The 57,035-nt window shown below is 66.3% G+C and carries 57 protein-coding genes (1 of these 57 running past the window's edge); 28 read left to right on the top strand and 29 right to left on the bottom strand.

Features of this window, described 5'->3' with window-relative positions; all coding sequences use genetic code 11:
- Positions 1-1,538 carry the start of a type VII secretion protein EccCa gene (gene eccCa / locus CQY20_RS18560; protein ID WP_097941553.1) on the bottom strand. 2,197 nt of this gene lie to the left of the window's left edge, so 1,538 of the gene's 3,735 nt are visible here — the first part of the coding sequence; the start codon lies at positions 1,536-1,538; its stop codon lies beyond the left edge, outside the window.
- Positions 1,539-1,648: 110 nt separating this feature from the next.
- On the opposite strand from eccCa, the gene eccD reads away from it, so the two are divergent.
- Complete coding sequence (gene eccD / locus CQY20_RS18555) at positions 1,649-3,007, top strand: type VII secretion integral membrane protein EccD (RefSeq protein WP_163700819.1); 1,359 nt, start codon at positions 1,649-1,651, stop codon at positions 3,005-3,007.
- Entirely contained in the window at positions 3,004-4,374 is a 1,371-nt protein-coding gene (gene mycP / locus CQY20_RS18550) for a type VII secretion-associated serine protease mycosin (protein WP_097941551.1), read from the top strand. Before eccD ends, mycP begins: the two co-directional genes overlap by 4 nt.
- On the opposite strand, the gene eccB is transcribed toward mycP, so the two are convergent.
- The 5 genes from eccB to CQY20_RS18525 all read right to left on the bottom strand — a co-directional run bounded on the left by eccB (position 4,339) and on the right by CQY20_RS18525 (position 9,863).
- Positions 4,339-5,697, bottom strand: coding sequence for a type VII secretion protein EccB (eccB, locus tag CQY20_RS18545; RefSeq protein WP_097941550.1), 1,359 nt, complete (start codon positions 5,695-5,697; stop codon positions 4,339-4,341). The two genes, mycP and eccB, sit on opposite strands and share 36 nt — an antisense overlap.
- Positions 5,698-5,821: 124 nt before the next feature.
- Positions 5,822-7,390, bottom strand: a complete 1,569-nt coding sequence (locus tag CQY20_RS18540; protein WP_097941549.1) for a PE-PPE domain-containing protein — start codon at positions 7,388-7,390, stop codon at positions 5,822-5,824.
- A 141-nt stretch (positions 7,391-7,531) separates the two neighbouring features.
- Positions 7,532-8,128: a hypothetical protein gene (locus tag CQY20_RS18535; RefSeq protein WP_097941548.1), complete on the bottom strand. Its 597-nt coding sequence runs from the start codon at positions 8,126-8,128 to the stop codon at positions 7,532-7,534.
- A gap of 20 nt (positions 8,129-8,148) precedes the next feature.
- Positions 8,149-9,201, bottom strand: a complete 1,053-nt coding sequence (locus CQY20_RS18530) for a polyprenyl synthetase family protein (RefSeq protein WP_097941547.1) — start codon at positions 9,199-9,201, stop codon at positions 8,149-8,151.
- Positions 9,198-9,863, bottom strand: a complete 666-nt coding sequence (locus CQY20_RS18525) for a hypothetical protein (RefSeq protein ID WP_234816304.1) — start codon at positions 9,861-9,863, stop codon at positions 9,198-9,200. Before CQY20_RS18525 ends, CQY20_RS18530 begins: the two co-directional genes overlap by 4 nt.
- Positions 9,864-9,961: 98 nt before the next feature.
- On the opposite strand from CQY20_RS18525, the gene CQY20_RS18520 reads away from it, so the two are divergent.
- The 4 genes from CQY20_RS18520 (at position 9,962) to CQY20_RS18505 (ending at position 17,603) form a co-directional block, all read left to right on the top strand.
- The gene (locus tag CQY20_RS18520; RefSeq protein ID WP_163700825.1) at positions 9,962-11,491 is read left to right on the top strand and encodes a hypothetical protein; all 1,530 of its coding nucleotides are present in this window, start codon (positions 9,962-9,964) and stop codon (positions 11,489-11,491) included.
- Entirely contained in the window at positions 11,491-12,225 is a 735-nt protein-coding gene (locus tag CQY20_RS18515) for a hypothetical protein (protein WP_097941545.1), read from the top strand. The genes CQY20_RS18520 and CQY20_RS18515 overlap by 1 nt, the downstream gene beginning before the upstream one ends.
- Before the next feature lie 24 nt (positions 12,226-12,249).
- The gene (locus CQY20_RS18510; RefSeq protein WP_109789736.1) at positions 12,250-14,310 is read left to right on the top strand and encodes an FAD-dependent oxidoreductase; all 2,061 of its coding nucleotides are present in this window, start codon (positions 12,250-12,252) and stop codon (positions 14,308-14,310) included.
- Positions 14,311-14,378: 68 nt separating this feature from the next.
- Positions 14,379-17,603: an ATP-binding protein gene (locus CQY20_RS18505; RefSeq protein WP_097941544.1), complete on the top strand. Its 3,225-nt coding sequence runs from the start codon at positions 14,379-14,381 to the stop codon at positions 17,601-17,603.
- Here the strand turns inward: CQY20_RS18505 and CQY20_RS18500 are convergent.
- Together CQY20_RS18500 and CQY20_RS18495 are read right to left on the bottom strand one after the other, a co-directional pair.
- Positions 17,588-18,046, bottom strand: coding sequence for a DUF3237 domain-containing protein (locus CQY20_RS18500; RefSeq protein WP_097941543.1), 459 nt, complete (start codon positions 18,044-18,046; stop codon positions 17,588-17,590). The two genes, CQY20_RS18505 and CQY20_RS18500, sit on opposite strands and share 16 nt — an antisense overlap.
- A gap of 42 nt (positions 18,047-18,088) precedes the next feature.
- On the bottom strand, positions 18,089-18,655 hold the full coding sequence (locus tag CQY20_RS18495; RefSeq protein ID WP_097941566.1) for a CGNR zinc finger domain-containing protein: 567 nt from the start codon (positions 18,653-18,655) through the stop codon (positions 18,089-18,091).
- 119 nt (positions 18,656-18,774) lie between these two features.
- Between CQY20_RS18495 and CQY20_RS18490 the strand changes: the two genes are divergently transcribed.
- The 4 genes from CQY20_RS18490 to CQY20_RS18475 all read left to right on the top strand — a co-directional run bounded on the left by CQY20_RS18490 (position 18,775) and on the right by CQY20_RS18475 (position 21,846).
- Complete coding sequence (locus CQY20_RS18490; protein WP_234816305.1) at positions 18,775-19,740, top strand: EamA family transporter; 966 nt, start codon at positions 18,775-18,777, stop codon at positions 19,738-19,740.
- Between the two features lie 32 nt (positions 19,741-19,772).
- Positions 19,773-20,435 (top strand): cutinase family protein, encoded by a 663-nt coding sequence (locus CQY20_RS18485; RefSeq protein ID WP_097941565.1) that lies wholly within the window; start codon positions 19,773-19,775, stop codon positions 20,433-20,435.
- Positions 20,436-20,437: 2 nt separating this feature from the next.
- The gene (locus CQY20_RS18480; protein WP_097941541.1) at positions 20,438-21,082 is read left to right on the top strand and encodes a cutinase family protein; all 645 of its coding nucleotides are present in this window, start codon (positions 20,438-20,440) and stop codon (positions 21,080-21,082) included.
- 86 nt (positions 21,083-21,168) lie between these two features.
- The gene (locus CQY20_RS18475) at positions 21,169-21,846 is read left to right on the top strand and encodes a cutinase family protein (protein ID WP_097941540.1); all 678 of its coding nucleotides are present in this window, start codon (positions 21,169-21,171) and stop codon (positions 21,844-21,846) included.
- Here the strand turns inward: CQY20_RS18475 and truA are convergent.
- The 8 genes from truA to infA form a co-directional block, all read right to left on the bottom strand.
- A complete protein-coding gene (gene truA, locus CQY20_RS18470; protein ID WP_371871019.1) occupies positions 21,843-22,766 on the bottom strand; it encodes a tRNA pseudouridine(38-40) synthase TruA in 924 nt (307 codons plus the stop codon). The genes CQY20_RS18475 and truA overlap by 4 nt on opposite strands.
- Positions 22,750-23,427: a 50S ribosomal protein L17 gene (rplQ, locus tag CQY20_RS18465; protein WP_097941538.1), complete on the bottom strand. Its 678-nt coding sequence runs from the start codon at positions 23,425-23,427 to the stop codon at positions 22,750-22,752. Before rplQ ends, truA begins: the two co-directional genes overlap by 17 nt.
- Positions 23,428-23,486: 59 nt before the next feature.
- Entirely contained in the window at positions 23,487-24,539 is a 1,053-nt protein-coding gene (locus CQY20_RS18460) for a DNA-directed RNA polymerase subunit alpha (protein ID WP_097941537.1), read from the bottom strand.
- Positions 24,540-24,613: 74 nt separating this feature from the next.
- A complete protein-coding gene (gene rpsD, locus CQY20_RS18455; RefSeq protein ID WP_097941536.1) occupies positions 24,614-25,219 on the bottom strand; it encodes a 30S ribosomal protein S4 in 606 nt (201 codons plus the stop codon).
- A gap of 17 nt (positions 25,220-25,236) precedes the next feature.
- Positions 25,237-25,653, bottom strand: a complete 417-nt coding sequence (rpsK, locus tag CQY20_RS18450) for a 30S ribosomal protein S11 (protein ID WP_097941535.1) — start codon at positions 25,651-25,653, stop codon at positions 25,237-25,239.
- Complete coding sequence (gene rpsM, locus CQY20_RS18445; RefSeq protein ID WP_097941534.1) at positions 25,653-26,027, bottom strand: 30S ribosomal protein S13; 375 nt, start codon at positions 26,025-26,027, stop codon at positions 25,653-25,655. Before rpsM ends, rpsK begins: the two co-directional genes overlap by 1 nt.
- Before the next feature lie 163 nt (positions 26,028-26,190).
- On the bottom strand, positions 26,191-26,304 hold the full coding sequence (gene rpmJ, locus CQY20_RS18440) for a 50S ribosomal protein L36 (RefSeq protein ID WP_003879483.1): 114 nt from the start codon (positions 26,302-26,304) through the stop codon (positions 26,191-26,193).
- A 36-nt stretch (positions 26,305-26,340) separates the two neighbouring features.
- Positions 26,341-26,562, bottom strand: coding sequence for a translation initiation factor IF-1 (gene infA, locus CQY20_RS18435; RefSeq protein ID WP_003418601.1), 222 nt, complete (start codon positions 26,560-26,562; stop codon positions 26,341-26,343).
- A gap of 456 nt (positions 26,563-27,018) precedes the next feature.
- Between infA and CQY20_RS18430 the strand changes: the two genes are divergently transcribed.
- From CQY20_RS18430 to mmsB, 11 genes are all read left to right on the top strand, one after another.
- Positions 27,019-28,710 carry an NAD(P)/FAD-dependent oxidoreductase gene (locus CQY20_RS18430; protein ID WP_097941564.1) on the top strand — a complete coding sequence of 564 codons (1,692 nt, stop codon included), beginning with the start codon at positions 27,019-27,021 and terminating at the stop codon, positions 28,708-28,710.
- A gap of 24 nt (positions 28,711-28,734) precedes the next feature.
- A complete protein-coding gene (locus tag CQY20_RS18425) occupies positions 28,735-30,219 on the top strand; it encodes an ATP-binding protein (RefSeq protein WP_097941533.1) in 1,485 nt (494 codons plus the stop codon).
- 40 nt (positions 30,220-30,259) lie between these two features.
- Positions 30,260-31,105 (top strand): LLM class F420-dependent oxidoreductase, encoded by an 846-nt coding sequence (locus CQY20_RS18420; RefSeq protein WP_097941532.1) that lies wholly within the window; start codon positions 30,260-30,262, stop codon positions 31,103-31,105.
- 31 nt (positions 31,106-31,136) lie between these two features.
- Positions 31,137-31,979: an LLM class F420-dependent oxidoreductase gene (locus CQY20_RS18415; RefSeq protein WP_097941531.1), complete on the top strand. Its 843-nt coding sequence runs from the start codon at positions 31,137-31,139 to the stop codon at positions 31,977-31,979.
- 27 nt (positions 31,980-32,006) lie between these two features.
- Positions 32,007-32,993: a dTDP-glucose 4,6-dehydratase gene (gene rfbB, locus CQY20_RS18410; protein WP_097941530.1), complete on the top strand. Its 987-nt coding sequence runs from the start codon at positions 32,007-32,009 to the stop codon at positions 32,991-32,993.
- Position 32,994: 1 nt separating this feature from the next.
- Positions 32,995-33,597, top strand: a complete 603-nt coding sequence (rfbC, locus tag CQY20_RS18405; protein WP_097941529.1) for a dTDP-4-dehydrorhamnose 3,5-epimerase — start codon at positions 32,995-32,997, stop codon at positions 33,595-33,597.
- Between the two features lie 18 nt (positions 33,598-33,615).
- Positions 33,616-34,053, top strand: a complete 438-nt coding sequence (locus CQY20_RS18400) for an enoyl-CoA hydratase/isomerase family protein (protein ID WP_097941528.1) — start codon at positions 33,616-33,618, stop codon at positions 34,051-34,053.
- Positions 34,054-34,096: 43 nt separating this feature from the next.
- A complete protein-coding gene (locus tag CQY20_RS18395; protein ID WP_097941527.1) occupies positions 34,097-34,972 on the top strand; it encodes an LLM class F420-dependent oxidoreductase in 876 nt (291 codons plus the stop codon).
- 200 nt (positions 34,973-35,172) lie between these two features.
- Positions 35,173-36,693 carry a CoA-acylating methylmalonate-semialdehyde dehydrogenase gene (locus CQY20_RS18390; RefSeq protein WP_097941526.1) on the top strand — a complete coding sequence of 507 codons (1,521 nt, stop codon included), beginning with the start codon at positions 35,173-35,175 and terminating at the stop codon, positions 36,691-36,693.
- Between the two features lie 18 nt (positions 36,694-36,711).
- Entirely contained in the window at positions 36,712-37,902 is a 1,191-nt protein-coding gene (locus tag CQY20_RS18385) for an acyl-CoA dehydrogenase family protein (protein ID WP_097941525.1), read from the top strand.
- Between the two features lie 12 nt (positions 37,903-37,914).
- Positions 37,915-38,790 carry a 3-hydroxyisobutyrate dehydrogenase gene (gene mmsB, locus CQY20_RS18380; RefSeq protein WP_097941524.1) on the top strand — a complete coding sequence of 292 codons (876 nt, stop codon included), beginning with the start codon at positions 37,915-37,917 and terminating at the stop codon, positions 38,788-38,790.
- A gap of 15 nt (positions 38,791-38,805) precedes the next feature.
- Here the strand turns inward: mmsB and CQY20_RS34885 are convergent, their stop codons facing one another.
- Together CQY20_RS34885 and CQY20_RS18370 are read right to left on the bottom strand one after the other, a co-directional pair.
- On the bottom strand, positions 38,806-39,594 hold the full coding sequence (locus CQY20_RS34885; protein ID WP_163700831.1) for a hypothetical protein: 789 nt from the start codon (positions 39,592-39,594) through the stop codon (positions 38,806-38,808).
- 295 nt (positions 39,595-39,889) lie between these two features.
- A complete protein-coding gene (locus CQY20_RS18370; protein ID WP_097941522.1) occupies positions 39,890-40,699 on the bottom strand; it encodes an HAD-IA family hydrolase in 810 nt (269 codons plus the stop codon).
- A 105-nt stretch (positions 40,700-40,804) separates the two neighbouring features.
- Here CQY20_RS18370 and CQY20_RS18365 point away from each other — a divergent pair, with 105 nt between their 5' ends.
- Genes CQY20_RS18365 through CQY20_RS18355 form a run of 3 tightly spaced genes read left to right on the top strand, consistent with a single transcriptional unit; the run spans position 40,805 to position 43,395 of the window.
- Complete coding sequence (locus CQY20_RS18365) at positions 40,805-41,479, top strand: response regulator (protein WP_097941521.1); 675 nt, start codon at positions 40,805-40,807, stop codon at positions 41,477-41,479.
- Positions 41,476-42,723 carry a GAF domain-containing sensor histidine kinase gene (locus tag CQY20_RS18360; RefSeq protein WP_097941520.1) on the top strand — a complete coding sequence of 416 codons (1,248 nt, stop codon included), beginning with the start codon at positions 41,476-41,478 and terminating at the stop codon, positions 42,721-42,723. Before CQY20_RS18365 ends, CQY20_RS18360 begins: the two co-directional genes overlap by 4 nt.
- Before the next feature lie 51 nt (positions 42,724-42,774).
- Complete coding sequence (locus CQY20_RS18355; RefSeq protein ID WP_234816303.1) at positions 42,775-43,395, top strand: hemerythrin domain-containing protein; 621 nt, start codon at positions 42,775-42,777, stop codon at positions 43,393-43,395.
- Positions 43,396-43,501: 106 nt separating this feature from the next.
- On the opposite strand, the gene CQY20_RS18350 is transcribed toward CQY20_RS18355, so the two are convergent.
- From CQY20_RS18350 to secY, 10 genes are all read right to left on the bottom strand, one after another.
- The gene (locus CQY20_RS18350) at positions 43,502-44,017 is read right to left on the bottom strand and encodes a MarR family transcriptional regulator (protein ID WP_097941519.1); all 516 of its coding nucleotides are present in this window, start codon (positions 44,015-44,017) and stop codon (positions 43,502-43,504) included.
- A gap of 39 nt (positions 44,018-44,056) precedes the next feature.
- Positions 44,057-45,118 (bottom strand): pyridoxal phosphate-dependent aminotransferase, encoded by a 1,062-nt coding sequence (locus CQY20_RS18345; protein WP_097941563.1) that lies wholly within the window; start codon positions 45,116-45,118, stop codon positions 44,057-44,059.
- The gene (locus CQY20_RS18340) at positions 45,118-46,128 is read right to left on the bottom strand and encodes a 3-oxoacyl-ACP synthase III family protein (protein ID WP_097941518.1); all 1,011 of its coding nucleotides are present in this window, start codon (positions 46,126-46,128) and stop codon (positions 45,118-45,120) included. The genes CQY20_RS18345 and CQY20_RS18340 overlap by 1 nt, the downstream gene beginning before the upstream one ends.
- 111 nt (positions 46,129-46,239) lie before the next feature.
- Positions 46,240-46,911: an SRPBCC family protein gene (locus CQY20_RS18335; RefSeq protein WP_097941517.1), complete on the bottom strand. Its 672-nt coding sequence runs from the start codon at positions 46,909-46,911 to the stop codon at positions 46,240-46,242.
- Positions 46,892-48,631 (bottom strand): thiamine pyrophosphate-binding protein, encoded by a 1,740-nt coding sequence (locus CQY20_RS18330; RefSeq protein WP_097941516.1) that lies wholly within the window; start codon positions 48,629-48,631, stop codon positions 46,892-46,894. The genes CQY20_RS18335 and CQY20_RS18330 overlap by 20 nt, the downstream gene beginning before the upstream one ends.
- 69 nt (positions 48,632-48,700) lie before the next feature.
- Positions 48,701-49,444: a zf-HC2 domain-containing protein gene (locus CQY20_RS18325; RefSeq protein ID WP_097941515.1), complete on the bottom strand. Its 744-nt coding sequence runs from the start codon at positions 49,442-49,444 to the stop codon at positions 48,701-48,703.
- On the bottom strand, positions 49,441-49,953 hold the full coding sequence (locus CQY20_RS18320) for a sigma-70 family RNA polymerase sigma factor (RefSeq protein ID WP_097941514.1): 513 nt from the start codon (positions 49,951-49,953) through the stop codon (positions 49,441-49,443). Before CQY20_RS18320 ends, CQY20_RS18325 begins: the two co-directional genes overlap by 4 nt.
- Positions 49,954-50,033: 80 nt before the next feature.
- Positions 50,034-50,831 (bottom strand): type I methionyl aminopeptidase, encoded by a 798-nt coding sequence (gene map, locus CQY20_RS18315; protein WP_097941513.1) that lies wholly within the window; start codon positions 50,829-50,831, stop codon positions 50,034-50,036.
- A gap of 3 nt (positions 50,832-50,834) precedes the next feature.
- A complete protein-coding gene (locus CQY20_RS18310) occupies positions 50,835-51,383 on the bottom strand; it encodes an adenylate kinase (protein WP_097941512.1) in 549 nt (182 codons plus the stop codon).
- Complete coding sequence (secY, locus tag CQY20_RS18305; RefSeq protein ID WP_097941511.1) at positions 51,380-52,705, bottom strand: preprotein translocase subunit SecY; 1,326 nt, start codon at positions 52,703-52,705, stop codon at positions 51,380-51,382. The genes CQY20_RS18310 and secY overlap by 4 nt, the downstream gene beginning before the upstream one ends.
- A gap of 296 nt (positions 52,706-53,001) precedes the next feature.
- On the opposite strand from secY, the gene CQY20_RS18300 reads away from it, so the two are divergent.
- From CQY20_RS18300 to CQY20_RS18285, 4 genes are read left to right on the top strand one after another with little or no spacing between them, the layout of a single operon-like run.
- Complete coding sequence (locus tag CQY20_RS18300) at positions 53,002-53,946, top strand: class I SAM-dependent methyltransferase (protein ID WP_097941510.1); 945 nt, start codon at positions 53,002-53,004, stop codon at positions 53,944-53,946.
- Positions 53,943-54,848, top strand: coding sequence for a class I SAM-dependent methyltransferase (locus CQY20_RS18295; RefSeq protein ID WP_097941509.1), 906 nt, complete (start codon positions 53,943-53,945; stop codon positions 54,846-54,848). The genes CQY20_RS18300 and CQY20_RS18295 overlap by 4 nt, the downstream gene beginning before the upstream one ends.
- An 8-nt stretch (positions 54,849-54,856) precedes the next feature.
- Positions 54,857-55,759 (top strand): SAM-dependent methyltransferase, encoded by a 903-nt coding sequence (locus CQY20_RS18290; RefSeq protein ID WP_097941508.1) that lies wholly within the window; start codon positions 54,857-54,859, stop codon positions 55,757-55,759.
- The gene (locus tag CQY20_RS18285) at positions 55,759-56,658 is read left to right on the top strand and encodes a class I SAM-dependent methyltransferase (protein WP_097941507.1); all 900 of its coding nucleotides are present in this window, start codon (positions 55,759-55,761) and stop codon (positions 56,656-56,658) included. The genes CQY20_RS18290 and CQY20_RS18285 overlap by 1 nt, the downstream gene beginning before the upstream one ends.
- 122 nt (positions 56,659-56,780) lie before the next feature.
- Here the strand turns inward: CQY20_RS18285 and CQY20_RS18280 are convergent.
- A partial coding sequence (locus tag CQY20_RS18280; RefSeq protein WP_109789712.1) for an IS30 family transposase occupies positions 56,781-57,035 on the bottom strand: 255 nt, incomplete at its 5' end.

Here is a 57,035-nt window from a genome sequence, read left to right as displayed (position 1 = left end):
TCGTCGGCGAGGTTGGTGATGACGGCGGCGACGTGCGGTGCGCGTTCGAACCCGAGGAATGTTGCTCCTCCCTTGAAGTCGACGAGCACCAGGTTCAGCGTCTCGGGCGGGTGGGCGGTGATCATCCCCAGCGTGAGCGTGCGAAGGAACTCCGACTTGCCTGAGCCCGTGGCACCGATGCACAAGCCATGCGGCCCCATTCCGTTGGCGGCGGCCTCCTTGATATCGAGCTCCACCGGCAAGCCCTGCTCGCACACCCCGATGGGCACCCGCAGGCGCCGACCGGCGCTGCGGCGGCGCCACACCGTCACCGGGTCGAGGCGACCGATGTCGCCGATACCCATCAGGTCGGGCCATGCTGCCGACGTGACAGCGGCCGCTTCGCCGACGGCGGCGGGCCGGAACGCGGATATGCGGCGGGCGCAGGCGAGCGCCTGTCCTGTCGTCATGCCGTCGGGCCGCGCGGCTGTCTGGTCGCCGGCAGAAGATTGCCCGATCAAGGCATCACGAGTCACGGTCAACCGCATGCCGTTTCGGTCCGCGATGTCGTGACAGGACGTTCCCAGCTCCAGGAGCGTCGCAGCCGCCGACGCGCTCGAAGCCGCGTGCTCCCGGGTTGCCAGCCCGCCGTCGATGACCACGACCACCCGACATTCACTGTTCAGCGCGGCCTCGGCGGACGTCAGGCTGGTGTAGGTCATCCTGGCGGCACCGGCGTCGTCCGTCGCGTGCGGGTGCTGGTGATGTGGAAGCCATTTGAGCCATTCCCACTCCGCGCCGGTGAGGGCGTCGACGACGGCGACGATGCGCAGGTGTGCCGGGCTGTGCAGCACCGCCAGCTGACAAACCATGGCCCGAGCCAGCGCACGTCCCGCCGAGGTTTCCCCGTCGATGCAGTAGGCCGCCGCGGCGTTCAACTCGAGCGCAACCGGCAGGTCGGCCACCGTCGAGCGTCGCCGAATGAGCCGGCGCAACTCGCTCGTCGTCACCGGGTCGAGGTCCTCGACCGGCCCGAGCTCGGGCGATACGAGCGGCGTGGACAGATCCTGGCTGGCCGTTCCGACGCGGACCTGGCCGAAGTCGACGTCGTCGGGGGTTCTCTCCCACATCCGCCTGGTGCCGACCAACGTCCACAGCGCGGTGGGATCCGGATGGCGCCACCACAATGAACGGTGTTGATTCTCAGCGGTCTTCGTGATCGTCACGTCCAACGACGCCAGGTAACGCAGGTAGTCGCGGCGATCCATGTTGATCTCTGCCGTACGGTTGCCGCCGCGCGCACCGAATACCACGGTCCCCAGCAATGATCCCAACATCATCACCGGAAAGAACATGAACATGGGGTTGCGCGTCACGGTCGCACCCGAGGTGAAGTAGAAGACCATCATCCCGACGGTCGCGACCATAAGCGCGAGAGGCAATAACCGGGCGAGCGGATTCGCCGGCGCATCGCGACGCACTTCCGGCGGCGGTCGCACGACCACCTCGCCGAGGTCGGTCGGCGGCGCATCCAAACGCGGCTCGGTCACGAACTCCATCGACGGTTAGACGGTGTTGCGGCCCGTCTGGTTCCTCTTCCACAGCAGGGGATTTTCGGAAAGTCCGAGGCGCTGGGCGCGGCTACGGTGAATCGCGGGGGGGAGGAATGATGGCGTCAGGACTGTGTCGGGTAACGGTGCACACCGACCACGGAGAAGGGGCGGAGGCGGTCGATCTCGCCTTGCCCACGCGACGCGAACTCGGCGAACTCCTGCCGAGCATCGTCGACTTGACGGGCTGCCGGGAAGCGCGTTTCGACGATCGGTGGGTACTGTCGCGGCCCGATGGCACCGTGCTTGACGAGTCGATCACGCTGCAGGAGAACGGAGTCCGCGATGGCGATGTCCTGTTGCTGACGGCCGAGGCGGTCGCGATGACGGTCCAACAGCACGATTCGTGGCACAGCGTTGCCGACGCAATTCCCGTAACCGATCGCGGCTGGCTGCGCCGCGCCGGTGCCGGTGCATGTCTGTGGTCGGCCGGCGTCGGCGCGGTGGCCCTCGGTTGGCCCGCCGGCGCGCCGCCGGGCAGTCGAGCTGTCGTTGCGTCAGCGGTGACGCTGTTGGCGACGGTCGCATCTGTCGTCGCAAGCCGCGTCGACCCTGACCCGCTGCCGACCGTCACGCTCGGGCTGACGGCCACCGTCTTCGCTGCCGTCGCCGGCTTCCTGATGGTGCCGAACGGTCCAGCGCCGCCGAATTTCGTTCTTGCAGCGGCGGTTTGCGCAGCAACAGCGACAGTCGTGCTTCATGTGACAGGTCAGGGAACGACGGAGTTCATCGCCGTCATCGCGTTCATGGGGACGATGGCGGTGGTCGCGGTGGCGGCCGTCTTCTGGCCCGCATCCCTGGCCGCCGCGGGCGCCGCCCTGACGGCGGTATCACTGGCCTTGTCAGGCGTGGCGGCCAGACTGTCGATCGCTCTGGCGGGGCTGGCGCCTCGGATGCCGACACCACAGATGCTGACCGATGACGGGTCCCTCGACGACGATGCGGTCGACGACGTGCGAGCCGGACGTGCTCACTGCACGTTGACGGGGCTGTTGGTGGGCTTTTCTGCGGCAACTGCGGCCGGCGTGGTAGCTGTCGCCGCAGACCGACATGAACCCGCAATCAGCGCCATCCTGTTCGCTGTCGCGATGTCGGCCGTGCTGCTGCTTCGGGCACGGCAGCAACTCGGTGCCGTTCGACCGACTGCGCTGGTTGCGAGTGGATTGGTCTGCGCCACTGCCGTTTTAGCGCAAGCGGTGCTCTCGGCGCCACGACACGCCGGATCGCTGAGCCTAGCCGCTGTCGTCCTCGGCGGTGGTGCGCTGTATCTCGCCCGCGCTGATCTTGACAGTCGGTTGAGTCCCGTCGCGCGCCGGGCGGTCGACGTGGTCGAGTACGTCGCGTTGGCGGCCGTCGTACCGCTCGCCTGTTGGGTCGCAGGCGTATTCGGCCTCGTTCGCGGCCTGAGCCTGCCATGACGTGTCGAGCCTTCAGGCTGCTCGCGGCCGTCGCGCTGGCGTCGCTCCCAGTCTGGTCGGCGCCCGCAGCGGATGCGGTCACCCCGCCGGTGGTCGACGACGCGCGGCTACCTGCCCCGCGCCCGCCGTCTCCGCCGGAGCCGACGGAGCAGAGGCAACAGTGCGTGAGTTCCACCGAGACAACACGACCGGAGAGTCCGACGCAATTGCAGGGTTTTGACCTCGAGGCCGTGTGGCGGCTCAGCCGCGGCGCCAGCCAGACGGTCGCCGTCATCGACACCGGTGTCGCACGGCACCGGCTGCTGCCCCGCCTCGTCCCCGGCGGGGATTACGTGTCCACCGGTGACGGCACCGACGACTGCGACGGGCACGGCACGGTGGTGGCCGGCATCATCGCGGCGACCAACGACCGCGGCGGATTCAGCGGCGTCGCACCGGACGCGACGATCATCGGCATCCGGCAGTCGAGCGTCAAATTCGCGCCGGCCGGACGATCGGCGCCCGGCGTCGGCGATGTCAACACGTTGGCGATGGCTGTCCGCACGGCGGCGGACCTGGGTGCCACCGTCATCAACATTTCCTCCATCGCCTGTGTCGACGCCGCGGACCCGCTCGACGATCGAGCGCTCGGCGCCGCTTTGGAGTACGCGGTCGAGGTGAAGAACGCCGTCGTCGTCGCGGCGGCAGGCAACGTCGGCGGGCTCGGGCACTGCCCGGACCAGAACCCGGTGGACCCTGCCGGTGCCGGCGAGCCCGACTGGGAATCGGTAAAAGTCGTTGTCAGCCCGGCCTGGTACGACGACTACGTCCTCACGGTCGGCTCGATCGATCCGCAGGGCGCACCGTCCGAGTTCACGCTCGCGGGGCCGTGGGTCGACGTCGCCGCGCCCGGCGAAGCGGTGATATCGCTGGACGCCGACGGCGAAGGCCTCGTCGACACCCTGCCCGTGCTCGGTGATCCGATGCCCATCGTGGGCACCAGTTATGCGGCGCCGGTGGTCAGCGGGATCGCTGCGCTGGTGCGGGCGAGGTCGCCGCATCTCACCGCGCGGCAGGTGATGCGGCGGATCGAGGACACTGCGCACCGGCCGCCATCGGGATGGGATCCGTTCGTCGGCCACGGGGTTGTGGACGCGCTCGCCGCCGTCACCGGCGAACCCTCCGGCGCACGCATGAGCGTCGTCACCCCGCCGCGCAATGACCACACCACTGTCGCACCGCCGCTCTCAGATCCGCCTGACAGCGGTGCACGCCGTGTCGCGTTCAGCGGCGCGGGCGTATGCGTGGCGATCGCCGCGGCCGTGATCACGATGACCGCGACCGTCGGGTGGTCACGGCGGCGCACCGATGCCGTCATGCGCGATTAACGCGGCCTCCCTGCTCAATTCCGGACCGCGCGGCAGTCGTGACAGCACGGGCCAGGGAGCCGTCGCCGGGCTGCCGCCTAAGCCGAGGTGCGCCGCGGCGTCCTCGTCGCGGATGCCGAAGAGCACGCCGCTGTCGGTCACCAGGTACAGCGGTCCCTTTCCGCGCCCTTTCCCGGTCAGCGACGTCGCACGCACATATGCGCTTCGGCCCGCCGGTATGACAACCGTGTCGAGGTTGGGCCCGTCGCCGTCCGCTTGTGCGAGGTCGACAACGTCAGATGCTGGTGACGAATCATCCAGCCACAGAGAGGTATTCGCGGTGTTCAGCCATTGCGCGCACAGCACGCCGTCACCCTTGCCGCGGGGGGTTCCTGCGCGGCGCGGTAGTGCCGATACGGGCAGGGTGTCGACGACCGGCACGCCTGCGAGGCCGCCGGGCGACAGCGAAACGACGTCACGGCCGCTTTGCGAACCGGCGATGCGGATGAGGTCGGCTGCGACCTCGCCGACACGTTGAACGCCGTCAGCCAGCACCACGAAGTAGTCGTTGGCGTCGACGCGGGGCACGCGGATCACGGTGCCCACCGGTTGGCCCGCAACGGCTCCCGGTGAACCCAGCCCGGGGACATGCGGCGGTGCGATCGGCGGCGCCTCCGGAATCGCGTCGAGCAGGATCCGCGACACCGGCCGCGGCTCAACGCTATCCAGCCGCAGGGCCCACACCACCGCGGGATTGCGGAGGTCGACTTCGGCGCGCCAGCCGTCATACAGCAGGTAGGTCGTCGCCGCGCTTTCTGACCGCGGAGTGACCAGGACTGCGGGCTGCGCCTGCTCGACGACCTTCGGCGGACCGGCGATCATTGTCGTCGTTGCACCGTCGCAGACGGTCCACGCGATGTCGTCGCCCAGCGGCTTGCCGATCGCAGCGGGTGCGCCGGGAATGCCCAGCAGCGGACCGCGTTTGGCTTGGCCGATGGCGCCTGCGTCGACGAGCTTCGGCTTAGCGTCGCTGCCGGCGATGAGTCGGGCTGATGCCAGATTCAGGACGGGATGCAGCGCATCGCCGCTGCGGGCATAGAGCGCCCCGTCGCGCGACATGACGATCGGGGCGTCGCCCAATGCCGCATCCGGTCGCAAATACGCCAGAATCGCGCAACCTGCGGCAACGATGACCGCGAGAACGCATCCGCCGATGAACGAAAGCGATTGTGTGCGTACCGGATGCAGCATCTCGATATCGCCGCGCAGCAGCGCGTGTTCCATCCGGCGCACCAGAAAGCGGTAGCCGCTGACCTGCAGCCGAGTCGTCGGTTGACGAGCCATACTCCCCCGGGAGCCAGCCTAACGGCGCCCGGAGTTACAACCCTTCACCAATTTTCCGCCCCGCGAGATTGCATCCCCGCAGCGAAAGTGCGAGAAGGCACCTGCGGGAATACAGTTTCGCGGGTCAGTCCCCCGACGAGTCGTCCTGCTTGTCCTTGGTGGTCTTGCTGCCGTTCCCGAGCGCGTCCTTCGCCGCGTTCTTCACCGCCTTCACGACATCGCGCACCGGATGGAAGTTCTTCAGCGCGTCACGAATCGGGCGGCTGGACTTTCCCTGCCCGTCGTTCGACGCACCACCACCGGGCGTTGCGATGAGGCTCAGCCGGGTCAGCGGCTTGCCGTCCCACGCCTTGGTCTTCTTGGTTGCGTCGTTGGCAGCGTCATCGTTTGTGACAGCGGTCGTCGCCGCGACGGCCGTCGTATCAGGCGTCGTCACGGGTGGAGTGCTATCCACGAGCGGCGCGGGAGATGTCTCCTCAGATGTCATGTCACTGGTCGTCACGGGCCCCGGTGATCCGGGCAGCTGTGTGCGGCCTGGCTCGAGCGCCATCTGGATGCCTTCGGGGATGTCGCGCACCAGATCGCCCGCGACCGCGATCGGGTTGAAGCGCGGCAGCAGGGTCACCGGTGAAGGCTTGCCGTAGTCGTCGCGAGTGTAGGCGGTTTCGATCAGGGTCTGCGTGAGCGGCGACACCAGGTCGACCAACGGGACCACCAGCGCCGACGTACCTGTCGCTTCCGCGAGATCGATGAACGGCTGATACAGCGGCAAGAACCGCGCAGGCAACGTGATGTAGATGGTGTCGCCGTGGCGCTGGCAGAAGTTCTGTTCGCTGCACTCCGCCTCGGCGTTCCTTATGAGTTGTTCTACCTCGTCTGGCTGGTAGCCGTACGGCGTCTCGTCGAGCGGATCGTCACCGTCGGGCGCCAGGTAAGTGCCGTGGACGTACTCGAAGCCGGCGGCCGCGTTGGCGATGGCGAGCGGGTTGAGAATCCACTCCGGGAAGTCGACGACGCCGTCGTACATCAACGCGAAGTCGCTGGCGCAGTGCGTTTCGTCGGCTCGCTCGCACGTGTCCGTCGGAGTCGGGTTGCCGAATGTCGCGTCAAGAATCGGCACCGTGCCGAGGATCGCTAACCGCTCGAAGACGCCGCCGTCAGGGCGCTGCGGATTGCCGATGAAGAAGTAGGTCGTTCTTGCCTTCAACTCCTCCGGGTCGTCGCGGTGCAGGTCTTTGAACATGCTCGCCACAGTGGCGCCCTGCGAGTAACCGAATATCGCGATGTTGTCGTCAGTGAGTATTGCCTTGTCGTAGGCGCCGGTCAGTCCTTGCACGCCGCTTTTCACCGAGACGTTCCACTTGGCACCTTTCAGGCCACCCCATCCCGGCAGCGGTATCGGCCAGAACTGGGCGAGATATTCCACACCGGTGACGGGTGCGCACGACTCACTCGGACCACAGTCTCCGGCGGGTATCAGGTAGTAGCCGACGGCGTGATCCAGATAGTTGGGCACTTGCGCGGGATGCTGTGTGCCGGTGCCAGGGACGATGATGGCCTGGTATGCCGTCAGACCGATGGCGGCGGTGACGGCCGTCGTCATCGCCTGTGTCACGCCGAGGATCAACGCGGCCAGGACCGTGAAGATAGCGACAGTAATTGATTTTGCTAACGACCCGGCCGTTGCCCGCATAGCGCTCCTCGCCTCGATTCCCGGAGCGATCTTCCCATCAAGCAGTGGTGCCCACCCGCAAAACCGAGCAAACTCATATAAGGAGACTCATGTACGGCTCGGCGGCGGCAGTGCTAACCCGGAAGCTCAAAGCGACCTGGATCAGTCGGAGTGTATCCGGATGAAATCGCCGCGGGCAGACATGCGTTCCGCGATGTCGGCGGACTCCCGCCGCGCCGCCCGAACGTCGTCGTCAGTGTCAGCCAGCACCTGCCTGCAGAAGGCCGCACACAACTGCATCGCTGGCAACTGCAGATTCTCGGCCTGCACTTCGAGTCCCTGCACCATCGCGGCCGCCTCCGCGAGGTCCTCGGGTCGGCCCCGTTCCACCAGGAGTTGGATCAGCGCAGGGATCGTCACGCCCATGAACGTGACGTCGAAGTTCTCCAACTGGCGTGCGATCACCGCGCGCAGGGTTTCGATCCCGCTGTCCACCTCACCCGCACGCGCGGCCACCAGCGCCAGGTCCGCTTCGATCGGGGCAAGTGCCACCACCACCGTGCGGTGTTTGGTGATGATGTCGCGCGCCGACTTCAGGTACTCGACCGCGGCATCCGAAGATCCATCGGATAGGCGCAACAGCACTGTGCCGCATGCCCATAGCGCGCACGCCATTGCAAAGTTGTCGCCGTAGGCCTCCGCCCGTCGCAGCGAGACGATGATTATGCGGCGGGCTGCGGGCATTGTGTTCGGATCCACCGCACCCCAGCCCGGCTATGTCAGCGCCACCGCGCCCACACGTAAGGCACCAACGAGCGCAGAAAATCGAGATCGTGGCCCGGTTGGGCGCTGGCGAAGGCCTCCTGGAAGTAATCCTCGGCGACCGACAGGATGCCCTCGGCGAACTTTGTCGTGAACTCGATGCTTCCGTAGTCATCCATCAGGTCGCGGATGGTGCGAACCAGTTCGGGCGTGCGTTCGTCGCGGCGCATGTTCAAGTACTCGAGCACCAAATCACGGTCGGCGCCACGGGCATTGGCGGTCAAGTGGACCAGGGGCAAGGTGCGCTTGCCCTCGTACAGGTCACCGAGAATCTCCTTGCCATACATCTTCTCGTCGCCGACGAGGTTCAACATGTCGTCACGGATCTGGAATGCGGCGCCGAAGTGAAATCCGAACCGCACCAACGGCGCCAGTTCGGCGGTGCCGCGGGAACCCACCATGGCACCGACGCGCAACGGATGAATCGTGGTGTACCAACACGTCTTGTGCATGATCAGCTCGAGGTAGTCCTCGGGGCGCAACTGCTCGACGTTGTCGAGCAGCCACCCCGCTTCGGTGGCCTGGCCCTCGAGGGTGCGCATCGCCATGGTGTCGAACTCGGCCCACACCAAGTCCGCGAGGTCGCGGTCGAACCGGCGTGTGGCGCGTCGCAACACCTGGCCGGCGACAACGGCCAGTGCGTCACCGGCGTTGAGTGCGGCCGCCAAACCATACTTCGATGCGAGTGTCGGTCGGCCGCGCCGCATCTCGCTGCCGTCGACGATGTCGTCGTGCACCAGAAACGCGTTGTGCAGCAATTCGATTGCGACCGCGACACCCAGTAGGTCGTCGGCCGCGCCGCCGAACGCCCGCCCGGCCGACATGCACAAGGCCGGCCGCAACGCCTTGCCTGGCCGCGACGGGTACTCCCGCATCGGTCCGTACAACCACCGCACGGGCTCGCCGTCCGGCATGGCATCGAGCATCGAAGACCGGATCTTCCGACCGACCCGACGCAGCCGATCCTCGACGGCCGCCGTCACGTCGGCGCGGTCGGCGGTGTCCGTCATGACCCGGATGTCTTCACGTTCAGCACCACGGGTAACCAGACGTCGGCGTGTCCGTCGGCAAGCAGGGTGCCCCGATAGCAACCTGGCAGTTGGTCGGGCACCAGGTCGATTTCGATGGTGACGCCGCGGCTGCAGCGCGCGGGCATAGGTACCACGTCCGGCTCGAATCGGACGCACGAAGAACTGATCACCGCACCGTCGTGGGAAAGCAGGTCGCTGCAACGCAATCGCACCTTGCCCATATCGACCGGTCCGCGATTGTGCAGCCACACCTCGGTCGCCGTCGAACCCGATTCGACGGCGTCGAGGCGAACCTCGCCTGTCGTCGCGGAGTTCACCAAATCCAGACCGGCCTCGGCCGATGTCGATCCGGAAAGTGCCGACTCGCCGAGTTGACTGATTACCTTCTGCAAGGACTTGACGATCCGGCCGATCTCGGGAACCCGCGGCATCTCGAACGCGGCGTCCTCGTCGTCCGGACCGGTGGGCGCAGCAAATCCCATCTCTGTGATACGGACGAAGCGGTCGACGACTTCGGTGGCGGCGCGAAACCCGCGCGCCTGAATTGCACTGAGCGCCCGCACATTGGCGGCCGGATCGAATACCGACGCCCATGGCAAATCGGCGATGCCGGCATCGTCATCCATCGGTCTGTCTGCCATCAGCACCTCTTCCGCATTCGCCCTGCGCAATGGGCGTGTGTCGATATGCTAGATCCGCGACCAGCGGGAGGCGCGATATGTCGAAACTTCATGCGCAAATGGCTCTGCTCGGCACCATCGATGAAGTTGTATGTAGCGGCGACCTGCACAACGAGACTGTGAAAATGGTCGAGAGCTTCCTGCCCGGCACAACCGGCGTGGGACAGCGGGGCTGGTACCGCGAACTGAAGCACTTCCTCAAACGGGACGAATTGACTCCGGTCGACTCGGTGAGCGGCACCCCGATCACGCGCGAAGGGCCCGTGACGTTCCCCAGCTATCCCGAAGCGCTCGAGGAACTCGCGATCGGACCAGCCGAAGAGAGGACAGTGGACCCGGGCACTCAGTCGCGGGCGATATATGCGGCCTCGGTCCTGAGCAACGTGGCCAGGATGGAAGAAGTATTACAGGGTCAGCCGCCGGCTGAGCTGCTGCCTGAATCACGTTTGTCGTCAGCACAGATGCCTGACCCGCTTGATGTCCTGCTGCCGGTGATCGGCCGCAACAACGACGAACCACTCCCTGAGATACCGGGCAATCAGATACCTCCCACCGGGAACGCGGTGACGGATCTGAAAAACGCCCTGAGCTTCGCCACGACCCGAGCCCAATACGCCGCTGTCACAGACTTTGTCGCCAAGAACGCCGTCGATCCCGACCTTCAAGACGTCATGCGCCGGCCGCTGTGCTCGGGAGCGCTGCGCAAGATCGACGGGAAGTTCTGCACCGTGCTCACCACCTCGTGGGAGTCGCCTTTCACACTCAAACAGATGAAGGAGATCATCGATCCGCTCAACTGGCCCGATCTGTGCGAGTTCTTCGTATCGATGGAACTGCAGCCGCCGCTGAACCCGGATCCGTCAGGCGGTTGGTCGCGCGTGTTGGAGAGCGTCAGCGGTGACGAAACGCAGTGGCAGATGCGGACGGCGTTGCGGTACTGGAAGGGCGTCAGCACCGACGGTGAAGGGATCTACATCAACTACGACCTCGACAATCCCCGGATCGGGGACTGCAAGCTGGTCGAGGTGGACGCAGGCTATATCTGGGCAACTCCGACGACTCCCGGTGACGAGGACTCCCTGGTGAAGATCCGCACATGCAAGCAGGTGCGGATTCGCGGTGTGAGCGCCACCGCGACCGCCGCGATGGGGTGTGGCTTCGGCTGGGGAGACGCGATGAGCCGGATGTTTAGCGCGACGCCGACGTCTGGCACCACCAACTTCACGCCCTCTGTGCCGAAGCCGGCCGGGCAGTACAAAGATCCGACCGGTGGGACGGACCCGGGAGACCAGCCCTCCGATGACGCCGTCAGCGAGGCCGCCGAGGAAGTCGAACTGATCGACGGCTGGCGCGGAGCCATCATCGAAGCCATGCGCGTCCAACTGACCGACGGCATCGAGCGGGGCAAGAGGCTGGGCACGAAGTTCGCCGTCCAGTGGAGTGACGGGGAAGGGATCTCACGCGATGAAGTCGCCGAACTCGGCGCCGAACTCGGCCGCGAGATGACCCAATACGCGACGAACGTATTCGACGCTGCGGCCACGGCTCTGCAGCCGCCGCCCGAGGACGCGACCAAAGGAAACAACTGATGACAGAACCCGAACCGCCCCTGGTCCGCGTCACACAGCGCGTCGCTGACACCGCCAAGAAAATGGTCGACGAGTCGGCCGCAGTTGTGTCCGCGGAGTCGAAGATAATCGACGCCGATGCCTATGAGCTGAAGGACGTGATCGACACAGTCACGAAACTGGCCGGCATCGGCATCACCGGCGCGGCACACATCGGCCGCATCGCCTTCGAAGAGAAGCCGCCGGACACCGTGCTCGCGATGGGTGAATACATCGCCTCGGTCGTGCGCCGCATGGTCACTCAGACAGGCACTGTCATGCAGGACGCGGCCATCCACATGGAGAAGGGGAAGAACAAGTACAGCTCCAAGAAGTGGCTGGAGTCGATGACGCGGCTGATCGATATCGGAATCGCAGGCGGCATGGAGATTGTCGAAACGGTGGCCGCCGGACCTGCGCGCTTCGAGGTGCACCCAGTGCGGTCGGATGAGTTCGCGGCACCGCCGTCGCGAACCGGTGAACCGCGAACTTTAAAGGTGGACAACATAAAACGGGAAGGGACCGAGGCGGCAATCGCCGAGCACAAGATCAGCTTCGATCCGCCGGTCCTGGAACCAGGGGTCACCAAATTCGTCGTTCTCGTCGACGCGAGCGATCTGGTCAGCGGTGTCTACAAGGGCACGGTGAAGGCCGAATACCCCAAGAAGGAACCTCCAGAGCCTCCTGATGTCGTGGATGTCTCCATCTCTCTTTGATCCCGTTGCCGATCAACGCATTACGTGACACGTAAAGAACGCATCGCCATCCTCGGCGGCGGCATGGCGGGCTTGGCCGCTGCCTGGCGACTCAGCGAGCCGGGCTGGCAGAACCGCTTCGAGTCGATCACCGTCTACCAGCGGGGCTGGCGGCTGGGCGGTAAGGGCGCGTCCAGCAGAGGCGAGAACGGCCGCATCGAGGAGCACGGCCTGCACGTGTGGATCGGCTCTTACGAGAACGCCTTCACGCTGATCCGTGAGTGCTACGCCGAATTGGACCGGCCGACAACCGATCCCACGGCACCCGTCCAGCGGTGGGACCAGGCGTTCATTCCCGCCAACGACGTCGGCGCGACGGACCGCTGGAACGACGAATGGCAGTTGTGGCTCGGCCGTTTCACCGGTAACGACGAGTTGCCCGGTGAGCCCGACGGTCCGTCGGGCCAGCTGGATGTCATTCATTTCCTGCAACGCGCCCTGCAGTTGATCCTCGACTTCTCCGATTCACTGCAGGCGATGGGCGATACCGGGCTCACTCTGTCGACGTCACCCGAAATACCGTCTAAGGCACGCACTCTCGATATCGTGCGTCGCGCAGTGCTGGCTGCAACCGCAGTGCTCGCCGATCCCCTACCGACTCCCGATGCCCAAGTCGAGGCCCTGACCCATGCGCTGGAAGTCGTCAGGGGCACTCTCGACTACGAGCGGCGCACCGATCACCGGTTGACGTGGATCCTGCTGTGCCTGGTGCTCACGATCACCCGCGGGGTGATGGCCGACGGCCTGATCACCGATCCGCGCGGTTTCCGCGCGATCAACGACGAGGACTACGGCGCATGGGTGCTGCGGCACGGCGCGCACCCGGACGTCCTCGAGTTTCCCGTCCTGCGGGCCATGTACAACATGGTGTTCGGGTACGAGAACGGTCAGCTGGAACGCCCCACCTTCGCCGCGGGTGTCGGGATGCTGCTCGTCGGCCTGATGTTCTTCACCTACAAGGGCGCCATCTTCTGGAAGATGACCGCCGGCATGGGCGACATCGTCATGGCGCCGATGTATCAAGCGCTCAAGCGGCGCGGTGTCAGATTCGAGTTCTTCCATCGGCTCGACGCGCTGCAACTCGACGGCAACCGGCACAACGTCGACGCCATCACCATGGGCCGCCAGGTTTGGCTGGCCGACGGGGTCGACGAATACGACCCGTTGACGAGGATCCATCGGCTCCCCGTCTTCCCCAACCGGCCGCGCGTCGAACAGATCAAGCCACGCGAGGGCATCGACGACCTCGAGTCCTACTTCGGGCCACGCGACGACGCCGAGGTTCGGGTGCTTCGCCGCGGCGTGGACTTCGACAAAGTCATCCTGGCCGTGTCCCTCGGCATGGTGGAGATCGTCGCCCAGGAACTCATTGCAGACCGGCCCGAATGGCGCGAGATGGTGACCAACGTCCGCACGATCGCCACCCAGGGATTGCAGATCTGGCTGCGACCCGACCACAAGGAGCTCGGCCTGGCCGCACCCGCCATCACCACCAGTGGCTACATCCCGCCGATCGACACCTTCTCCTCGATGCCGCAGACGCTGTGGGCGGAGAACTGGCCGGCCGATGACCGCCCGAAGACCGTCGGCTACTTCTGCGGCGCCCTGGACGCCGAGTGGCCGACGACGATGTCGCACGACGAGTACGTCGCGCATTGCCGCCGACGCGCCGAGGCCGAGGCCCTGCATTTCCTCGACCACCGGGTCGGCGTGCACATGCCCGGCGCGGTCACCGAAGAAGGCTTCGCCTGGAATCTCCTCGCCGGCGCAGGCGGTCGACGCGGCGGTGCGGCCCTGGCAACGCAGCACCTCAGCGTCAACATCGATCCGTCCGATCGGTACGTGTTGTCGGTGCCCGGCAGTGACAAGTACCGCCTTCGCCCCGATGAAAGCGGCTATGACAACCTGGTGCTCGCCGGTGATTGGACCGATTCAGGATTGAACTCAGGCTGCATCGAGTCGGCGGTCCTGTCCGGTCTGCAGGCGGCCAACATCGTGCTCGGACACGGTCGCTACCACCGCGTCCGAGGCTTCTATCTGCCGTAGCGCAGATCACACGATCGGACTCACGGGCAAACGCCGCGATATCGAGGCGTCGCGGCGACAATTGGAGGGTGACCGACCTCGAACCCGACCGGTCGGCGATTGATGAATTGCTCGACCGTGCCGTCAGCGCCCTCAACCAGGGAGACCGAGCGACCGCTGACGAACTCGCCGGTCGAGTCCTTGCCGTCGACGAGACCAACGCCGATGCGGAGGAGGTCCTGGCCGCACCGGCGGGAAACGGTGAAATTCGGCGGATCACGATCCTGTTTGCCGACCTCGTCGACTCGACTGAGCTGTCCACCAGGATCGAACCGGAGACCTACCGCACGGTCGTCGGCCGATACCGCGACGAAGTACTCCGGATCGTCAACTCTTACGGCGGCCACATCGGGAACACGAAGGGCGACGGCCTGCTGGCTGTCTTCGGCCACCCACACCCACACGAGAACGACGTCGTGCGCGCGGTGCAGGCCGGACTCGACATCACCCGCGACGTCAAGCGGCTCAGCGCGCGCGTGCGTCAACGTTTCGGGTTCGACATCAGCGTGCGGGTCGGCGTGCACCGAGGCCTGGTCTACCTCGACACGGCCCAGGATGACGTCTACGGCTTCGCAGCCAACCTCGCCGCCCGGATGTGCAGCATCGCCGACCCCGGCACCGTCGCCGTGTCGGAAGCCGTCGAACGTCTCGTCCGCGACAACTTCACCCTCGAAGCGCGCCCGGCCGTCCGCGTCAAAGGCGTCGACGATCCGGTCGTGTCGTTCCGCCCGACAGCGGAGCGGGAGGCGACGCCTGCATCCACCGGTCCCCTGATCGGACGCGAACCCGAACTCGCGGCCATCACAGCAGAGTGGAACGACGTCGTCTCGGGCGCTAAAAGCCTTGCCGCCGTGGCATTCCGCGGCGAGCCGGGCATCGGCAAGAGCCGCCTGGCGCGCGCGGCAGTGGCGCTGGCGAAGCGGTCGAATAGCGTTGTCCTCGAGTTGCTCGGCTCGCCGCTGCACACCGAGGTCGGTCTGTATCCGATCCGCAAACTGCTCGAACGCCGCTGTCAGATCGCGCACGCGGCATCCCCGCAAGAGCGGCTGGACCGGTTGACCGCCGAACTCGAGGCGCGTTCGATGGATCCACACGCCTTGGTTCCGCTGCTGGCCCCGGTGCTCGGTGTCACGCCCGGCGAAGGGTACGAGCCTGCGGCCGCCGAAGGGAATCGCCTCAACGCGCAGATTCAAGGCGCCATTCGCGAATACGTGATCGGTTGTCTGGCAGATAGACCCGGTTTGCTGCTCGCTGAGGACACCCACTGGTTCGATCCGTCGACGCTCGAGGTGCTGCACTCGCTACTGCAACCAGACGTCGGCCGGGGGCTCATCGTGATGACATCGCGCGAGCTCACATCGCTGCGGACCAGCACCGCAGTGCAGGTTTTCGAACTGGGTCCGCTAAGCCACGATGAGACCGATCAGCTGATCACCTCTTTACACCCCAGGATGACGGCTCGCGAACGCAATGAGGTCGTCCGCCGCTGCGACGGTGTGCCGCTCTATATCGAAGAAGTCGTCGCCAAGATCATGGAACAGCCTGCCAACGCAGGTGATTCGGTACCGGTGCCCGACTCCCTCTACGAGGCGCTGTTCGCGCGGCTGCGCTCGAGCGAGAACGCGATGTCGGTGATACAGGCCGCGGCCATCATCGGAAGCCGATTCGACGTCGGCTTGCTGCGGTCCGTCGTGGCGATGCCCGACAACCAGTTTGACGTCGTGCTCACCGAGTTGCGCAGTTCCCGGGTGCTCGAACCAACCGAGGATCAGTCCTGGCGCTTCCGGCACGAACTCCTGCGGGAAGTGGCCGTCGAGCTGATTCCGCCGTCCGTCCGCCGCACATTGCACAGCCAGATCGCCGACGTCCTGAAATCCGTTTCCTCGCAAGGTGATCGGAACTGGCCGATCATCGCGCGCCATTACGAGCGCGCCAACCGGATCGGCGAGGCGGTATCTGCTTATCAACGGGCGTCGCGCGCCGCACGCCACGTCGGTGCGCTCAGCGATGCGATGACGTTCCTGTCCAGGGCGCTGAATCTGCTCGACCGGTTGCCCGAAGGGCGCGAGCGCCACCGACGGGAAATCAGCTTGCGGTTGCGTCACGGGTTTCTGGTCGCGGCGGCGGAGGGCCCCGGAAGCCCCGTCGCTGCCGCGGATTTCGAGCGCTGCCTGGAGCTCGGCGGAACCGATCCACTCGCCGACGAGCTGTTCGCCACCTTGATGGCCTTGTTCACATATTACGTGGGCCGCGGTGACCTGCGTCGGTCACAGAAGATCGTCGAATCACTGCGGGTCGGCGTCGAAAACGGCCGCGAGTGGTGGCTCACCGAAAACATCGGCGGTTCAGGGACATTGGCGTGGCTGCGCGGCGACTTCCTGGACGCGAAGGAACAACTGGAGCAGGCGGCGGAGCTGATGAAGGTCCGCGGCCAGCACGATGTCGAAGCAGAGTGGTTCATGCCTCATGACCCCGTGGTCCTTGGCCTCTGCGGGTTGGCGCACGCGCGCTGGATCATGGGCGACCTTGCCGGCGCTGACGAAGCGCTGGAACGCGGCGCCGCGCGCATCGAGGAGCTGGTGTTCCCGCAGGGGCCGTTCAGCCTCTGCTACCTCCAATTCATCGAGGTGTGGCTCCGGCTGGAGGCCGGCCAATACGACCGGGCCGTCGAGCTCGCTGCGCAGACCCGGCACCGCGGCGAACAACACGGCTTCGACCAGTGGACCGCCCTCGGAGCCAGCCTGCATGCGGTGGCGATCGCCATGTCCGCGATGGCCATTGGGGATTGCGATTCACCGGCGGTAGCCGGGGGCATCGACGCGATGCTCGGTTGGACAGCCGCGTGCCGGTACGTCGGAGCGTTGAGCTTTCTCACCTCGTTCGACGGCTACGCGGCGCGGCTGTTGATCGCGGCCGGCCGCCTCGAGCAGGCCTGCGCTCAGATCGATTCGGGGCTCGCACTCGCCAAGGACACCGGAATGCATTACTACGACGCCGAACTGCTCAGGCTGAAGGCGGCCACCACAGAGGATCCCGACGGCCGCAGTGCGCTGCTGTCGTCCGCGCTTTCCCTGTCCCGCAAGCAGCATGCCCCGGTCTTTGCGTTGCGCGCCGCCGTGGACGACTACACGTTGCGCGGCCGCGCGGCGCTGCCGTCGCTGGCCGAAGCGGTCAAAGAGTTGAGCCCAGAAAGCACGTGGCCCGAATTGGCCGAGGCGCAAGCGCTGCTGGCACAGGCTCAGAGCGCCCGGTAGACCTCGTATTCCACGCCGCCACCCTTGCGCAGCTGGCCCTTGGTCACGAACACGCTCTGGTTCATCCATGCGTACCGCGCGTCGCCCGTCTCGAACCGCGGCGTGGTGCGGAAGTACTGATCCTCGTACTCCGTGCCGACCCCCGAGACCAACGCCTGCGCGGCGGTCTGGTTCAGTTCGAGCAGACCGAAGTACTGGACGTAGACGTGGGCGTTGTCGTCGGTCTCGAAGTGCAGCCGAACATCGATGCGGCCGAATCCGTCTGGTCCGACCAGGATCCAGTCGCCGCCACCGCCGACTGCCCGCGCGTTGAACCGCCGCCCCGTGGCCTGCCCGCCCGTGACTTCGACGTAGATCCGCTGTCCGAGGGGGCCGGCCCCGAAATCGATGGGCGGGTTCAGCGACACCCAGTACGAAAACTCGTGCTCCAACTGAAGACTCATGCCGAACCCCGTCCCGTCGGTCGCGCGCCGATCGCGCCGACCTCACGATACGTCGTCGGACTCCTTGGCGCGGCGTTCTCGATACGCCGCGACGTGTTGACGATTGCCGCAGTTGCCCGTGTCACAGAACATCCGGGACCTGTTGCGTGACAGGTCCGTCAGGACCGCCTCGCAGTCGGGGGCGGCGCAGATCTTCAGCCGTCGCAATTCCCCTGCGCGAATCAGGTCGGCGAGCGCCATCGCCATCTCCGCGCCCATGCGTTGCCACAGCGGATCGTGAACCGACGCCAGGTGCAGATGCCATTCCGGCATCTCCGGGTGCCGCGTCAGCCACGGCTGCGCATGGGTGTCACTCAGTAGCGCATTGACTTGCGCGACGGCGGCCTCTTCGTCGTCGGCGAGCGCCCAGATCTTGCCCAGGCGCTCGCGCAGACGGCGCACCGATTTCAACTCGGTCTCATCACGGTCGCGTCGACCCGTCCATCCGAAGCTGTCCAGATACGCATCAAGCGCCGCGAGGTCGCCCAGCTGCTCGCCATCCACGCGATCGGTGTTGACCAGGACACATATGGCCTTCAATGTGAGCTCCGTGTCATGAGTAAAAAGCATTTGACCCATGACCTCCCCTCCGGCTAATGTCACGACCAAAGTTAATTTTACTCGTGACATGTCGGAGGTGCAGGGTGACGACGACCCAGAGGAGGTCCGTTGATCACTTCCGGCTCGGCATGGTGTTCGCCATTGCCTCCGCGCTGAGCTTCGGCTTGTCCGGGCCTCTGGCCAAGGCGCTGATGGACGCCGGCTGGAGCCCGACCGGCGCGGTCACCGCCCGCATGGCCGTGGGCGCGATCGCGATGGCGGTTTTCGCGGCGTTCGTCAGGCCGGGCTGGATCCGGGAAGCCATCGAGAACTACAAGAGCGTCATCGCGTACGGCATCTTCCCGATCGCAGGCGCGCAGCTGTGCTACTACAACGCCGTCGCGCACCTGTCCGTCGGCGTCGCCCTGCTGCTGGAGTACACCTCGCCGATCCTCGTCGTCGGCTATCTGTGGGTTACCACGCGCCGCCGGCCGACCAACATGACGTTGGCGGGCGTCGGACTGGCGATCGTCGGAATCACGTTGGTGCTTGACGTTTTTGCCGGTGCCCACATCAACACCGTCGGCGTGGCGTGGGGCCTCGGGGCCGCGGTGTGCGCGGCGTGCTACTTCATGATGTCCGACCAGGTGGCCGCTGACGGAAGCGGTTTGAGCCCGATCACACTGGCCGCGGGCGGTCTCATCATCGGGGCCACGGTGACTGGCTCGCTGGGCGTGCTCGGCGTGATGCCGTTGACATTCGCCACTAACGACGCCGTTGTCGCGGGGTTGACGGTGTCGTGGGTGGTGCCGGTCATCGCCCTGGGCGTGATCACCACCGCGATCGCCTACACGCTGGGCATCATGGGCATCGCCCGCCTGCGGCCCCGGTTCGCGTCGCTTGTCGGCCTGTCCGAGGTGATGTTCGCCGTGCTGGCCGCCTGGCTGCTGGTCGGCCAGGCCATCACCGCCATGCAAGCGATCGGCGGCGCGGTCGTGCTGGTTGGCTTGGCGCTGGCCCGGCAGGGCGACCGCGGTGAGATGGTCGAGGCTGCCACCTGGCCAGATGCGGGCCCGACCGACGAGCTGACGCCCTGCGGCGACGCAAACGGTTAGCCCGTTTAACACGCGTATGGAAATATGTGCGCGTGACTTTGCCTCGTAGCTCGGCCCGCCGAACCGCCGTCCTCGCCGCCCTCGGAACTGCGGCCGCCGCCCTCGTGGGCACGGCACCTGCTGCGACGGCCGACCCCTGCCCCGACGTCGAGGTGGTGTTCGCGCGCGGCACCAGCGAGCCTCCCGGCATCGGCAGGGTCGGCCAGGCCATGGCCGACACGCTGGCCGCCCAGATCGCGCCTCGCACCGTCTCGTCCTACGGGGTGAACTACCCGGCCGACTACGACTTCCTCACCGCCGCGGACGGGGCCGTCGACGCCACCAATCACATCGCGAGCATGGCCGCGCAGTGCCCGTCCACCAAGATCGTCCTCGGCGGTTATTCGCAGGGGGCAGCGGTGGTCGACATGCTGGCCGGTGTGCCCCCGCTGGGCAACAAGATCGGGAGCATCGGATCGGCGCCCCCGATGTCGGCGAGCACCGCCAGCAACGTCGCGGCCGTCGCGGTGTTCGGCAATCCCGCAACGAAGTTCGGTCTCCCGCTCACCTCGTCAGGCCTGTTCGCCGGCCGCGCGATCGACCTCTGCAAGGACGGCGACCCGATTTGTTCGAATGGGCGAAACCCGCTCGCCCACAGGGGTTATGAGGATGCGATGGCTCAGCAGGCAGCCGGGTTCGCAGCCGGAAGAGTGTAACGATGCGCGTCATCTCCACAGCAGCTGCCCTACTGATGGGAGCCGCGGCGGCCATCACGCCGTCAATTGCCTTCGCGCCGACCGCATCTGCGGACTGTCCCGACGTCGAGGTCATCTTCGCCCGCGGCACCGATGACACACCCGGGCTGGGCGCGGTCGGTGGAGCCTTCGTCAACGCGCTGTCCTCCAAGGTCGGCGGCAAGTCGGTCGGCTCCTACGCCGTGAACTACCCCGCCAACTACGACTTCCTCGCCGCCGCGGACGGCGCCAACGACGCCAGCGCACACGTGCAGTACATGATGGGCGCCTGCCCCAATACCCGGCTGGTGCTCGGCGGCTACTCGCAAGGCGCGGCCGTGATGGATGTCATTGCCGCGGTCCCCATTCCAGCGGTCGGCTTCACCAACCCGCTGCCACCCAACGCACCCGACTTCGTCGCCGCGATCGCGGTGTTCGGCAATCCGTCGGCCAAGCTCGGGCTGCCGCTGACGATGAGCCCGGTGTGGGGCGGACGAGCCATCGATCTGTGCAACGGCGGCGATCCGATCTGCCAGACCGACGGCGAGAACGTCGCCGCGCACCGGTCCCCCTCCTACACGGGTGGATTCGTCAACAGCGCAGCCGACTTCGTCGCCGCTCGGGTGTAGCTCGAAATCCGTACCGAAACGGGTGCATCAATTCGTCGGCTAACATCGACGGGGTGGTCAGACGTGTTGATTGCAGCGGTCGTCGGATGCGACGCGGCCTGGTAGTCGCGATCACAGCGACTCTCGTCGCGGCGGGTCTGCTGATCGTTCCGGCCCTTGCGCCGGGCGGCAAAGCGATTCCGTCAGCGTCGGCCGCGTGCCCCCAGATCGAGGTCGTCTTCGCCCGTGGACGCCTCGAGCCTCCCGGCGTCGGTTTGATCGGCAACGCGTTCGTCAACGCATTGCGGTCCAAGCTGAAGGGCAAGAACATCGGCGTGTATGCGGTGCGCTACCCCGCCGACAACGAGGTCGACATCGGCGCCAACGACATGAGCGCACACATCCAGAACATGGCCAATACGTGCCCGGACACCCGACTGGTGTTGGGCGGCTACTCACTCGGCGCCGCCGTCACCGACGTCGTGCTGGCCCTGCCGTTCTCCTTCTTCGGATTCGACAACCCTCTGCCCGAAGGCGTGCAACAGAAGATCGCGGCTATCGCGCTGTTCGGCAACGGCATCGCCTGGGTCGGGCCGATCACCAACTTCAGCCCGGTGTATTCGGACCGCACCATCGAGTTGTGCCACGGCGCAGATCCGATCTGTAACCCCGCCGACCCGGAGACGTGGGAGAAGAACTGGGGTGACCACGCCGCCAAGGCCTACATCAACGCGGGCATGGTGAATCAGGCCGCCGACTTCGTCGTGGGCAAGCTCAACGTCTAGTCGATGCGCCGCAGGTCGCGGGTGACGGCGGTGCGCGCCTCGAGTTGGTCGTCGGGCGGGTAGTCCACGCCGATCAGCGTCAGCCCCTGCGGCGGGGCGGCGGCGAAATCGCTTGACCGCTGCGACTGCGTCAACAGGCCGGCGCACCAGGCAGGTTCACGACGGCCCTCGCCCACTTTCAGCAGGGCCCCGACCAGCGAGCGCACCATCGACCAGCAGAACGCATCCGCGGTGACATGCGCGGTGACGAGGTGGCCGTCGCGGGACCAGTCCAGCCGCTGCAGATCCCGAATGGTGGTGGCGCCCTCGCGGTGTCGGCAGAACGCCGCGAAGTCGTGCAGCCCGAGAAGTTCCCGCGACGCGGCCGCCATCGCATCGACGTCCAACGGACGCGGCCATGGCGTCACGTAACGCGCCTGCTGCGGTTCGGCACCGTACGGACTGGTGGTCAGCCGGTACTCGTAGTGCCGTCGCAGTGCGGAAAACCGGGCGTCGAAACCCGCTGGCGCGCGCATGATGTCGCGCACCCTGACGTCGGTCGGCAGCAGCCGTGACAGCCGTCGCACCAGCGGGGTGAACTCTGCGTCCTCGGCGCGGCGCTGCCGCGGGTAGGCGTGGGGGATCGCGCCGGCGGGCACATCGACGTGGGCGACCTGACCACTGGCATGGACGCCGGTGTCGGTGCGGCCCGCGGCGCGCAGTCGTAGCGGGGTGCGAAACACCGTCGTGAACGCCTCGTCCAGCACGCCGGCCACCGTGCGCTGGCCGCCCGCTTGCACCGCCCAGCCCGCGAAGTCGGTTCCGTCGTAGGCGATATCGAGCCGGAGACGAATCACCGGACGCGAGGAGGAAGAAGAAACAAGCCCGCCACCGGACTCGATGGCGGGCTCGTTCATCGAACCTCTAGGACTTGTCGTCATCCTTGTCGGACTCGGACTCCTCGGCTTCGGCTTCGGCGGTCTGCGCATCGGCGATCGCCTCGTCCTCGGCCTTCACCTCGTCGACCGTCTCCTCCGCCGAGGCCTCCTCAACTGGAGCCTCGTCGGTGCTGGTCTGCTCGGCCGAGGCCTCCTCGGTGCTGGTCTGCTCCTCGGCCGAGGCCTCGTCGGCCGGACCGACAGCTTCTTGCGGCTCAACCGCGGCCTGCGGCGCCGCCGCAGCGGCAACCGGCGCGGCCTTCTTGCTCGCGGCACGGCGAGCGCGATTGGCCTCGGAGGTCACCGTCTTCTCCCGCACCAACTCGATGACGGCCATCGGGGCGTTGTCGCCCTGACGCGCCTCCACCTTGATGATGCGGGTGTAGCCGCCGTTGCGGTCGGCGTAGAAGGGCCCGATCTCGGAGAACAGGGTGTGCACGACATCCTTGTCCCGGATCTTCTTGAGCACCTCACGCCGGTTGTGCAGCGTGCCCTTCTTGGCGTGGGTGATCAGCTTCTCCGCGTACGGCCGCAGCGCCCGCGCCTTGGGCTCGGTGGTCTTGATCCGGCCATGCTCGAACAGCGAGGTGGCCAGGTTGGCCAGCAGCGCCTTCTGGTGCGAGGACGACCCGCCGAGGCGACGGCCCTTGGTGGGCTTGGGCATTGCGACTATCTCCTAAATGGGGCCGGTCCCCGTATCAGGTAGGACCGGGACGGTTGTTCTTAGAGCTGTTCGGTTTCGGCGTAGTCCTGGTCGTTGTCCGAGTCGTAGCTCGCGTCGCTGTTCCACGTTCCGGTGGCGACGTCGTAGCCGGCCACCTCGGACGGATCAAACGTGGCAGGGCTGTCCTTCAGCGACAGACCCAGCTGGTGCAGCTTGATCTTGACCTCGTCGATGGACTTCTGACCGAAGTTGCGGATGTCCAGCAGATCGGACTCCGTGCGGGCGACAAGCTCGCCCACCGTGTGCACACCCTCGCGCTTGAGGCAGTTGTACGACCGCACCGTGAGGTCCAGGTCGTCGATCGGCAACGCGAACGACGCGATGTGGTCGGCCTCGGCGGGCGACGGGCCGATCTCGATGCCCTCGGCCTCGACGTTGAGTTCCCGTGCCAGACCGAACAATTCGACCAGCGTCTTACCGGCCGACGCCAGCGCGTCACGCGGGCTGATCGAGTTCTTGGTCTCGACGTCGAGGATCAGCTTGTCGAAGTCGGTGCGCTGCTCGACGCGGGTGGCCTCCACCTTGTAGGTGACCTTCAGCACCGGCGAGTAGATGGAATCGACCGGGATACGGCCGATCTCGGCGCCCGACGCCTTGTTCTGCACGGCGGGCACGTAGCCGCGGCCGCGCTCGACGACGAGCTCGACCTCGAGCTTGCCCTTGTCGTTCAGGGTGGCGATGTGCATCTCGGGGTTGTGCACGGTCACGCCGGCCGGCGGCACGATGTCACCCGCGGTGACCGAACCGGGGCCCTGCTTGCGCAGATACATGGTGACCGGCTCGTCCTCCTCCGAGGACACGACCAGGCCCTTGAGGTTCAGGATGATGTCGGTGACGTCTTCCTTCACACCGGGGACGGTGGTGAACTCGTGCAGCACACCGTCGATGCGGATGCTGGTGACCGCTGCGCCGGGGATCGACGACAGCAGCGTGCGCCGAAGCGAATTGCCAAGCGTGTAACCGAATCCGGGCTCCAGCGGCTCGATGACGAACCGGGAGCGGTTCTCGGCAATGACCTCTTCGGACAGTGTGGGTCGCTGAGAAATCAGCATTTCGTTTCTTTCCTCCTTCGCGGCAACCGCTATTTGATGCCACGTATCCCGCCGCCATCCGGACGGCGGAAGTCTTACTTCGAGTAAAGCTCGACGATCAGCTGCTCGGACAGCGGAACATCGATCTGTTCGCGCTCCGGCAGCTGGTGAATCAGGATGCGCTGGCGTTCCCCGATCACCTGCAGCCACGAGGGAATCGGCCGCTCACCTGCGGTCTCCCGCGCGATCTGGAACGGCAGCGTGTTCAGCGACTTCTCCCGCACGTCGATGATGTCGTACTGCGACACCCGGTAGCTCGGGATGTCGACCTTGACGCCGTTGACGGTGAAGTGGCCGTGGCTGACCAGCTGGCGGGCCATCCGCCGGGTGCGCGCCAGGCCGGCGCGGTACACGACGTTGTCCAGCCGGCTCTCCAGGATGCGCAGCAGGTTGTCGCCGGTCTTGCCGGGCTGACGAACCGCTTCGTCGTAGTAGCGGCGGAACTGCTTCTCCATCACGCCGTAGGTGAAGCGCGCCTTCTGCTTCTCCTGCAGCTGCAGGCGGTATTCGCTTTCCTTGATGCGCGCGCGGCCGTGCTGGCCGGGCGGATAGGGCCGCTTCTCGAATGCCTGGTCGCCGCCGATCAGGTCGACGCCGAGGCGACGCGACTTGCGCGTTGCGGGTCCGGTGTAACGAGCCATGAGTCCTTCAATCCTCCCTAGACCCGGCGCCGCTTGGGCGGACGGCAGCCGTTGTGCGGCTGCGGGGTGACATCGGAAATCGCGCCGACCTCCAGACCGGCGGCCTGCAGCGACCGGATGGCGGTCTCGCGGCCCGAGCCCGGGCCCTTGACGAACACGTCGACCTTGCGGACGCCGTGCTCCTGCGCCTTGCGGGCGGCGTTCTCGGCGGCCAGCTGCGCGGCGAACGGCGTCGACTTACGTGAGCCCTTGAAGCCGACGTGGCCCGAGGACGCCCAGGCGATGACGTTGCCCTGCGGGTCGGTGATCGACACGATCGTGTTGTTGAACGTGCTCTTGATGTGCGCGGCGCCGTGCGGAACGTTCTTCTTTTCCCTGCGGCGGGTCTTGGTGCCCTTCTTCGCGCCTGCGGCAGTCTTCTTTGCGGGTGGCATTACTTGGCCTTCTTCTTACCTGCGATGGTGCGCTTCGGTCCCTTGCGGGTGCGCGCGTTGGTCTTGGTCCGCTGGCCGCGCACCGGCAGGCCACGGCGGTGCCGCAGGCCCTGGTAGCAGCCGATCTCGATCTTGCGGCGGATGTCGGCCTGCACCTCACGGCGCAGATCGCCCTCCACCTTGAGGTTGCCCTCGATGTAGTCGCGCAACTGTGCGAGCTGATCGTCGGTCAGGTCCTTGGTGCGCTGATCCGGGCTGATGCCGGTCGCGTTCAGGATCTCCTTGGAGCGGGTACGGCCGATGCCGTAGATGTAGGTCAGCGCGATCTCCATGCGCTTGTCGCGCGGGAGGTCGACGCCCACTAGACGTGCCACAGGGGTGTGTTCCTTCTTCTATGCGGAGGTCTGGTCCCAGTCCGTTCCCGCCACCCGTGGTGGAGGGGTCCGGCCTCCGTACCGGACGTGGTCGAGCGGCCTATCCGCTCAGTGGCACTGGGATTTCGTCTTCAGGTATTGAGTTGTTTCGGCAGCTAGCGCGTCAGCCCTGGCGCTGCTTGTGACGCGGATCAGAGCAGATCACCATGACCCGCCCATGCCGGCGGATCACCCTGCACTTATCGCATATGGGCTTGACGCTCGGGTTCACCTTCACGGCTTGTCGATCCCGTCCTTGTCTGTGTCGCGGTGGTTACTTGTATCGGTAAACGATGCGGCCCCGGGACAGGTCGTAAGGAGACAACTCCACCACGACACGGTCCTCGGGCAGGATGCGGATGTAGTGCTGCCGCATCTTGCCGCTGATGTGTGCGAGCACCTTGTGCCCGTTCTCCAGCTCAATGCGAAACATCGCATTGGGCAGGGGTTCGACCACCCGGCCCTCGACCTCGATGGCACCGTCTTTCTTGGCCATTGCTTTTCGGAGATCCTCCGTGTCCGTCTAGATCGTTGGCGCCACGTCGCCTTGCGGCGACAAAACTCCTTCGGTGGCGCAGTATCGTCCGACTGCAAAACGTGAGCCGGTAGCTAGAAATTCCAGAACTGGGCACGCAAGAGCCGGCGCGGATGCCGCACCGTTGACCAATAATACCTGCTCGACGCCGTGTCCCAAAATCGCTGGGCGATCAAGCACACACCCCTCAAGCAGTGCCATCTTACGCCGACTCGGGGTCGGGCCGGTTGATCGCGACGACGCCCCAGCGCGCCACGAACGTATGGTCTGCGGCGGCAAATCGAGCCGCTGGCGTACGTAGGCCATACACTGGCGGCCCGTGCGCGGCCTTAGTGCACAGCGTCCACACAGGCAAGAGACGGCGGCCACATCCTCTCGGTGGCATATCCGCTGGACACGGGGCGCATACTTGATCTGATGACCGGACTCGAACACCAGCCCCGCTTGCCCGTAATCCTGTCCGTCGACGACGACCCTGCTGTTTCCCGAGCGGTTGCGCGCGATCTGCGGCGCCACTACGGCGGGCGCTACCGCATCGTGCGAGCCGAGTCCGGGCCAGACGCGCTCGAAACCGTCAACGAACTGAAGCTGCGCGGTGACACCGTCGCGGTGTTCGTCGCCGACTACCGGATGCCCGGCATGAGCGGCATCGAATTCCTCGAAGAGGCCATGGACATCTATCCGCTGGCCCGGCGGGTGCTGCTGACGGCCTACGCCGACACCCACGCCGCGATCGACGCGATCAACGTCGTCGACCTCGACCACTACCTGCTCAAGCCGTGGGATCCGCCCGAGGAGAAGCTCTACCCGGTCCTCGACGGGCTGCTGGAGTCGTGGCGCGCGCAGGGCGACCGGGCGATCCCCATGACGAAGGTCATCGGACACCGGTGGAACCCGCGGTCTTGGGAGGTCCGCCAGTTCCTGGCCCGCAACCAGCACTCGTTCCGCTCGTACATGGCCGACGAGGCCAAGGGCAAGCAGCTGCTGGACGCCGCGGGCCTCGACGGCCTGCAGCTGCCGGTGGTCATCACCGAGGGCGGCGAAACGCTGGTCCAGCCGACCAACACCGAGTTGGCCGACATGCTGGGCCTGTCCACCAGCCCCTCGCTGGAGATGTACGACCTGGCCGTCATCGGCGGCGGCCCGGCAGGGCTGGCGGCGGCCGTGTACGGCGCCTCCGAGGGCCTGAAGACCGTGCTGATCGAAAGCACCACCACCGGCGGGCAGGCCGGACGCAGCTCACGCATCGAGAACTATCTCGGCTTTCCCACCGGGGTGTCGGGCGCGGAACTCACCACCGCCGCGCGCAGGCAGGCCGAGCGTTTCGGCGCTGAGGTCATCACCACCCGCAAGGCAGAAAAGCTCGACATCCACGGCCCCGCCCGCACGATCGAGCTCGACGACGGCACCTCGCTCGGCGCGCGGGCGGTGATCTTGGCCACCGGCGTCGACTACCGCCAACTGCAGGTGTCCGGATGTTGGGACGACCCCAACAGCCCGCACAACTACATCGGGCGCGGGGTGTATTACGGCGCGTCGGTGGCGGACTCCTCGGAGTGCGCAGGCGAGGACGTCTACATCGTCGGCGGCGCGAACTCGGCCGGGCAGGCCGCCATGTTCATGGCCCGCGAAGCCAAGTCGGTGACGCTGCTGGTGCGCGGTCCGTCGCTGGCGGCGTCGATGAGCTACTACCTGATCCAGCAGATCGAAAGCCAGCACAACATCCACGTCCGCACGTGCACCGAGGTCGTCGAGGCCATCGGGCAGGACGACCACCTGACCGGCCTGGTGCTGCAGAACCGGCAGACCGGCGAGCGGGAAACCGTCACCGCGTCACGGATGTGCTGCTTCATCGGCGCAACCCCGCGCACCGACTGGCTCGACGGCGTCGTCGCCCGCGATGACCACGGCTTCATCCTGACCGGGCCCGACCTCAAGGACGTCGTCGGCTGGACGCTGGACCGTCCGCCGCATCATTTGGAAACAAGTGTGCCGGGTGTGTTTGTTGCAGGTGACGTACGGGCCGATTCGGCCAAACGCGTGGCCGCTGCCGTCGGCGAAGGATCGATGGCGGTGATGTTGGTACACCGCTATCTGGCGGAGTCGTGACCCGCCGGTAGAGAAGGAGCGATCATGGGCGACAAATGCCTGCCTGACGAGCTGCGGACGCTGTTTCTCTTCGAGAAGCTCGACGACCGGCAACTGCGGACGCTGTGCGACAACGGGCACATCGCGGTGTATGAGCCGGGGCCGGTGTGCATCGAGGGCGAGCCCGCGACGTGCTTCTACGTGCTGCTCGACGGCGAATTGGTGATGTCAAAGCGCTCCGGCGGTGTCGACATCGAGACCAACAGGACCTCGCAGCGCGGCGTGTACTGCGGCGCCTGGTCGGCCTACATCCCCGACGAGGAACAGGTTTATGAGGCCTCGGTCCGGGTGACCAAGCCGTCACGGTTCTTCGTGCTGGACGCCGGCGCGTTCGCCGACTTCATGAAGACCGAGTTCCCGATGGCCGTGCATCTGCTCGAGGGCCACCGGGTCGGCGGCCGGCGGCAGAGTCAGGTACTGGGCCAACGCGAGAAGCTGCTGGCACTCGGCACCATCACCGCGGGGCTGACCCATCAGCTCAACAATCCGGCGGCCGCGACCGCACGCGCGGTGGCCGACCTCCGCGAGGGCGTCAGCAAGATGCGGCACAAGCTCGCGATGGTGGCCGACGGCAAGTTCACCCCCGAAGCGCTGCGCACGCTGGTCAGCATCCAGGACGAAGTGGCCGAGCAGGTCGCCAAGCACAAGGCCGAGGAACTCACGGCTCTGGAGACCTCCGACCGCGAAGACCAGATCGGTGAGTGGCTCGAAGACCACGGCATCGCCGTGGCATGGGAGTACGCACCGACCTTCGTCGAGGCCGGTCTCGACATCGACTGGCTGGAACGGATCGAGGCCTCGGTCGACGCGGTGGACGCGACGGCGTCGCTGCAGAGCGCCATCGGCTGGTTGAAGTACACCATCGACACCGAGCTGCGGATGAACGAGATCGCCGACGCCAGCAAGCGCATCTCCGCCCTGCTCGCCGGGGCCAAGCAGTATTCGCAGATGGACCGGGCGCCCTATCAGGTGGCCAACATCCACGAGCTGTTGCACAGCACGCTCAAGACGTTGTTCGGCGACAAGGTCGGCGCCGACAAGCCCATCAAGCTCGTTAAGGACCTGGACAAGTCGATCCCCGAGATCGCTTGCTATCCAGGCGATCTGAACGAAGTGTGGAGCAACATCATCCACAACGCCATTCAGGCGATGGACGGCCACGGCACGCTGACGATCCGGACCGCGCGCCTGGACGACAACATGATCCGCGTCGAGATCGGCGACGACGGACCCGGCGTCGCCGAGGAGAACCTCAGCCGGATCTTCACGCCGTTCTTCACCACCAAGCCGTTCGGCCAAGGCACCGGGCTGGGACTGGATCTGGCGCGTCGCATCATCGTCGAGAAGCACAAAGGCGACATCCGCGTCGAGTCGCAGCCAGGCGACACCCGCTTCATCATCCTGCTGCCGCTGGTGGCCCCTGCCCCGGTCGCAGACACCCCGACGGAGCTGCCTGAACCAGCCAAGTAAGGCCGGAATAGCTTCCGCGGCGCCGTAGGTTGGAGGAGGCATGACGAAACCTCAGTTCGGCACCTTCGGCGTTTTCGGCCATCACTCCATGTGGCAGCGGCTGACTGCCCAGCAATTGAAGGACATCGAGGCGCTCGGCTACGGCGCCATCTGGGCGGGCGGCTCCCCCGCGGCCGACTTGGCGTGGGTCGACCCGATTCTCGAGCAGACCGCCACCCTGAAGCTGGCGACCGGCATCGTCAACATCTGGACCGCCGAGCCGGGCCCCGTCGCCGAGTCGTATCACCGGATCGACGGCGCCTACCCCGGCCGCTTCGTGCTCGGCATCGGCGTCGGTCATCCCGAAGCCGTCACGGAGTACCGCAAGCCGATCGACGCACTCAACGACTACCTCGACAAGCTCGACGAATACGGCGTGCCGAAGGATCGCCGAGTGGTCGCCGCGCTCGGCCCCAAGGTGCTCAAGCTGGCGGCGGACCGCTCCGCGGGCGCGCACCCGTATCTGACCACGCCCGAGCACACCGCCGAGGCGCGAAAGATCATCGGCCCCGACGCGTTCCTGGCACCCGAGCACAAGGCCGTGCTGACCACCGACGCCGAGAAGGCCCGCGAAGTCGGGCGCAAGGCGCTCGAGATCTACCTGAACCTGACCAACTACGTGAACAACTGGAAGCGGTCGGGTTTCAGCGACGCCGATGTGGCCAAGCCTGGTAGCGACCGCCTGGTCGACGCCGTGGTCGCCCACGGCACCACCGACGCGGTGGCGGCCCGGCTGAAGGAGCATCTCACCGCGGGCGCCGACCATGTGCCTGTGCAGGTGTTGACCGGACCTGACAAGCTGGTGGATGCACTTGCCGAACTCGCCGGGCCGCTAGGCCTGAAGTGAGTCATACAATTCGCACAACTGGGGGATCCGCATGACTGACGCTGTTGCGCTCAAGCCAGAACTCGGCCGCTACGGGGTGTGGACCAGCGGGGCCGTGACACCCGAGGAGGCCGCCGAGATCGAGAAACTCGGCTACGGGGCGCTGTGGGTTGGCGGCTCCCCCAAGGCCGACCTGGCCTTCGTCGAGCCGATCCTGGAGGCGACGGAAACCCTGCAGGTCGCGACCGGCATCGTCAACGTCTGGACCGCGCCCGCCGAGGAGGTCGCCGAGTCCTACCACCGCATCGAGAAGGCCTTCCCGGGCCGATTTCTGCTCGGCATCGGCATCGGTCATCCCGAGCACACGCAGGAGTACCGCAAGCCCTACGACGTTCTCGTTGAGTATCTGGACGCGCTCGACGAGGCCAAGGTGCCGACCAGCAGGCGGGTGCTGGCCGCACTGGGGCCGAAGGTGTTGAAGCTGGCCGCTGAACGCAGCGCGGGCGCCCATCCTTACCTGACCACGCCGGAGCACACCGGCACTGCGCGGGAATTGCTCGGTGCCACAGTCTTTTTGGCTCCCGAACACAAGGTCGTGCTGAGCACGGACCCCGACGAGGCGCGGCGCATCGGGCGCGAACGGGTCGAGTTCTATCTCGGCCTGAGCAACTACGTGAACAACTGGAAGCGGCTCGGCTTCACCGAGAAGGACGTCGCCAAGCCCGGCAGCGACCGGCTCATCGACGCGGTGGTGGCCCACGGCACCCCCGACGACATCGCCCGCCGGCTCAACCAGCACTTGGAAGCCGGCGCCGACCATGTCGCGATCCAGGTGCTCGGCGACTTGTTACCGACGCTAACGGAATTGGCGGGTCCGCTGGGCTTGAAGAGCTGACGCCGGCCCGACCGTTACGGTAGGGCCATGCGGTTGCTTGTCACCGGCGGGGCCGGGTTCATCGGCGCCAATTTCGTGCACGGCGCGGTGGCCGAGCACTCGGTGACGGTGCTGGACGCGCTGACCTACGCCGGCAGCCGCGAGTCGCTGGCGCCCGTCGAAGACGACATCCGGTTGATCCAGGGCGATGTCGGCGACGCCGAACTGGTGAACCGCCTCGTCGCCGAATCCGACGCGGTCGTTCACTTTGCCGCCGAAACCCACGTCGACAACGCGCTGGCCGACCCAGAACCGTTCCTGCACACCAACGTGATCGGCACCTACACCGTGCTGGAGGCGGTGCGGCAGCACGGGGTGCGGCTGCACCACATCTCCACCGACGAGGTGTACGGCGACCTCGAACTCGACGAGCCGCGCCGCTTCACCGAAGGCACCGCCTACAACCCGTCCAGCCCGTACTCGTCGACGAAGGCGGCCGCCGACATGCTGGTGCGGGCGTGGGTGCGCTCTTACGGTGTGCGGGCGACGATCTCGAACTGCTCGAACAACTACGGGCCGTACCAACACGTGGAGAAGTTCATCCCCCGCCAGATCACCAACGTGCTGACCGGTCGACGGCCGAAGCTCTACGGCACCGGCGCCAACGTGCGCGACTGGATTCACGTCGACGACCACAACAGCGCCGTGTGGAGGATTCTGCTCGACGGCGAGATCGGCCGCACGTATCTGATTGGGGCGGAAGGCGAACGAGACAATCTGTCGGTGATGCGGACGATCCTCACCCTGATGGGCCGTGACCCCGACGACTTCGACCACGTCGTCGACCGCGCCGGCCATGATCTGCGGTACGCCATCGACCCGTCAACGCTGCGCGACGAGCTCGGCTGGGAGCCCAAGCACACCGACTTCGAGGACGGGCTGCGCGCAACCATCGACTGGTACCGCAACAACGAGTCATGGTGGGGCCCATTGAAAGAACAGGTCGAAGCGGTGTACGAAAAGCGCGGTCAGTGAGATGACAGTTCGCGAACTCGCCGTCCCCGGCGCATGGGAGATCACGCCGAAACAGCACACCGACGACCGCGGCGTGTTCTACGAATGGTTCAGCGATCCGGAGTTCACCGAATTCACCGGGCACCGGTTCGACCTGCGCCAGGCCAACTGCTCGGTGTCGGCCGCGGGTGTGCTGCGCGGGCTGCACTTCGCGCAGCTACCGCCGAGCCAGGCCAAGTACGTGACCTGCCTGCGCGGCGCGGTGTTCGACGTGGCCGTCGACATCCGGGTCGGCTCACCGACTTTCGGGCAGTGGGACTCGGTGCTGCTGGACGACAAGAGCCGCCGCGCGATCTACATCTGCGAGGGCCTGGCTCACGGATTCCTTGCGCTCGAAGATGATTCGACCGTCACCTACCTCTGCTCGGCGACATACAACCCGACCCGCGAGCACACCATCCGCGCGACCGACCCTGCGTTGAACATCGAATGGCCGAGCGCCGAGCACAGGCTGTCCGGCCGCGACGCCGAGGCGCCCACCCTCGACGAGGTCAGGGCCGCCGGCCTGCTGCCGACGTGGGAGGACACCAAGCGGTTTGTCGAGGATCTACGCCGCCACGCCTGATCCGAGTAGGTTGCCACCATGGTGGTGGCAGAAATCCATCCTGACGGGATCGCCACGCTGCGACTCGACCGACCCGACCGTCGCAATGCCCTGTCGATCGCGATGCGTGACGCGATCAGCGACACGCTCGAGGATTGGGCGAGCAACGACGGCGTCCGCGTCGTCGTGCTGACCGCGGCGGCCGGTAGGCGTGTCGAAGCGGCGGAGGCGCACCGGATCGGTCTGGTCAACGCCGTCGTCGAGGCCGACCGTCTCGAGGACGAGGCGATGGCCACCGGTCGGGTGATCGCCGAGGCTCCGCAGCCCGCGCTCGAGGCCTCCAAGCGCTACCTGGTGTCCAATGCGGGGGTCAGCTTCGATGAAGCCTTGCAGTCGAACACGACCGCGTCTTCGACGAGTTCCTGCTCGGCGGCCACTCGTTTCTATGAATTTCACATGAACTGCCACGGCGGATGAATTTTCAAGGAATGCCGCAAGCTGCGGCAGCCTTGAGGCAGATATGGACCTTGGATATCACGTGCCCGTATTCGAGATCGACGGCGGGACCCCCGCCATCGCAGGTGAACTGGCCAGAGTCGGTGAAGCCGCGGAGGCCTCCGGCGCGACCTGGCTGTCCTTCATGGACCACTTCTTCCAGATCGAACCCACCGGCCTGCCCGCCGAGTCGAACATGCTCGAGGGCTACACCACCCTGGGTTATCTGGCCGCGCACACGTCGACGGTGAGCGTCGGCCTGCTCGTAACCGGCGTCACCTACCGCCACCCCGGCGTGCTGGCCAAGATCGTCACCACGCTGGATGTGCTGTCGGGCGGTCGTGCAGTGCTCGGCATCGGCGCGGCGTGGTTCGAACGCGAACACCGCGGCCTCGGCGTTCCGTATCCGCCGTTGGCGGAGCGCTTCGAGCGTCTCGAGGAGGCGGTGCAGATCTGCAACCAGATGTGGGACCCCGATAACAACGGCCCGTACGAGGGCAAGCACTATCAGCTGGCCGAGACGTTGTGTTTGCCGCAGCCCATCAACCGGCCGAAGGTGCTGATCGGCGGCGGTGGCGAACGCAAGACGCTGAGGCTGGTGGCGCAGTACGGCGACGCCTGCAACCTGTTCGCCACCACGCCGGAGGAGGTCGAGCACAAACTCGACGTGCTGCGGCGGCACTGCGACGACGTCGGACGCGATTACGACGACATCCGCGTCACCGTCGTGGCCAATCGAGGTTCCCTGACACCCGACACCCACGACGACTTCGTCCGTGAGATGGCCGATTACGCCAAGCTGGGCGTGCAGACCGCGATCGTCATGCCGCCGGGAGGCAAGCCCGCCGCCTGGATCGACGCCATCGCGCCGGTGGTCCCGCGGCTGGCCGAACTCGGCTGAGTCGCCCCGCGCGCCCTATCCGTTCCACCCCGCGCCGAGCGTGCATCCCTGGCGAAAATCCGCCCGAAAAATCACAGGGATTGCACGCTCGGCGCTCTCTTGAGCGAGAAAATTGACACCGCCTTGCCAAGGCCGAAGAGCGCTTACTAGGATGTCCAAGCATCTAGCGCAACCAGCATTTCTTGCCGAAGGGCACGCTCATGACCACACAAATTCCACACTTCATCGACGGACGCCGTAGCAATCTCGCATCGACCCGCACCGCTGACGTGATGAACCCGAATACCGGCCAGGTGCAGGCGCAGGTATTGATGGCCACCAGGGCCGACGTCGACACCGCGGTGTCCTCGGCGGTTGAGGCTCAGAAGGAGTGGGCTGCCTGGAACCCGCAGCGCCGGGCCCGTGTGCTGATGAAATTCATCGAACGGGTCAACGCCAATGTCGATGAGCTGGCCGAGCTCCTGTCGCTCGAGCACGGCAAGACTCTCGCCGACTCGAAGGGCGACATTCAGCGGGGCATCGAAGTCATCGAGTTCGCGATCGGCATTCCGCACCTGCTCAAGGGCGAGTTCACCGAGGGCGCCGGCCCCGGCATCGACGTCTACTCCCTGCGTCAGCCCCTCGGCGTGGTCGCAGGCATCACGCCGTTCAACTTCCCGGCGATGATCCCGCTGTGGAAGGCCGGACCGGCGCTGGCATGCGGCAACGCGTTCATCCTCAAGCCGTCCGAGCGAGACCCGTCGGTGCCGGTGCGGCTCGCCGAGTTGTTCCTCGAGGCCGGCCTGCCGCCGGGGGTGTTCCAGGTTGTGCAGGGCGACAAGGAAGCCGTCGACGCGATCCTCGAGCATCCCGACATCAAGGCCATCGGCTTCGTCGGCAGCTCCGACATAGCGCAGTACATCTACGCCAACGCCGCCGCGCACGGCAAGCGTTCGCAGTGCTTCGGCGGTGCGAAGAACCACATGATCGTGATGCCCGACGCCGACCTCGATCAGGCCGTCGACGCGTTGATCGGCGCCGGCTACGGCAGCGCGGGCGAGCGCTGCATGGCCGTCAGCGTCGCGGTGCCGGTCGGCGAGGAGACCGCAAACCGGTTGCGCGCCAGGCTCGTCGAGCGGGTCAACCAGCTGCGTGTCGGGCACAGCCTCGACCCGAAGGCCGACTACGGTCCGCTCGTCACCGAGGCTGCGCTTAACCGGGTGCGCGACTACATCGCCCAGGGCATCGAGGCGGGTGCCGAAGCGGTCGTCGACGGACGCGAACGCGCCAGCGACGAGTTGACGTTCGATGAGGCCGACCTTTCGAAGGGCTTCTTCATCGGCCCGACCCTGTTCGACCACGTCACCACCGACATGTCGATCTACACCGACGAGATCTTCGGCCCGGTGTTGTGCATGGTGCGCGCCAAGGACTACGAAGAAGCGCTGCGCCTGCCCACTGAGCACGAGTACGGCAACGGTGTCGCGATCTTCACCCGCGACGGCGATGCCGCACGCGATTTCGTCTCCCGCGTGCAGGTCGGCATGGTCGGGGTCAACGTTCCGATTCCGGTTCCGGTGGCATACCACACGTTCGGCGGCTGGAAGCGGTCCGGCTTCGGCGACCTCAACCAGCACGGCCCGCACTCGATCTTGTTCTACACCAAGACCAAGACGGTGACGGAGCGCTGGCCGTCCGGCATCAAGGACGGCGCCGAGTTCTCCATCCCGACGATGAAATAGAACCGGAAGCGACGTTTCGTGCAGTTCCTCGACCTCGACGACGACCAACGCGTGATCGCCGAGACGGCGGCCGCGTTCGCCGAAAAGCGCCTTGCCCCCAACGCTTTGGAGTGGGACAAGACGCATCACTTCCCGGTCGAGGAGCTGCGTGAAGCCGCCAAACTGGGGATGGCGGCGATCTACTGCGGCGAGGACGCCGGCGGCAGCGGCCTGCGCCGAGTCGATGCGGTCCGGATCTTCGAGCAGCTGGCCGCCGCCGACCCCACCGTCGCGGCCTTTTTGTCCATTCACAACATGTGCGCCTGGATGGTCGACACCTACGGCACCCGCGAGCAGCGCAAGACGTGGGTGCCGAAGCTGGCGACGATGGAGGCCATCGCCAGCTACTGCCTGACCGAGCCGGGCGCGGGATCCGACGCCAGCGCGTTGCGCACCAAGGCGGTTCGTGACGGCGACTTCTACGTGCTCGACGGCGTCAAACAGTTCATTTCTGGCGCCGGGGCCTCCGACGTCTACATCGTGATGGCCCGCACCGGCGGCGAAGGCCCGCGCGGTATTTCGGCGTTCATCGTCGAAAAGGGCACTCCTGGACTGAGTTTCGGCGCCAACGAGGAGAAGATGGGCTGGAACGCCCAGCCCACCGCCCAGGTCATCTTCGAGGGCGCACGGGTGCCCGCCGACGCGATGATCGGCGGCCCCGAGGGTGAGGGCACCGGGTTCTCCATCGCGATGAACGGGCTCAACGGCGGCCGGATCAACATCGCCGCATGCTCTCTCGGCGGCGCGCAGGCGGCATACGACAAGGCCGCAAGCTATCTGGCCGACCGGGAGGCCTTCGGCGGCGCCCTGCTCGACGAACCCACTATCCGGTTCAAGCTCGCCGATATGGCGACCGCATTGGAGACATCGCGAACTTTGTTGTGGCGGGCGGCCAAAGCTCTCGACGACGACCATCCCGACAAGGCCGAGTTGTGCGCGATGGCCAAACGCTACGTCACCGACGCCTGCTTCGATGTGGCCGACCAGGCCCTGCAGTTGCACGGCGGATACGGTTATCTCAACGAGTACGGCCTGGAGAAGATCGTCCGCGACCTGCGGGTGCATCGAATCCTCGAGGGAACCAACGAAATCATGCGCGTGGTCATCGGTCGGGCTGCCGCGGGTCGCGCCCGCAACTCAGCAGCAGCGGCCCGCGCCCGCGCCTCATAACCAGGAGGGTCAATGTCGACAATCGGGTTTCTGGGGTTGGGCAACATGGGCGGTCCGATGGCGGCCAACCTCGTCTCGGCCGGGCACACCGTGCATGGATTCGACCCGGTCGCGGACCTGAGGGCGGCGGCGGAAGCCAAGGGCGTCAAGGTCTTCGACTCGGGTGCGGCCGCGGTGGCCGACGCCGAGGTGGTGATCACGTCTCTGCCCAACGGCGCGATCGTCAAGGCCTGCTATGACGAGGTGCTGCCCGCCGCGAAGGCCGGCGCGCTGTTCGTCGACACGTCGACCATCTCGGTGGCCGACGCGCGCGACATTCACCAGCACGCCACCGAGCGCGGCTTGGCCCAACTCGACGCCCCGGTGTCCGGCGGCGTGAAGGGCGCCACCGCGGGCTCGCTGGCGTTCATGGTCGGCGGCGAGGACGAAGCCGTCTCACGCGCCCGCCCGGTGTTGGAACCGCTGGCCAGCAAGATCATTCACTGCGGCGGCTCCGGGAACGGCCAGGCCGCGAAGCTGTGCAACAACATGGTGTTGGCCGTCCAGCAGATCGCCATCGGCGAGGCCTTCGTGCTGGCCGAGAAGCTCGGCCTGTCCGCGCAGGCGCTGTTCGACGTGATCACCGGCGCGACCGGCAACTGCTGGGCCGTGCACACCAACTGCCCGGTGCCCGGCCCGGTGCCGACGTCGCCGGCGAACAACGCTTTCAAACCCGGCTTCGCGACGGCGCTGATGAACAAGGACCTCGGGCTGGCGATGGATGCGGTGAAATCGACGGGCTCGGCGGCGCCGCTGGGCAGCCACGCCGCCGAGATCTACGCGAAGTTCGCCGCCGACCACGCCGACAAGGACTTCAGCGCCGTCATCGAACTGCTGCGTGGCAGTTGAGCTTTCACTCCCCTGCTACAGCGACACGGTCTGAACGTCGCGGCCGAACTCGACCTGCTTGCCGTCATACTCGCCGGTGCAGGACGTCACCACCTCGTACGTGGTGAGCGGCAACGGCGCAGGCACCGAAAAACTTGCGGTCCCGTTGGGCGCGATGTCGAAATCCCTACTGGCGCCGGTCAACCCGGTAGTGCTGGTCGCCCGGTAGGTGCACTTGCCTCCGATACCCGCTTCGTTCTTGACGTTGACGGTCCAGAATCCGATTCCCCTGTCGAACGTCACCCGGATCGCGTTTGTCGGCGGCGGACACGTCTCACCGGCCGGGACCTCGGTCTTGGGACCGCCAGGCGGACACTTCACCGGCGGTGGCGGTGGGGCTGGCGCCTGCTGCTCGGGTGGCTTGGCGCCTCCACCCGGCGCGCCGGGACCCGACGGCGGCGTCGTCACCCCTGGCCTGCCGACAACGATGCCGACATAGTCTTCTTCGAACTCCTCGTAGCGCAGGAAGCTCACGCCGTACTCGGTCCAGTAGCAGTCGGTGATTGCAGGTCCCGCGCCCTTTCGATAAGCGTCGTTGACTGCGGCCGCCATCGGGTCACCCATGCCGACGAACGTCCTCACATCACCCCTGTAGGCCCCGATCATGGCGTCGACCTCATGCTGGGGAGCCGGGATCATCTGTGCCACGGCGAAGGCGATGTCCTGGAGTTTCGGGTTGTATTTCATCTCCTCACAACCTGCCGCGACTCGGTCTTTGGTGACCGTGCCCCTGATCTCGGCGAGAGGCTCGGCAGCGTTTGCCACTGGCGCCATGGTCAGCATCGATCCGACAAGACCCGCGATCACAGCACCACTACTGATTACAGATACCCCTGATCGTTTCACGAGAACTCCTCGGCATTCCCGCTGTTCAGTTGGATGTGCGCGGACCCACCGCGAGATGACGAAAGAAATACACAGCCGGGCGTGCGCACGCCAGCAAAGACGGCAAAAATGTGAGCTATTTCACACTTTCTGGATGGTAGATTGCTAGTCTCCAGACAGCAAAGGGACCGCCGACTCCAGAATCGGCGGGCGTGTGTGAGCAGGTCTGGGCGCGCTAGGCCGCGTGGGCCGGCTTGCGGGCGGCGGTCCAGCGGCGGTGCAGCCGTTGACAGTCGGTGATCCGCAGCGGTTCGTCGCCTGCATAGTCCGGCCGTACCGCCAGCGCGGCGGGAATCGACGGCGCGCCGTCTCCGGTGATGACCACGGTGGCCAGACCCGTGGAGGTCGCGGCCCGCAACCCCGAGGCCGACCCCGTGATGGCGAGTGCGTGCTCCGCGGGTATCCCTAACTCCCACAGTGCGGTTCGGAATGCTTCGGGATCCGGCATGGGTTTCTTGACATCGTCGGCGGTCACCACTGTCGCGACGACGCCGTCGCCGACCAGTTGTCGCACCAACGGCTCCGCCCAGCTTCGCTGGCCACCTGTGACGACTCCGACGTCGACGCCCGATGTGAAGGCGTCCATGACCAGGTCGATGAGACCAGGCCGCGGCGCAAGGTCGGCGTCGAGGATCATCTCGTCGAGCATCATCGACTTCGTCGTGTAGATGTCGTCGGCAAGCAGTTGCGTCAGCACGTCCGATTCGGTGGACACACCGCGCTTGCGCAGTTCCGCCGAGACGCGCGCCCGCTCATCGGTCAGCGCCAGCAGCTGCCGGTAGCGCGTCACCGACCATTGGAAACTCAGGCCGTGCGCGGCGAACGCGGCGTTGTAGGCCAGCCGATGGCCCTCGCACTCCACGTCGGCCAGCGCGTCGAGGTCGAAAATCAGCGCGCGGAGGGTGGACAGCCCCGTCCCGGCCGGCGACGAGCAGTCCCACCAGAATCGACCGGCACGCCATGTCTTCTGCTGCGTCACAGGCATGCCAGAAGTGTGGACGACGGTTTGCGCCCGTAGCCTCCCCCATTCGGGGGATTGGCCAGGCCAAGTTGCGGAACCCCGCCGTCGCCCGGTTCTAAGGTGGTTGCCATGGCGTCCGACTCGCCGACCTCCCGACCAGTACGAATCGTCCTCGTCGATGACCACGAGATGGTCATCGAGGGACTCAAGGCGATGCTGGCTGCCTTCTCCGATCGGGTGGAGGTCGTCGGTCAGGCGGTCGGTGCCGAGAAGGCGCTGAGCGTGGTCGACGAACTCGACCCCGACATCGTGCTGACCGATGTCCGCATGCAGGGTTCCAGCGGCCTTGACCTGTGCCAGGAACTGCGCGAGCGCCGACCGGACCGCAAGGTCGTGATGCTGTCGGTCTACGACGACGAGCAGTACCTGTTCCAGGCGCTGCGCGTCGGCGCATCCGGCTACCTGCTGAAGAGCATCAACAGCGACGACCTGGTGCGCCAGTTGGAGTTCGTGCACGGCGGCGCGACCGCGATCGACCCCGGCATGGCGGCCAGGGCCGCAGACACCGCCGCGCGGATGCAGCGCGACGAATTCTGGCCGGGGGCGCGGCACGGGCTCACGCAGCGCGAGAGCGAGATCCTCTCCCTTGTCGTCAACGGCCTGTCCAATCGGGGGATCGCCAACAAGCTGGTGATCGGCGACGAGACGGTGAAGACCCATCTGCGTTCGATCTACCGCAAGCTGGGCGTCAACGACCGCACCGGCGCGGTCGCCACCGCGCTGCGGGAGGGGATCTTCCAGTGACGAACGCAGGAACCAACGCCGGCCCGGCGCGCCCCAACGCGGTTCGCGATCTCGTCGACGCCGACCGCGAGCTCGCGCTGCTTCGGGAGTTGATCCAGGCCGCCTCCAGCGGGCCCGGGGTGGAACCGCTGGCCGCCGCCGCGGCACGGATGATCACCGCCGCCACCGGCACCGACGTGTGCTTCGTGCACGTGCTCGACGACAGTGACCGGTCGCTGACGCTGGCCGGGGCGACCCCGCCGTTCGACAGTCAGGTCGGCAAGATCCGGCTGCCGCTGGGGTCGGGCATCTCCGGCTGGGTGGCCAGTCACCGCGAACCGGTCGTCATCAGCCACGACAAGGAGTCCGATCCGCGCTACATGCCGTTTCAGTCGCTGCGCGGATCCGATTTCACGTCGATGGTCTCGGTGCCGATGGAAACCGATCCCGGTGGCCTGGTCGGGGTGCTCAACGTGCACACCGTCGAGCGACGCGAGTTCACCGAGGGCGACGTCGAACTGCTGCTGGTCATCGGGCAGCTCATCGCGGGCGCCTTACATCAGGCGCGGCTGCACCGCCAGCTGGTGGCCCGCGAACGCGCGCACGAGAACTTCGTCGAGCAGGTCATCGAGGCCCAGGAACTGGAGCGCCGCCGGCTGGCCAGCGACATTCACGACGGCATCTCTCAGCGGCTGATCACGCTGTCCTACCGGCTGGACGCGGCAGCGCGCGCGGCGATCACCGACCCCGAGGCGATGACCGAACAGCTCAGCACCGCAAGGGAATTGGTCGATCTGACGCTGCAGGAGGCGCGAGCGGCGATCAGCGGGTTGCGCCCGCCGGTGCTCGACGACCTCGGGCTGGCCGGCGGGTTGGCCAGCCTGGCCCGGTCGATCGGGCAGATCGACGTCCATGTCGAACTCGCCGAAACGCGGCTGCCGGACCACATCGAGCTTGCGCTGTATCGCATCGCGCAGGAGTGCCTGCAGAACGTCGTCAAGCACGCGCAGGCGTCGACGGCCCGGCTGACGTTCGCGGTGGACAAGGGTGACAACGGGGAGACGGCCCGGCTCGAAATCGTCGACGACGGAGTGGGATTCGACACCTTCGAGCATCCGCTCGGCGGCGACGACATGGGCGGTTACGGGCTGCTGTCGATGGCCGAACGCGCCGACATCGTCGGCGGACGGCTCAACATCCGATCACGCCCCGGCGCGGGTACCGCCGTGACGGCGACGATCCCGCTGCCGAACGTGGCCGACTAGCCGTTTGTTTGGCCGCGCCACATGCGGGCACTGCATGTGCAGGAGGTACACATGCCATCACTTGCCCACCAGAGCATCGATCAACTCGGTGGTCCGCACAGCGTGCTGACCCGCCAGAAACGTGACCATGTCGAATTGGACCGGCTGATCCAGGAGGTGGACTCGTCGCACGGTCACGTCCGCCAGGAGAACCTCACGCGGCTGTGTCGGCTGGTCTTCCCGCACGCCTTCGCCGAGGAGTCCGTGTTGTGGCCCGCGATTCGGCGGTGGGTGCCCGACGGCGAGCAGTTGACGCTGGAGATCGAGCAGGAGCACCAGGAGATCAACGAACTGTTCACCGAGTTGGAGAAGACCGGGCCCGACAGCGACCGCCACCGCGAACTGTGGCAGCGCATCGTGACACTGCTGCGTGAGGACGTGCGCGACGAAGAGGACCGGCTGCTGCCGATGCTGCAGGAGACGGTCCCGCCGAAGACACTGGTTCAGCTGGGCTGGGCGTGGGAGGCCGTGCGGCGAACCGCGCCGACCCGGCCGCATCCCGTGGTGGCCCGGCGGCCTCCCGGCAATGTCGCCGCCGCCGCGCCGCTGACCGGCTGGACCGCGCCCGCGACGGCCTCGATCGCATGCATCGCCGGTCGACGGGCGCCGTCAGCGGGGCGAGCAGGTCGATGAGCGCCGCCCTTGCCCGCGTCGCCGGGGCCATCGAACACCTTCCGCCGCTGAGGCGCGGCGAAGATTCGAGCACCCGCACCGGCGGCGCGTCATCGACGACGTGACCTCAGAAGTCGCCCGCGCTGCGGCGCAGCGTCTCGATCGACTTCGCCAGTGCCCGTGACTCCTCGTCGGAGATCCCGATGTCGGCGAAGACCTCCTTGTTCAGCGTCACCGTCGCATCCTCGACCGTCGATCGGCCGAGGTCGGTGATCTGCACCAGCGTCGTGCGCCCGTCGGTGGGATGCGGCATCCGCTTCACCAGTCCGGCGGCCTCCAGCCGCCGGATCGCGTGGGTGACGCTGGTGACGTGCACCTGCAACCGGTCCGATGCCTTGGTGATCGGCAGCGCCCCGTTGCGGCTGAACGCCAGCAGCCGCAGCAGCTCATACCGTGCGAAGCTGAGGTCGTAGGGGCGCAGCGCGTTCTCGACGCGGGCCAGCAGGATCTGGTGTGCCCGCATCACCGAGGTGACCGCCACCATTCCGTCGGCGACGTCACCCCACCCGGCACGCTCCCAGTTCTCGCGCGCCAGCTCGATCGGATCTCGCTTACGCGCCTCCCCCGGCGGTTCTGAGGCCACGCCTCTTCATACCGCAGGCGGGCGCCGAGAACACAGCATTCAGCGCGTGGCGATCGGCGCCAATGCCCGCAGCACCGCCCGGGTGGACTGGCGATTCCCGATAGTGATGCGCACCGCGCCGTTGGCGTAGTCGCGGATCTGCAGGCCGGTGTCTGCGAACAACTCGCGCCACGGGTGCCCGCCGTTGCCCGGCAGATACACGAAGTTGGCGTGTCCGTCGGTGCTGTACACCCCCATCGATCGCAGCCGCATCCGTAGATACCGCCGCTCCGATGCGATCATCCGGATCCGTTGCTGCAGTTGGCATTCCGCGTCGTATGAGGCGGCAACGGCAACCAGGCCGCTGGCGCCGACACCGAACGGAAGCTGCATCGTCCACAGCCGTCTGGCCAGTGCCGGTGCGCAGAAGCCGTATCCGATCCGCAGCCCGGCCAGGCCGTAGGCCTTCGAAAAGGTGCGCACCACCACCACATTGGGGAACCGCCGGACCAATTCCAGCGCGTCGAGCCGGTGCTCGGGAGCAAGGAATTCGACGTAAGCCTCGTCCAAGAGCACGACCGTGTCCTGCGGCACCCGCTGCAGGAAGCGCTCGATGTCGGCGGCCGGCTCGATGGTGCCGGTCGGGTTGTGCGGACGGCAGACCACCACGACCCGGGCCCGGCCTGCCGCCTCGGCCATGGCCTCCAGGTCGTGGTGGCCGTGCTCGTCGAGCGCCACCGTGACCGAGGTCAGGCGCGCCATCTGAGCGAAGATCGGGTACCCGTCGAACGTCGGCAACGTCATCACCATCCGGTCCCCCGGACTCGTCACCGCGCCGAGCACCTGCATGATGACCCCGGTCGCGCCGGAGCCGATCACCACCTGCTCGGTCTGCACGCCAAGGTGATCGGCGATCAGCGCGCGCAGTCGCTCAGGCAGAAATTCGGGATAGCGGTTGGCCGCGTCGACGCAATGGGCCAGCGCCGACCGCACACCCGGCAGCGGCGGAAACGGATTCTCGTTGAGCGACAACGCTAACGGGTTCACCGCATGGGGCAGCGCGGATACCACCTCGGTCAGGTGGTTGTGCGCGTGTGACGTCCTGGTGTTGCGTGCGCCCATCAGTCCCGCCCGCCCCATCGGATCGCGGCGGCCCCCGCGAAGTCGCCCGCGTGCGCGAACGCCGCCATGAGCGCGACGTCGCCGCTCTTGAGTTGGCCCTCGGAGATCGCCCGTTCGAGGTTGATCGGGATGCCCGCGGCGAAGAGGTTGCCGCACTCGTCGAAGGTGTCGCGGTGCCGTTCCTTGGGCAGTTCGAGGGCATCCCGCCAGTTGCGCAGAAACGCCCTGTTGGGTTGGTTGGTGACCAGCAGATCGAGATCCTTGGGCTTGATGCCGATCCGGTCGCACACCGCGTAGGACACCTCGGGCACCTGACGGTTGCCGCGGGCCAGCACCTTGGTGATCTTGCTCTCGGTGAATCCGATGCAGCCCTCGCCCGGTCCGGCCTGCCACCACTTGCGTTCCGGTTTGACGGCGATCGTCATGTCGCCGGCGTACTGACCATAGGTGCGGCATTCGATGTCGAGGATCGGCGACTTGTCCGACCGGACAACCAATCCCACCGCGGCGCCGTCACCGGGCACCGACGCCTGCGACTTGGTGCGAATGGTCTGCTGGTCGAAGATCGTGCCTGCAGCGTTCTGCGCGACGGCGATCAACGCCGTCTCCGCCTGCCCCGACTCGATCAGCATGCGGGCCACGTTCATGCCGAGCACGAACGCCGCGCAGCCCCCGTTGTGCAGATCGAGCACCCAATTCGGTTTCATGCCAAGCCGATGCGCCATGCCGCCGCCGCCGCCGTAGAACGGCATGTCGGGCAGTTGCACGTGGCTGATCAGCGCGTCGACGTTCTCGATGAACTCGTGGCCGTGGCGTTCGATCAGGCCCGCGGCCGCGCGCTCGACCATGTCGATGGCCGTTTCACCCTCGGCCACGTGATGGCGGAACTTAGGCGCCTTGAACATCACGTTCTCGCGCAGGTCGTCGGATTCGGCGTAGCCCGCGTAGTAGTCGGCGCTGACCGGATCGCCGGGCAGATACGTGGAGATGTCAAGCAAGCTCGTGGTCATTTTTGCTCCTCGCGTGCGCCGTGGTCATTTTTGCTCCTCGCGTGCGCGGTGGTCATTTTTGCTCCTCGCGTGCGCGGTGGTCATTTTTGGTCCTCAGTTCTAATGGGGTCTTCACTTCATCCAGTCCGGCGTGATCGGCAGGCCGTTGTGGTAGCGGTATTCGGCGATTGCCTTGAGGTTCTTCAGTTCCAGCAGATGGCCCGGACCGAACATCTCCCAGAAATCGCCGACCCACACCGGCCGCATCGGCGGTGCCGTCTCCGGATAGGGGTTCTCGTCGTAGAAGGGGTGATGGCAATTCGTCCACAGCACAACCGAACCCGGCTTGTTGAACACCAGCTGTGCGTCGACGACTCGCATCAGGTAGATCATCCACAGGTGCTTGCCCTGGTCCCACGCGCAGTGATAGTCGACCGTGCGGGCCTGCTTGTTGGCGACGGTGCGGGTGAAGATCGGGCTGCCCTTGTCGCCGCCGAGCTTGTCGAACGCCACCCACAGGCCCGGCTCCTCGGTGGGCGCGAACCCGCGCAGGCTGTACGTCCACTCCTCCAGGCAGCGGGTGTCGGCCATGTAGTCGAACAGCTCGTCCGGCGGACAGTCGATGTAATCGTTGACGGTGCAATAGGTTCCGAAGACCTCGTCATGCGGGTATACCGACCGCATCATGTTCATGATGATCGGTGTCGCCTTCTCTCGCGGCGACGTCTCGACACGGATCACCCCGTCGATCGGGTCGGCGGTTCCGCGGTGGGCGGTGATGTCATCAAGCGCGGGTAGCGACATGGGAACTGTTCTCCTCTGCGATATCGGTGTTCTTCACGGCCGCCTTGCCGAGAAAAGCTGCGAACGGGGGTATTTCGTCGGCCGAGCACTCGACGCTGACGACCGAGGGACCGTCCACCTCGAGAGCGGCCCGCAGCGCGGCCGGTAGCTCGTCGATGGTGCCCACGTCGACGGAGGCCAGGCCCGGGAACATCGTCGCCAGGCCTGCACCCAACCGGCTCGCCCCGAAGCGGTTGTAGCTGTAGTGATCGCCGTAGAACAGTTGCTCACGTGTCACGCACATCGCGTGCGCGTGGTTGTCGAACAGCAGGAACGTCACCGGCAGGCGGTATTGCAGCGCGGTGTGAATTTCCATGCCGTGCATGAAGAACGAGCCGTCACCGGCGATGACGACGGTCCGGCGCTTGCGGCTGAACGCAACACCGAGGCCCGCGCCGAAGCTGTAGCCCATGCCGCCCATCCCGAGCGCGACGATGAATCGTCCGTCTCGGCGGCCGGGCAGGTAGTGGATCGCCGAGGCCCCGATGTTGCCCGCGTCCACCACGATGTCGACACCAGCGGGCAGCACCGCATCGAGCTGGGCCATCGCCGCGCGGTAGCGTACACCCAGCCCGTCGTGCGGTGGCGGCGCCAGCTCGGTTCTGGGCACCTCGTCGGGCACCCGCACACCGGTCGGCCTGCCCTCACCGTTGAGTGCCTGCGTCAGAAGCCGAAGCGACCCGCGAAGGTCCTCGGTGTGGACGTGGGTGGTCGTCACAAACGGCGTCGCGGAACCGATCGAGTAGGTGGGCACCGACGCCAGCACGTCGTCGAGTCCGGCGCGGGCGGTGACGTTCAAGCGCGTGCCGACCAGAAGACACAACGCGCTGTCCGCGATGGCCTCGGCCACCCCCGGATGGCCCATCACGCCGGTGACGCCGAGCGCCGAGGACAAGCCGAGTCCCGGTGTGCCGGCCACGTCCTTGGCGTCGGGAACGACGGCGACGCGGGCACGCAGCATCGACCGTAGCTGTGCCAACTCAGCGCGGGCGTCATCGCGGGCGACCTGCTCGCCTGCGATGATCGTCACCGGCCCGTCGGCGCGCCGCAACGCCCTGGTGATGATCTGTGGGTCGCCGAGCAGAGCGCCGAACCCGAAACAATCAAATCCGTTGGCGCCGTTGTGCAAACCGCGAGCCGGCATCTCGGCTTGCTGGATGTCCTTCGGCAGCAGGAGCACGGCGGGACCTCCGCGTCGAGCCGCGGCGATCGCCTCGGGCAGCGCGGTGACGATGTCCTCGGGTGAGGTCACCCGTCGGCAGAACACCGACACCGCGGAGAACAACGCCTGCCCATTCAATGCGCCGTTGCGACCGCTGGTGTCCTGGAACGCGCCGCGGCCGTCCAGCGCTGTCGGCGGCTGGCCGATCAGCGCCAGTACCGGCACTCGGCTGGCATACGATTCACCAAGTCCCGCAACGGTGTTCAAGCATCCACCGCCCGACGTCGCGGCTACGACACCGAGTCCGCCGCCGCTGCGGCTGTATCCGTCGGCCATGGTCGCAGCGGAGAACTCATGTTTGGCGAGGATCGCGGTGATGCCGTCACGGAAATACGCGGCGTCGTATAGGTCCTCGATGTTCGCACCGTCGACACCGAAGATGTACTCGACACCCGTGTCCGCTAGATAACCGACGATGTGATCGACAACTCTGCCGAACGTCCGACCCGTCTTGGTCATTGTTCACCTGCTTTCACACCTGCAGATGAGACGACCGACGAGTAACATCGGTTCAATTCGTGAGCGGACTCACAAATTGGTTTGAAGCAGGACAGCCTTCGTGTCGGTGTCGACGAGCTGGACTGCCTTGATCTGATCCTTTTGCATCGTGGTGTTACCGCTCGGCATCGCGGTGGCTCCGTTCACCCCGACCCAAGTGGCGATCTGACTCTGAGTTCCGTTGTCGCCCAACAGAACCATCGACAGATTCTGGGTGGTGGCCAGACCGCGGCTGGCGTAGTCGCCGTAGGTGCACACCATGTCGACCCTGGTCCCCCAGCCGAAACCGGTCAGCGTCACGGTGGCGTTGATCGGTGTCTGCGCCACCTTGCTCATCGTGACCGTCGACGCCATCGGCTCATCGCCGCCGCCGTTTCGCCCGCCGACGAACGGCCAGATGCCGACCACGACGGCGACCGCCAACACCGCCGCTGCCGCGGCGAACGTCATCATGCTGCGCCTGCGCGTTCGTCTGCGCCGCCACTCGACCTGCTGCAGCAACGACTCCAGCACCTCGGGTCGCAACGGCGGTTCGGCGGGCGGATCGTCGAGCGCTTGCACCTCCTCGAGGTCCAGCTGCCCCAACAGGGCCGGGATGCCGCTCAGTTCGGCGACGGCCGCACTGCACCGCGCGCAGGTGTCCATGTGCGCTTCGAATTCCCGCCGTTCGGCCCCCGACAGCGCGCCGAGGACGTACGCGGCGTCCCACAGTACGTACGGGTCCTCGCCGTGCACATGTTCGTCGCGTTCGTCGCGGCGCGCCGGGTGCGTCATCGAGTCACCCCCATCTCCTGCAACGAGAGGCGCAACGCTCGCACGGCGTAGTGCAACCTCGACTTCACGGTCCCTTCGGCGATCTCCAAGTCCGCGGCGATCTGCGCCGTGGTCCAACCCTGGTAGTACGAACGCTTGATCACCGCGCGGTGTTCGGGCGACAGCTGCGCCAGGGCGCCGCTCAACAACATGCGGTCCAACGCGGAATCCACCTCGTCTGGGACGGCGCGATCGAGGACCCGTTCGGGGTCCGCGGTTCCCGTCTCGCTGCGAAACCTGGCGCTGCGCCGTTCATCGATGATCAAATTCCTCGCGACAGTGAACAGCCAGGCTCGCGCCGACCGCTCGCTGTCGGTGACTTCGGGATGCTGCCAACCACGCAGCAACGTTTCCTGCACCACATCCTCTGCTCGTGCTGGGTCACCCGTAAGCCGCACGGCATAGCGCCATAACGCTGCGCCGTGCTCCTGGTAGAGCAAACGCATCAAGGCGGCTTCGGGATCGTCCATCCATACCTCCCCCGTTAATACGAGGCTGAGGCCGCTCAGGTTCAAAAAGTTTGCTCACCGAAGTGAGCGAGCCGCGGACGCTAGCGGGTGAGAATGCGGGGCCCATCTTCGGTGACAGCAACAGTGTGCTCCCAATGGGCGGCGCGCGACCCGTCAACGGTCACAACCGTCCACTCGTCTTCCAGCACCGCCGTCTTCGACGTGCCCAGCGTCAGCATCGGTTCAATGGCCAGCACCGAGCCGACGGCCAGGTACGGCCCCCGTCCCGGCTGGCCTTCGTTGGGCAGGAACGGATCCATGTGCATGCGCCTGCCGATGCCGTGCCCGCCGTAGCCTTCGACGATGCCGAACTTGCGGCCGTAGCGCTGCTCGGCGGCCCGGGTGCCGCGTTCGATGGCGTGCGAGACATCGGTGAGCCGGTTGCCGGGCACCATCGCGGCGATGCCCGCCTCCATCGACTCCTTGGTGGCCTGCGACAGCGCGTCGTCGACCGGGATGATCGCGCCGATCCCGAACGTGATGGCCGAGTCCCCGTGCCAGCCGTCGAGAACCGCACCGCAGTCGATCGACACGAGATCGCCGGCCGCGAGAGTCTCGGCGGCCGACGGGATGCCGTGCACGACGCGGTCGTTCACCGATGAGCAGATGCTCGCCGGGAACCCGTGATAGCCGAGGAATGACGGTGTGCCGCCGCCGTCGCGGATCACCGATTCGGCGATGCGGTCCAGATCCAGCGTGCTGACGCCGGGTGCGGCGGCTTCCCTGACGGCGCGCAGCGCCGAAGCGACCAGCGCGCCCGCGGCGGCCATGGCGTCGAGTTCGTCGGGTGTGCGCGGCTCCACGACTTTGCGGGTGCGCAGTCCGGGCAGTGTGATCATTGGCTACTTGCCGAGTGCGCGCAGCGCACGGGCGAAGACCTCGTCGAGGCTGCCGACGGCGTCGACGGTCTGCAAGTTGTTGCGGCGGTAGTACTCGAGCAGCGGCTTGGTCTCGTCGGCGTACACCTTCATCCGGTTGTGGATGACTTCCTCGGTGTCGTCGGCGCGCCCGCGAGCCTTGAGGCGCTTGAACAGCTCCTCCTCGCTGACCACGAACTCCAGCACGGCGTCGAGCTTGGTGTTGTGGTTCTTGAGCATCTCGTCGAGCGCCTCGGCCTGCTCCACCGAGCGGGGGTAGCCGTCGAGAATGAACCCGTCGGCGGCGTCGGGCTGCTCGATGCGGTCCTCGACCAGCTTGTTCGTCAGCTCCGAGGGCACCAGATCGCCGGCGTCCAGGTAGCGTTTGGCCTCCAGGCCCAATGGCGTGCCCGAGCTGATGTTCTGCCGGAACAGATCGCCGGTGGAGATCTGCGGGATGCCGAGCTTCTCGGACAGCCTTTGCGCCTGCGTGCCCTTGCCCGCCCCCGGCGGCCCGAGCAGTACGACTCTCACTTCAGGAACCCTTCGTAGTTGCGCTGCATCAGCTGGCTTTCGATCTGTTTGACCGTATCCAACCCGACGCCAACCATAATGAGAACCGCCGTACCTCCGAACGGCAAGTTCTGAACACCGCCGGTATTGCCGATTTCGAGGAACAGGTTCGGCAGGACGGCGATGACGCCCAGATAGATCGAGCCCGGCAGGGTGATGCGGTTCAACACGAACCGCAGGTAGTCGGCGGTCGGCTTACCGGGCCGGATCCCGGGGATGAAGCCGCCGTACTTCTTCATTTCGTCGGCCCGCTCATCGACGTTGAACTGCACCGACACGTAGAAGTACGTGAAGAACACGATCAGCCCGAAGTAGATCGCGATGTAGGACGGGCTGGCAGGGTTCGTCAGATAGGTTGCGACGAACCGGTCCCACCAGCTGTTTCCTGGGTTGGCCTTGCCGCTTTGGATCAGCTGGGTGATCAGGTGCGGAATGTAGATCAGCGACGAGGCGAAGATGACCGGGATGACGCCGGCCTGGTTCACCTTCAGCGGCAGATACGTCGAGGTGCCGCCGTACATCCTGCGGCCCACCATGCGCTTGGCGTACTGCACCGGGATGCGGCGCTGGCCCTGCTCGACGAACACCACGCCGATGATGATGACCAGCGCGGCGGCGCAGACCGCGGTGAACACGACGGGCCCGCGGCTGTCGAGGATGCTCTTGCCCTCTGACGGGATGCGGGCGGCGATGCTGGCGAAGATCAGCAGCGACATGCCGTTGCCGATGCCGCGCTCCTGGATCAGCTCGCCCATCCACATCACCAGGGCGGCGCCGGCGGTCATCACGATGACCATCACGGCCAGGGAGAAGACCGAGGTGTCCTGGATGATGTCGAGCTGGCAGTTGGGCAGCAGGCCGTTGTTGGCGGCCAGCGCCACGATGCTGGTGGCCTGCAGCAGGGCCAGCGCGATGGACAGGTAGCGGGTGTACTGGGTGAGCTTGGCCTGGCCGGCCTGGCCCTCCTTGCGCAGCTCCTCGAAGCGCGGGATGACCACGCCGAGCAGCTGCACGATGATGCTCGCGGTGATGTAGGGCATGATGCCGATCGCGAACACCGCCAGCTGCAGCAGCGCGCCGCCGGAGAACAGGTTGATCAGCGAGTAGATCTGCGCCGAGTCGCCACCGCTGAGGTCGGCGATGCACCGCTGGACATTCGGGTAGTTCACGCCGGGCGACGGGATCGAGGCGCCGACCCGGTAGAGGATCAGGATGCCGAGGGTGAACAGGATCTTTCGTCGCAGGTCGACTGTCCGCAGCGATGAGATGAAAGCCGAGAGCACTCTTCCTCCTGCGCAGCCGGGCTCTAATCGCGGCGTGCCGAATGGGCTGGTTGTCTGCCAGCGTTGGTTAAGTCATGTATGCCGAGCCCACACAGGCGCCCAGCCTGCGGAGTCACGCAGTCTCCGAGAGTAACAGTTTGTTGCTGTCAATCCCGCATCCGCGGTGGCAGCAGGTACGGCAGCAGGTGAGGTTAAGCGGCTTTTCAGGGTCCTTTCCAGGAACAGAGCGTACAGTCACGATCGCTCGTTACATGGGCTAAGTAAATTGGTGGATACCTTATCGACAGGGGTTCTTGATGGCGCGAACAGACGACGACACGTGGGATCTGGCCTCCAGCGTGGGCGCGACGGCCACGATGGTGGCTGCTGCCCGCGCCATGGTGACGCGGATCGATGGTGCCCTGATCAGCGACCCGTACGCCGAGCCGCTGGTGCGGGCCGTCGGCGTCGACGTGTTCACCCGCTTGGCGACCGGTGAGCTGGAGCCCTCGGCGTTGGACGTCGACGGCGACGAGAACACCGGCATGGGCCGGATGGTCGACAACATGGCGGTGCGCACCAAATTCTTCGATGACTTCTTCACCGAGGCGACGGCCGCGGGCATCCGCCAGGTCGTGATCCTGGCGTCGGGCCTGGATTCGCGGGCCTACCGGTTGCCGTGGCCGGCGGGCACCGTCGTCTACGAGGTCGACCAGCCGGATGTCATCACGTTCAAGACCAAGGCGCTCGCCGAGATCGGCGCCGAACCCAAAGCCGACCGCAGGGCCGTGGCGATCGACCTGCGCTTCGACTGGCCCGAAGCGTTGAGAAAGGCCGGCTTCGATCCCGAGCGGCCCACGGCGTGGAGCGCCGAGGGGCTGCTCGGCTACCTGCCGGCCGAGGCGCAGGACCGGCTGCTGGACACCATCACCGCGCTGTCCGCGCCGGGCAGCAGGCTGGCCACCGAGAGCGCGCCGCCCTTCGACCAGAAGGACATCGACGAGGCGATGGAGCGCATGCAGGCGGCCGCCGAGCGGTGGCGCGAGCACGGCTACGAGCTTGACTGGACCGACCTGGTCTACCTCGGCGACCGCAATGAGCCCGCCGCCTATCTGAATGAGCGCGGCTGGCGGATGGACGGCAACACGGTCAACGAGTTGTTGACCGCCAACGGGTATCCGCCGTTCCCCGACGGCGAGCCGTTCGCCGGGCTGCGCTACGTCAGCGGCGGCTTCGACGGCCGCGTTCAGGACGCGAAGTGACGCGGGCCGACGCTGACAGCTGGGACGTCGCATCCAGCGTCGGGGCCACCGCGACGATGGTCGCCGCGGCGCGGGCGCTCGCCAGCAAAGAGCCCGACGCGATCATCGACGACCCGTTCGCCGAACCTCTGGTGCGCGCGGTCGGACTCGATTTCTTCGTCCGGTTGATCGACGGCGACCCCGTCCTGTCCGACGACGAGGGCAGGGCCGCGAGCCGGCTGCTCACCGATGTGATGGCGGTGCGCACCCGCTTCTTCGACGACTTCTTCATCGACGCGGCGAAGGCCGGGATACGGCAGGCGGTGATCTTGGCCGCCGGTCTCGACGCGCGCGCCTACCGGCTGAACTGGCCCGCGGGCACCGTCGTCTACGAGATCGACCAGCCCAGGGTGATCGAGTTCAAGAACGAGACGATGGCGTCGATCGGCGCGGAGCCGACGGCACAGCGTCGCGCGGTGAGCATCGATTTGCGCGATGACTGGCCGGCGGAGTTGCGCCGCAACGGTTTTGACGATACGAAACCCACCGCGTGGTCGGCCGAGGGGCTGCTGGTGTACCTGCCGCCCGATGCGCAGGATCGCCTCTTCGACGACATCGCGACGCTGTCGGCGCCGGGCAGCAGGCTGGCCACCGAATTCCACCCTGACGCGGGCGCCAGCATCGGCCAACGCGCAGAACAGTTTCGGCAGTGCTGGCGAAAGCACGGCTTCGACCTGAACTTCGCCGACCTGTTCTATCCGGGTGAGCGCAATCCCGTCGTCGAGTACCTCACCGAACACGGCTGGCAGGTCACCGCCCGCGACCGGCCCGAGATGTTCGTCGAGTACGGGCGGCACTTTCCCGACAGCGAAGACCTCGCACCGATGCGAGGATCGTTGGCTGTCACCGCAATTCGACAGTAGGCAGACGAATGACGAGAACAGACAACGACACCTGGGACCTTGCATCCAGCGTGGGCGCGACGGCCACCGCGGTCGCGGCGTCCCGCGCGATCGCATCGAAGGGGCCCGATGCACTGCTGGACGACCCGTACGCCGAACCACTCGTCCGCGCGGTGGGCGTCGAGTCGTTCATCAAGATCGTCGACGGTGAAATGCTGATCGACGACCCGGTGATGAACCGCAAGGCGATGAGCGAGCAGATCGCGGTCAGGACAAGGTTTTACGACGACTTCTTCACCGCCGCCACCGACGCGGGCATCCGTCAGGCGGTCATTCTGGCGGCGGGTTTGGACACCCGCGCCTATCGACTTCCGTGGCCGGCGGGCACCGTGGTGTTCGAGGTCGATCAGCCTGCGGTCATCGAATTCAAGACGACGACGCTTGAGCGCCTCGGCGCGGTGCCGAGCGCGATTCGCAAGACGGTGGCCGTCGACCTGCGCGACGACTGGCCTACCGCGTTGCGCGACACCGGTTTTCGCGCCGATCAACCGACCGCCTGGATCGCGGAAGGGTTGTTGCCGTATCTGCCGCCGGACGCGCAGGATCGGTTGTTCGACCACATCACCGCGCTGTCGGCGCCGGGCAGCAGGCTGGCCACCGAGCACATGGACCTCGCGTCGGCCCCCGATGACTGGGCGCAGCGGCTGGACGAACGGTCGAAGCGGGCAGGCACGGACCTCAAGCTGTCGGAGTTGTTCTTCGCCGGCGAGCGCAATTCCGCCCGCGATCACCTGGCCGCACAAGGATGGCACGTGAGCATCTTGCTCTCCGGGCAGGCGTACGCAGCCAACGGTTTCGAGTTGCCCGATGACGAGATCACTAGGATCTTCGGTGACTCCGGATATCTGACGGCAACCCTGCGAGGAGAATGATGGCCCGCACCGACAACGACACCTGGGACCTGGCGTCCAGCGTGGGCAGCACCGCCACCATGGTGGCCTCGCAGCGTGTGCTGGCCCACCGCGAGGGTCTGATCGACGATCCGTTCGCCGAGCCGCTGGTGCGCGCCGTCGGGGTCGACTTCTTCATCAAGGCGCTCGACGGCGAGGTGAATCTCGAAGAGTTGGACCCGGTGTTCAACCTCCGGCGGGCGGCCGAAGGAATGGCGGTGCGTACGCGCCACTTCGACAAGCTGTTCACCGCCGCCGCCGCAGCGGGGGTGCGCCAAGCCGTCATCCTGGCGGCCGGACTGGACGCCCGGGCATATCGTCTGCCGTGGCCGTGCGGGACGGTGGTGTACGAGGTCGACCAGCCCGCGGTGATCGACTTCAAGTCGAAGACGCTTGCCGACTTGGGCGCGCAGCCCACCGCGGACCGGCGTACGGTCGCCGTGGACCTTCGCGACGACTGGCCGAAGGCGTTGCGGGAGGCCGGTTTCGACGCCGGCCAACCGACCGCGTGGATCGCAGAAGGGCTGCTGATCTACCTGCCGGCCGAGGCGCAGGATCTGCTGTTCGACCGGATCACCGAGCTCAGCGCGTCAGGCAGCCGGGTGGCCACCGAGCACATTCCGGACGTGTCGATGTTCGCCGACGAACGCTCCAGGCAGATCACCGACCGGCTCAAGACGTACGGCCATGACATCGATATGGGCGAGTTGATCTACCACGACAAGCGCCATGACGTGGTCGACTACCTGACCGGACACGGCTGGGACGTGTCGGCGCAGAAGATGCCGGATGCCTACGCCGCCAACGGTTTCGTGTTCCCCGAGGACGAGACGATCGGCATGTTCGCCGAGATGAGCTACGTCGCCGCGGTCAAGCAGTAACTTTTGTGCGCGGGCTTTCCTTGCGCTGACTTCTCTCGCGCTGGCTTCACTCGCGCTGGCTTCACTCGCGCTGACTTCTTTTGCGCGAGCAGACGCTAATGCCCGCAAAAGCCCAGGCGATTTCAGGCAGTGGATGCAACAGCGGGTGGTTTTGGCGGGTTTGAGAGTAGCTCGTCGAGGACTTCAGCGGGTTTCTTCCAGCCGAGGGTTTTGCGGGGTCGGGTGTTGAGTTGGGCGGCAACGTAGTCGAGGTAGTCGGCCGGGAACACTGATAGGTCGGTGCCTTTAGCAAAGTATTGGCGCAGCAGCCCGTTGGTGTTCTCGTTACTGCCGCGTTGCCATGGCGAGTGCGGATCGCAGAAGTAGATATCGAGCTC

The organism is Mycolicibacterium agri (genome assembly GCF_002553505.1).
In the GTDB taxonomy this organism is placed as follows: Bacteria; Actinomycetota; Actinomycetes; order Mycobacteriales; family Mycobacteriaceae; genus Mycobacterium; species Mycobacterium agri.
This window is presented reverse-complemented; position numbering and strand designations above follow the sequence as displayed.

Bases quoted from the DNA above. Each gene is read 5' to 3' on its own strand.
- eccD (WP_163700819.1), top strand. From the start codon at position 1,649: ATGGCGTCAGGACTGTGTCGGGTAACGGTGCACACCGACCACGGAGAA.
- mycP (WP_097941551.1), top strand. From the start codon at position 3,004: ATGACGTGTCGAGCCTTCAGGCTGCTCGCGGCCGTCGCGCTGGCGTCG.
- eccB (WP_097941550.1), bottom strand. From the start codon at position 5,697: ATGGCTCGTCAACCGACGACTCGGCTGCAGGTCAGCGGCTACCGCTTT.
- CQY20_RS18540 (WP_097941549.1), bottom strand. From the start codon at position 7,390: ATGCGGGCAACGGCCGGGTCGTTAGCAAAATCAATTACTGTCGCTATC.
- CQY20_RS18530 (WP_097941547.1), bottom strand. From the start codon at position 9,201: ATGACGGACACCGCCGACCGCGCCGACGTGACGGCGGCCGTCGAGGAT.
- CQY20_RS18525 (WP_234816304.1), bottom strand. From the start codon at position 9,863: ATGGCAGACAGACCGATGGATGACGATGCCGGCATCGCCGATTTGCCA.
- CQY20_RS18520 (WP_163700825.1), top strand. From the start codon at position 9,962: ATGGCTCTGCTCGGCACCATCGATGAAGTTGTATGTAGCGGCGACCTG.
- CQY20_RS18515 (WP_097941545.1), top strand. From the start codon at position 11,491: ATGACAGAACCCGAACCGCCCCTGGTCCGCGTCACACAGCGCGTCGCT.
- CQY20_RS18500 (WP_097941543.1), bottom strand. From the start codon at position 18,046: ATGAGTCTTCAGTTGGAGCACGAGTTTTCGTACTGGGTGTCGCTGAAC.
- CQY20_RS18495 (WP_097941566.1), bottom strand. From the start codon at position 18,655: ATGCTTTTTACTCATGACACGGAGCTCACATTGAAGGCCATATGTGTC.
- CQY20_RS18490 (WP_234816305.1), top strand. From the start codon at position 18,775: ATGGTGTTCGCCATTGCCTCCGCGCTGAGCTTCGGCTTGTCCGGGCCT.
- CQY20_RS18480 (WP_097941541.1), top strand. From the start codon at position 20,438: ATGCGCGTCATCTCCACAGCAGCTGCCCTACTGATGGGAGCCGCGGCG.
- CQY20_RS18475 (WP_097941540.1), top strand. From the start codon at position 21,169: ATGCGACGCGGCCTGGTAGTCGCGATCACAGCGACTCTCGTCGCGGCG.
- truA (WP_371871019.1), bottom strand. From the start codon at position 22,766: ATGACGACAAGTCCTAGAGGTTCGATGAACGAGCCCGCCATCGAGTCC.
- rplQ (WP_097941538.1), bottom strand. From the start codon at position 23,427: ATGCCCAAGCCCACCAAGGGCCGTCGCCTCGGCGGGTCGTCCTCGCAC.
- CQY20_RS18460 (WP_097941537.1), bottom strand. From the start codon at position 24,539: ATGCTGATTTCTCAGCGACCCACACTGTCCGAAGAGGTCATTGCCGAG.
- rpsD (WP_097941536.1), bottom strand. From the start codon at position 25,219: ATGGCTCGTTACACCGGACCCGCAACGCGCAAGTCGCGTCGCCTCGGC.
- rpsK (WP_097941535.1), bottom strand. From the start codon at position 25,653: ATGCCACCCGCAAAGAAGACTGCCGCAGGCGCGAAGAAGGGCACCAAG.
- infA (WP_003418601.1), bottom strand. From the start codon at position 26,562: ATGGCCAAGAAAGACGGTGCCATCGAGGTCGAGGGCCGGGTGGTCGAA.
- CQY20_RS18430 (WP_097941564.1), top strand. From the start codon at position 27,019: ATGACCGGACTCGAACACCAGCCCCGCTTGCCCGTAATCCTGTCCGTC.
- CQY20_RS18425 (WP_097941533.1), top strand. From the start codon at position 28,735: ATGGGCGACAAATGCCTGCCTGACGAGCTGCGGACGCTGTTTCTCTTC.
- CQY20_RS18420 (WP_097941532.1), top strand. From the start codon at position 30,260: ATGACGAAACCTCAGTTCGGCACCTTCGGCGTTTTCGGCCATCACTCC.
- CQY20_RS18415 (WP_097941531.1), top strand. From the start codon at position 31,137: ATGACTGACGCTGTTGCGCTCAAGCCAGAACTCGGCCGCTACGGGGTG.
- rfbB (WP_097941530.1), top strand. From the start codon at position 32,007: ATGCGGTTGCTTGTCACCGGCGGGGCCGGGTTCATCGGCGCCAATTTC.
- rfbC (WP_097941529.1), top strand. From the start codon at position 32,995: ATGACAGTTCGCGAACTCGCCGTCCCCGGCGCATGGGAGATCACGCCG.
- CQY20_RS18400 (WP_097941528.1), top strand. From the start codon at position 33,616: ATGGTGGTGGCAGAAATCCATCCTGACGGGATCGCCACGCTGCGACTC.
- CQY20_RS18395 (WP_097941527.1), top strand. From the start codon at position 34,097: ATGGACCTTGGATATCACGTGCCCGTATTCGAGATCGACGGCGGGACC.
- CQY20_RS18390 (WP_097941526.1), top strand. From the start codon at position 35,173: ATGACCACACAAATTCCACACTTCATCGACGGACGCCGTAGCAATCTC.
- mmsB (WP_097941524.1), top strand. From the start codon at position 37,915: ATGTCGACAATCGGGTTTCTGGGGTTGGGCAACATGGGCGGTCCGATG.
- CQY20_RS18370 (WP_097941522.1), bottom strand. From the start codon at position 40,699: ATGCCTGTGACGCAGCAGAAGACATGGCGTGCCGGTCGATTCTGGTGG.
- CQY20_RS18365 (WP_097941521.1), top strand. From the start codon at position 40,805: ATGGCGTCCGACTCGCCGACCTCCCGACCAGTACGAATCGTCCTCGTC.
- CQY20_RS18355 (WP_234816303.1), top strand. From the start codon at position 42,775: ATGCCATCACTTGCCCACCAGAGCATCGATCAACTCGGTGGTCCGCAC.
- CQY20_RS18345 (WP_097941563.1), bottom strand. From the start codon at position 45,118: ATGGGCGCACGCAACACCAGGACGTCACACGCGCACAACCACCTGACC.
- CQY20_RS18340 (WP_097941518.1), bottom strand. From the start codon at position 46,128: ATGACCACGAGCTTGCTTGACATCTCCACGTATCTGCCCGGCGATCCG.
- CQY20_RS18335 (WP_097941517.1), bottom strand. From the start codon at position 46,911: ATGTCGCTACCCGCGCTTGATGACATCACCGCCCACCGCGGAACCGCC.
- CQY20_RS18330 (WP_097941516.1), bottom strand. From the start codon at position 48,631: ATGACCAAGACGGGTCGGACGTTCGGCAGAGTTGTCGATCACATCGTC.
- CQY20_RS18325 (WP_097941515.1), bottom strand. From the start codon at position 49,444: ATGACGCACCCGGCGCGCCGCGACGAACGCGACGAACATGTGCACGGC.
- CQY20_RS18320 (WP_097941514.1), bottom strand. From the start codon at position 49,953: ATGGACGATCCCGAAGCCGCCTTGATGCGTTTGCTCTACCAGGAGCAC.
- map (WP_097941513.1), bottom strand. From the start codon at position 50,831: ATGATCACACTGCCCGGACTGCGCACCCGCAAAGTCGTGGAGCCGCGC.
- CQY20_RS18300 (WP_097941510.1), top strand. From the start codon at position 53,002: ATGGCGCGAACAGACGACGACACGTGGGATCTGGCCTCCAGCGTGGGC.
- CQY20_RS18290 (WP_097941508.1), top strand. From the start codon at position 54,857: ATGACGAGAACAGACAACGACACCTGGGACCTTGCATCCAGCGTGGGC.
- CQY20_RS18285 (WP_097941507.1), top strand. From the start codon at position 55,759: ATGGCCCGCACCGACAACGACACCTGGGACCTGGCGTCCAGCGTGGGC.